Raw genomic sequence first — 57,336 nt, 5'->3', positions numbered from 1 at the left:
CGGTTGCGCAGGCGTTGCAGAATTGTTTCCCGGGCGCTCATTGGCCACGCTCCTTCATCCGCTGGTGCAGGGTTTTGGCGGCCAGTTTTGGCGCCGTGCGGTAATTGGTCCAGGCTCCGGCGCTGGCAGGCTGCAACGCCCGCAGTTTGCTGGCGACACCGGTGCCAAACCGGTAAACGCCCGGGCTGGCGTGCATCCAGGCCCAGCCTTTCCAGATCATCGCTTCCATGGCGCTGCGTTTAGCACCATGGCCGCGCACCTTAGCCGGGTGCAGCCTGTCGCCATCCACAGATTCCTGGCGCAGACGCACCAGCAGATCCGGAATGGGGATTTTTACCGGGCAGACTTCGCCACAGGCACCGCACAGGCTGGAGGCGCTGGGCAGGTGACGGCCCTCATCCAGGCCAATCAGGTGCGGCATCAGAATCTTGCCGATAGGGCCCGGGTAGGTGGTGCCATAAGCATGGCCGCCAACGCGGGTATACACGGGGCAGTGGTTCATGCAGGCACCGCAGCGGATGCAGCGCAGGGTGTCCAGCAGTTCGTCGTCCTGGTAGATGGACGACCGGCCGTTATCCACCAGCACCAGGTGAACTTCCTCGGGGCCGTCCAGTTCCTCTGCCTTGCGCGGTCCGGAAATCATGTTGAAATAAGTGGTGATGTGCTGGCCCGTGGCAGAGCGTGTCAGCAGGGCGAGCAGGGCGGATACGTCCTCCATGCCCGGCACTACTTTCTCGATGCCGGTCACGGCAATGTGGCACGGCGGCACGGTGGTGGTCATTCGGCCATTGCCTTCGTTCTCCACCAGGCACAGGGTGCCGGTTTCCGCCACCGCAAAGTTGACGCCCGAAACTCCCACATCCGCGTTCATGAACTTTTCCCGCAACTGCTGGCGGGCGCTGGCGGTGAGGTATTCCACATCGTTGGAGAGATCGGTACCGGTTTTCTCGTGCAGCAGCTTGGAGATCTCGCCGGTGTTCTTGTGAATGGCCGGCATGATGATGTGCGAGGGCGTCTCCCCGGCCAGTTGCACAATGTATTCGCCCAGATCCGATTCCAGGGCTTCGATACCCTGTTCCTCCAGGTAATGGTTCAGTTCCATTTCCTCGGAAACCATGGACTTGCCCTTGATAACAGTTTTGGCGTCGCGGGCCTTGCAGATATCCCGCACGATCCGGCAGGCCTCGTCGCCGTCCACCGCCCAATGAACCTTGATGCCATTCTCTGTCAGCTTGTTCTCCAACTGCTCCAGCAGGTCCGGCAGGTTGGCCAGGGCCCGTAGGCGAACATTGGCGCCCAGATCCCGGAGGGTTTCCAGGTCCCAGCCCTCGAACGCCGCTTTGCGTTTGGCCATCAGTCCGTCCATGGCGCTGCGGAAGTTCTTGCGGATCTTGGGGTTATGAATGGCCGCCTGGGCGCGCGGGTGGAACTGTTTTACATCGATGTGATGGTCTGCATGCTCGGCTGTCTCGCTCATGATTGCTGCCCCCCTTTGCCCCGGGTTCGCGCCCAGAGGAAACTGAGAATGTGCTGGCCCTCGAGGGGTTTCTGATTCTTTTCGGCGTAGCCGGCGATGTTCATCAGGCAGCCGCAGTCGGTGGTGACGAACTGTTTGGCGCCAGCTTCCACCAGGGTATCCACTTTTTCGCTCACCATGGCACCGGAGATCTCCGGGTGGCGAATCGCAAAGGTGCCGCCGAACCCGCAACACTCCTCCGGTCGGATCTGTTCCACCAGATTCACGTTCTTTAGCTGTCCCAGCAGTTTGGGGCCGACTTCCGCCACGCCCATTTCACGGCGGGCCGAGCAGGACGTGTGCATGGCAACGGTGGTGGGCTCGCCCAGATCTTCCAGCTTGATATGGCAAACGTTGAGCAGGAAATCCGTCAGCTCCCAGACCCGGCCAGCCACCTCGGCGGCCTTCACTTCGTCTGTGGTGTCTTTGAACAGGGCCGGGTAATGCTTGCGCATCATCCCGCCACAGGAGCCGGAAGGCACCACAATGGGCCAGTCGCCCGGGAACAGATCCAGTTGAGCCCTGGCAACGGAACGGGCCTGGTCGTGATAGCCCGAGGTGTAGGCGGGCTGGCCGCAACAGGTCTGGTTCTGGGGAAATAGCACTTCAATGCCTTCCCGCTCCAGAAGCTCCACCCCGGCAATGCCCGCGTCCGGGTATATCAGGTCCACCAGGCAGGTGCCGTAGAAATAGACCTTCGCGGGTTTTGACGGATAAACCTTGATGGGATCAACCATGTGCCGACGCTCGTCTGTTTTGACTTTTTATTCAGCAATAATAGGGTGGCGAAGGCTGTGTTGCCAGGCGACTTTATGGGCAGTGACAAAGAGAAGGGCGGGGGAGGCAAAGAGGGCAGTGGCCGTGCGCCACTGCCCGGGGTATTACTTGACGGTCAGACGCTCTGCGTTCTTCTCGACAGTGCGCTCGCCAATGCCTTTGACCTTGGCAAGGTCTGCGGTCACCGCGAAGGGGCCATTGGCTTCCCGGTAGGCAACGATGGCTTCGGCTTTGCTTTGGCCAACACCGTTCAGGCTGGCCAGGGTGGCTACATCGGCGGTGTTGATGTTGATGGCGGCTTCTTCGGCGTAAGCAAAGCCGGTTACCAGGCTGAACAGCAGAATGAGGGTGGCGAAAAGCGGTGTGCGTTTCATGGGTGTAAGCTCCTGAGGCTAATTTGCGTTATTGGTGTTGTGCCAGGGCGCAAAGCAGCAGAAGCGAAATGTAAGAAGGTATGCAGAAATGTCTGGTAGGCAGAAAAGTGCACGGACGGGACCACGCTCCATGTGATCCCCGATTCCGTGGCTGACCCCTGCCTGCTCCTTCAGGCGTGCGCATCTTCCTGAACGCGTCTTCCTTGTGGTCATCCCTGCATGCCCTGATCCCGCGGGCAACCCCTTATCCGTGGAGTTGTCATCCCTGAGCCAACATTCCTTGCCGACTTCTCCTCCCTGACACCGCCTATTCTATCGGGGATGGAATTTGCACCTATCGGAGAATCGCCCCGAAGATTGTGCGATATGTCTTACAGTTTTGTAAGCATTCCGGCGAATGAACTTGGGGTCAGATGAAATTTTCATCTGACCCCGTTTTCATCTGACCCCGTTTTCAATGTGCCGGTGCGCCGCGGCCGCCTCCTGGATTCGCTCCATGGTGATCTCCCGAACGGCCCTCTGGCTGGCGCGGATATGGTGGGTCAAACGATCCGCCGCCTCGCCGGCGATGCCGTTTCTAAGCGCTTCCAGAATCTCGGCGTGCTCCACATAGGTGGCATCTACCCGATCATCCCGGGTGAAATCCAGCCGCCGGATAATCCGCAGCCGGTCGGTGATCTCCCGGTGAATCCGCGTCATCTCCCGGTTGCCAGCGGCGGCCACCAGGTCACAGTGAAAACTCTCATCCAGCGCCCGAACCGTGCTGCCCACTGCCCGTTCCGATGGGTGATCGGGGTTCCAGATGGCGGTCAGCATGCGGATTGCGGAGGGTTCCTCATCCAGCCCGCAAATCTTGTGCATGGCCGCACGTTCCAGGGTAATCCGCAGGTCATACAGTTCTTCCACCTGCCGGAAATCAAATGGCTTTACCTGCCAGCCACTGCGGAACAACACCTCCACGTAGCCCTCCCGCTGTAATCGGTACAGCGCCTCCCGAACCGGCGTTCGGCTGGCATGCAGGCGCCCCCCCACATCGCCCTCGCTGAACTTGTCACCGGGGATCAGGCGGAACTCAAAGATGTCGTCCTTCAGGGCTTCGTAAACCCTGTCTGCCATGGACTCTTTTCTTTTGGTGTTTGTTGCCATTTTCTTTTCGTTCGCCCCTTCTTTTGGTTCCGGGTTGCCTCTTGGGGGGAGTTTGGCCTCTGGGCGCGGCTATCGGGGAAGCTTTGCAAAAGACGCCGTAAACCCATCGGCGCCACTCCAGAGCTGGCAGCCAAAAAAGGCAAAACTCCCAAGCCTAAATCTTGATACTTAATAAAGGCTCCCCGGGAGTCACGGCCTTGCCAGGCTCCACATGCATGGCACTGATCTCCCCGGCCTGGGTCGCGTTGATCTCGAATTCCATTTTCATAGCCTCCACGATCACCAGCGGATCACCTTCGGCGACGGTATCGCCAGGCTTCACCAGGCACTTCCAGATGTTACCAGCAATCTCCGCACTCACCAGCTCCCCGAATTTCGCCAGGTCGGAGGCATCCGCTTTCGGCGGGGCCTTGGCCAGTTTATCCAGTTCTTCGGCTTCGCTGTCTTTCCACAGGGCCACCTCTTTAGCATAGGCCACCTGCTGCAATTCGCGGAATTCGGCGATGGCGTCGGCGTTGGCGTCCAGGAAGGCCTGATGGGATTTCAGGTCGAAGGTTTCTTCCTCGATTTTCACGGTCAGCTGGCCGGCGCGGAACTGGTCGCGCTTTTCGTCCAGTTCGGCTTCGGTTACCGGGTAGTAGCACACCTGGTCGAAGAAGCGTAGCAGCCAGGGGGCGCCTTCTGCGAACTGTGGGTTCTTCAGGTACTTATTCCAGATCGGCAGGGTGCGACCGACAAGCTGGTAGCCGCCGGGGGAGTCCATGCCGTAGATGCACATGTACACGCCGCCGATGCCTACGGTGCCTTCCGCCGTGTAGGTCCGGGCCGGGTTGTACTTTGAGGTGAGCATCCGGTGCCTTGGGTCCAGTGGCACGGCACAGGGCGCGCCCAGGTAAACGTCGCCAAGACCGAGCACCAGATAGCGGGCCGAGAACAGGATGTCGCGGACGGCCTCGCGGCTGGGCAGGCCGTTGATGCGTTGCATGAAGTCGACGTTGTTGGGCAGCCAGGGTGCGGTATCGCGCACGGACTGGCGGTACTTGTCCACCGCTTCGAGGGTGGCGCTGTCTTCGAAGGCCATGGGCAGGTGGATAACCCGGCTGCGGACTTTCAGTTCGTCCGTGGGTGGCAGGGTGGCTTCCAGGTCCAGCAGGTACTCCATCAGCGCCGCCTGCGGCAGGATGCGGGCATCGTATCGCAACTGCAGCGAGCGCACGCCGGGGGAGAGTTCCAGCAGGCCGTTGGGCTGCAGGTCGGCGATGGCTTCCATCAGGGCGTGGATGCGCAGGCGGAACCCCAGGTCCATCACGTTGGCGCCGTATTCCAGCAGGATGTACTGGTCGCCGGCCTGGCGATAGGTGACCTCCGGTCGACCGTCGGTTTCTTCCAGATGGGCTAGGATTGTCGCCGAGAGACCGTTCTCCGGGGCCAGGTCCGGTTTCACCAGATCCACCATCGGCGGCGCCATCAGGCTCTTGACGGCCAGTTCCTGGCGCTCGGAGAGTTCCACGGCGGTGTCGTTATCGATGGCCACGAACCGGATGGTATCGCCGGGTTTTACCTGGCCGACTTTCCATAATTCGGCCTTGGCGATGGTCGCCGGGCACACAAAACCGCCCAGGCTGGGGCCGTCCCTGGTGAGAATCACGGGCATGTCGCCGGTGAAGTTGATGGAGCCGATGGCGTATTCGCAGTCGTGGATGTTGGAGGGGTGCAGACCCGCTTCGCCACCGTCGGCGCGGGTGAACTCGGGCTTGGGTCCGTTCAGGCGGATGCCCAGGCGGTTGGAGTTGTAGTGAACTTCCCAGTCCTGCTCGAAGAACTTCTCGATGGATTGTTCGGTGAAGAAATCCGGCGCGCCGTGGGGGCCATAGAGCACACCGATTTCCCAGTGGTCTGGATAGTGGGGAATCAGGTCCGGGTCCGCCGGGGCGGGGTCGTGTGTCGGTGCCGTGGTGGTGCAGGCCGGCAGGCTGATCTGGCTGATGCCGAGCATGTCGCCAGGGCGCAAGGGCCGGCCGCCGTGGCCGCCGAACTGGCCGAGGGCGAAGGTGGAGCGGCTGCCGAGATACACCGGCACATCAAAGCCACCGCGCACGGCGAGGTAGGTGCGACAGCCCTTGATGGCCTTGCCCACCGTCAGAACCTGGCCGGCTTTCACCGTGATGGGTTTCCAGAATTCCACAGGTTTGTTGTCCAGGGTGGCCTCGGTGAGCGCACCGGTCAGGGCGACAACGGAATCTTTGTGGAACTTCAGGCTGGGGCCGATCAGTGTGGCTTCCAGGCCGGCGGCTTCGCTGTGGTTGCCGACGATGCGGTTGGCAATCCGGAAGGCGTAGTCATCCATGGGGCCGCTGGGCGGCACGCCGATGTTCCAGTAGCCCACGCGACCCGGGTAGTCCTGCACCGTGGTGTAGGTGCCGGGTTTGACCACCTCCGCCACGGCGGGTTTGAACTCGAAGCGCTCCAGTGCGCAGGTGGAGACAATGCCATCGGCAAAGCTCTGCTGGGCGACCACCTGGCGCAGGTAATCCAGATTGGTGGCAATGCCCATCAGCCGGGTTTCCGCCAGGGCGGCTTTCAGTTGGGCCAGGGCCTCGCGCCGGTCTTTGCCGTGCACAATCAGCTTGGCAATCATCGGGTCGTAGTGGGCGGACACCTCGCTGCCGTTTTCCACCCAGGTATCCACCCGCACATTGTCTTCCGGCCAGTGCACGTCGGTCAGTTCACCGGGCGAGGGCTGGAAATCCTTGAGCGGATCTTCGGCGTAGATGCGCACTTCCATGGACGCGCCGTTAAGTTCCGGCTCGAAACCGGCCAGGTCCGGGCTTTCTCCGGCGGCGATCTTCAGCATCCATTCGATCAGGTCCAGGCTGGTGACAGACTCGGTCACCGGGTGCTCCACCTGTAAGCGGGTATTCACTTCCAGGAAGTAGAACTCGTCCCGGTCGGCGTCGTAGATGTATTCCACAGTGCCGGCGGAGCGGTAATTTACCGATTGGCCGAGGGAGACGGCGGCATCCAGCATCTTCTGGCGGGTGGCCGCCGGCAGGTTCGGGGCCGGGGTTTCCTCCACCACTTTCTGGTTCCGGCGCTGCAGGGAGCAATCCCGTTCGCCAAGGGCAACTACATTGCCTTGGCCGTCGCCGAATATCTGCACTTCCACATGGCGGGCCCGGGCGATGAAACGCTCCAGGAACACGCCGCTGTCATTAAAGAAGCTCTGGCCCTGCCGGCGCACGGTTTCAAAGGCGTCCCGCAGTTCGCTTTCGCTGTTGCAGCGGGTCAGCCCGATGCCGCCGCCGCCGGCGGTGCTTTTCAGCATCACCGGGTAGCCCAGTCGGTTGGCGGTTTGCAGGGCTTCGTCCAGGCTTTCCAGCAGGCCGCTGCCCGGGGCCAGGGGCACACCGGCGGCTTCCGCCAGTTCCCGGGCCCGGTGCTTCAGGCCGAACTCGCGCATCTGGTGGGGTGTGGGGCCGATGAAGGCAATACCGTCGGCCTCGCAGGCCTCGGCGAAGTCGGCGTTCTCGGAGAGAAAGCCATACCCCGGAATGATCGCCTCGGCGCCGGTGTGCTTGGCGGCCGACAGAATCTGGGCCTTGTCGAGGTAGGTTTCGCTGGCGCCGTTACCGGTGAGGGCCACGGATTCATCGGCCAGGGTTACATGCAGGCTATGGCGATCCTGGTGGGAGTAGACGGCAACACTGCCAACGCCCATGGCCTTGAGGGTGCGAATGGTGCGAACCGCGATTTCGCCCCGGTTGGCGATCAGTACTTTAGAGAACATGGTCTGGAATCTCCTGTGAACCCGGGGTCAGAAGAACGCTTTCTTCTGACCCCTTTTTTGAATTTTGAAGTTGGGGTCAGATGAAAATTTCATCTGACCCCGTTTTCAGCAGTCACAAATGCTCGCCAGCCGCCGAATTCGGTGACATCCCGGGCGCCGTCGAAGCCGTAGCCTTCGCAGATAAAACCGTTCACCCAGCGGCCATCGGCCAGTTCCACATTGCCGATGCCCAGGGGCGCTGGAATCAGATCCACAAAGGAGCCGAAGGCTGAGGCGGGCATCTCCCAGACTTCCACGATGATCTGTTCACCCTTCTTGTTCTCTCCCTGGCCCGCAGCAACCCGTTTCAGGCCGGGTTTTGGCGGGGTGGTGTTGGGCAGGGCGTAGAGCCGGTAATGGGCGGAGGTGGTGGTTTGCTCCAGCAGCACCGCGAAGCGTTCGGTGAGCTGAGTGTTCAGGGGCATGCCGCTGAGGTGAGCGCCGACCACCGCCACCTGCACGGTTGGTGTTGAAATGGCAGCGTCCGGGGTTTCTTCCGGGCGGACTTTATCGGTGGCGCCCAGGGGTGTCGGGTGAGCGTTGAGCCACTGGCAGGCCAGGTTCTGCAGTTCGGTGTCCTTCCAGGCGCCGCTGATCAGCGTCACGCCGAAGGGCAGGCCGTCGTCCCGGAAGCCGGCGGGAATCGCCAGTGCGCTCATGTCCGCCAGGTTTACAAAATTGGTGTAGGTGCCCAGTTGGCTGTTGAGGGTCACCGGGTCGGCGTTGACCGCTTGGATGGTGGGCGCGGTAGGCGCAGTGGGCACCAGCAAGGCGTCCACATCGGCCAGCAGTACATCGATCTGGCGTTGCAGCTCTTCCTTGCGGTACTGGGCCTTGAAGGTATCGGTGGCGCTGAACTTGCCGGCGTTGCTGATAATGCCTTTGACCACCGGGTTCATATCATCGGCGTGGCTGGCCATGAACGCTTCCACAGCGGCGTGGCGCTCGGCCACCCAGGGGCCCTCGTAGAGCAGCGCCGCCAGTTCCAGCATGGGGCTGAAATCCATGGGAACCAGCTCAACATTCAGCCCGCGCCACAGGCTGATGGTGGTGTTCCAGGCCGCTTCCGACTGCGGGTCACCGAACCACTGGGGATGTTCCGGAATGGCCAGCCGTCTGATCGGGCCGGGCCGACGAAGGGCGGGGCCGTCCAGGGGCAGGGCGTAAGGTGCCTTGCGGGAAAACGCATCACCGGCGTCGAACCCGGTCATCACATCGGATACCAGGCCAGCGTCGTTGACGGTAAGCGCAAAGATGGACACGCAATCCAGGGAGCGGCAGGCCGGCACCACGCCGCGAATACTGAACCGGCCCCTGGTCGGCTTCAGACCCACCAGGTTGTTGAGCCCTGCCGGCACCCTGCCGGAGCCGGCAGTGTCGGTGCCCAGGGAAAATGGCACCAAGCCTCTGGCAACAACCGAGGCTGAGCCGGAGCTGGAGCCGCCGCTGACCACTTCCGGCTTGAAGCTGTTGGGCACCGCGCCATAGGGCGAGCGGGTACCCACCAGGCCGGTGGCAAACTGGTCCAGGTTGGTTTTGCCGATCACCACCGCGCCGGCGGCCTTCAGACGGGCAATGGTGGTGGCGTCTTCTTTCGGGGTGTAGGCGAAAGTCGGGCAGGCAGCGGTGGTTTCAAAGCCTCGGGCATCTATGTTGTCTTTTGCCGCGAACGGAATGCCATAGAGCGGCAGTGCGGCCTTGTCGCCGCCGGCGGCTTCCAGGGTCTGTTCCAGCTCTGCCAGGGCTTCGGCCAGGCCATTGCCATCCAGCAGGGAAATCCAGGCTAGGTCTGTGATATCCAGCCCCGCCAGTAACTCACCCAGTAATGACTCAGGCGAAGCGCCTTCTCTATAGGTGTTCTGCCAGTCCTTGATGGTCCATCCGAGTGTTGAAGGCATTGGTCGTCCTCATGTGCGTTATCAACTTGTATACATGTGGGATGGCAATGCCTGTGCCATTTGCGGAAATTTCTTAATAATTCTGTAAAAACAGCGAGTTATTAATTCTTGGCGCAGAAGTGCTCCGGCGAAGCCCGCCCAAGGCCGGTGCGGGCGCACCAAAACTGAACAGTAAAACAGAAGGTTGGAGGGGCGTTGATGGCTCCCTGTCAGTACCTGCTTGACTTGTATACTAGATAACTGTTTGTTTTAGATGGATATACATGGAATGTGGAACAGCAGATGCAGTGGCTCCTGTGAGTTTCAAGACGAACTGCACCCTCCAACTCAAGACCCAACTATGAAAAGGACGCGCAACATGAGCCTCAAAAAACACATGAAACTGGGCCTCTCTGCACTCGCACTTTCCATCTCCTTCAACTCCATGGCCGCGGAAGACCCCATCAAGGTGGGCATCCTGCACAGCCTTTCCGGCACTATGGCCATCAGTGAAACTGTCCTGAAAGACACCGTAGAAATGCTGATCGCGCAACAGAACGCCAAGGGCGGTGTGCTGGGTCGTCAGATGGAGGCGGTTGTTGTGGACCCGGCCTCCAACTGGCCGCTGTTCGCTGAAAAAGCCCGCGAGCTTCTGGCCCAGGAAAAAGTTGACGTTATCTTCGGTAACTGGACCTCAGTGTCCCGTAAATCCGTACTGCCGGTGGTGGAAGAGCTGAACGGCCTTCTGTTCTACCCGGTGCAGTACGAGGGTGAGGAATCTTCCGAGAACGTCTTCTACACCGGCGCTGCGCCCAACCAGCAGGCCATCCCTGCGGTGAACTACCTGATGAACGAAATCGGCGTGGAGCGCTGGGTACTGGCGGGCACCGACTACGTATACCCGCGCACCACCAACAAGATCCTTGAGACCTACCTGGTGGACATGGGTGTGGCCAAAGAAGACATCATGATCAACTACACGCCTTTCGGTCACTCCGACTGGCAGAACATTGTCTCTGATATCAAGCGCTTCGGTTCCGCCGGCAAGAAGACCGCCGTGGTTTCCACCATCAACGGCGACGCCAACGTGCCCTTCTATCGTGAGCTGGGCAACCAGGGCATCTCCGCCTCCGACATCCCGGTTGTCGCCTTCTCCGTGGGTGAGCAGGAACTCTCCGGTATCGATACCGCGCCGCTGGTTGGCCATCTGGCGGCCTGGAACTATTTCATGAGCGTGGACAGCGACGCCAACTACGACTTCATTGACCAGTGGATCAAGCACACCGGTAACGAGGAAGCGGTTACTAACGACCCGATGGAAGCTCACTACATCGGCTTCAACATGTACGTGGAAGCCGTCAAGAAAGCCGGTACCACTGACGTGGACGCGGTGAAAGACGCCATCGTCGGTGTCACTGTGCCCAACCTCACCGGTGGCTATGCCGCCATGATGCCCAACCACCACATCACCAAACCGGTTCTGATCGGTGAAATCCAGGACAATGGCCAGTTCTCCGTGGTCTGGGAGACCCCGTCTACCGTGGCCGGCGATGCCTGGTCTGACTATCTGCCGGGTTCACGGGACATGATCGCCGACTGGCGCAAGCCCATGTTCTGCGGAACCTTCAACACCGCAACCGGCACCTGTGGCGCGTCCGCGGGCGAGATGGCCGCTGAAGCCGAGTAAGGCAGGGATCGCATAGCGCTATGGAATAGCACCATGGACAACCGGGGGAGGCTGAGTTGCCCCCGGTTGTTGCCCCGCACCACGCTTTCAACAGACAGGACACACCCATGAGCATCTGCCGATCGCTCACATTACTGTTTATCGCCCTGGTTGCCGTTATCACCCCGCTATCGCTGCCCGCAGTGGCGCAGGAAAACGACCGTGGCAAGGCTTTGCTGACCAACCTTGCAGAAGCGCCGGCCAGCAAAGTGGAGGAGGCGGTGAACGCCATCGTCAGCAGCGGTGATGAAAGAGCCAGGGGCTGGCTCGAAGCCTACGGAAACAACCGTCTGAGCCGGGTAAAAGACACCGGGCAGGTGGTGCTGGTATTGAACAACCGGGGCCGGGACTGGGAAATCGCCGATCCGCTGACCGGAGAGAACCTGGGTGAAATGTCCCGCCGTGAGCTGGACAGAGTCGCCATCAACAACCGCATACGGGGCCAGCTTGAGGGCATACTGGCCATGCTGGACCTGAATGCCGCAGACCCCGATGTGCGTGAAGCCTCCGCACAGGACATGATGGGCAAAGTGGACGCCTCACTGGTCGAGCCGCTGGAAGCCCGACTGGCGCTGGAAGAAGACGCCGGCGTACGCAACCGCATTGAAGAAGCCGTGGCCATTTACCGGGTAGGCGAAGGCCGTGTGGAGGCTGTGGACGTGCTGGCCGGCAGCCTGCACCCCCGCGCCCGCGCCGCCCTCAACGAAGCGGCCCGAAGCGATAACCAGGCACTGGCGGCAAGCGCCACCGAAGCCCTGGAAAGCATCGAACAGAAACTCAAACTGAACCGTGCCGCCGAGACCCTGTATTTCGGGCTCTCACTGGGTTCAGTTCTGGTTCTCGCCGCCATCGGCCTGGCCATCACCTTTGGTGTGATGGGCGTGATCAACATGGCCCACGGCGAACTGATCATGCTGGGTGCTTACACCACCTGGGGCATGCAGCAACTCCTACCCGGCCAGCCCGGCCTGGCCCTGATTCTCTCGATTCCCGCCGGCTTCCTGGTGGCTGCTACCGCAGGCATTATCATTGAGCGCAGCGTTATCCAATACCTCAAAGGCCGCCCGCTGGAAACTCTGCTGGCCACCTTCGGCATCAGCCTGATCCTGCAACAGCTGGTGCGCACGGTGATCTCTCCCCAGAACCGCACCGTGGTGACCCCTGACTGGATGAGCGGCTCCCTGGTGATCAACGACGCTCTCTCGCTGACTCTCAACCGCCTGTACGTTCTGGCGTTCGCGCTGATTGTTTTCGCTGCGCTGATGCTGATCATGCGCAAGACCCGCCTGGGCCTGGAAGTGCGCGCCGTTACCCAGAACCGTGCCATGGCACGCTCCATGGGCATCCGCGCCACAAGGGTGGACATCATGACCTTTGCCCTGGGCTCCGGCGTTGCCGGCCTGGCCGGGGTAGCGCTGTCCCAGCTCACCAACGTGGGCCCCAACCTGGGCCAGAACTACATCATCGACTCGTTCATGGTGGTGGTGTTCGGTGGCGTAGGGAATCTCTGGGGCACCCTCATTGCCGGGCTTTCCCTGGGCACCATCAACCAGCTGCTCGAACCCTGGGCCGGTGCCGTACTCGCCAAGATCATTGTGCTGGTGTTCATCATCCTGTTTATCCAGAAACGGCCGAAGGGGCTCTTCCCCCAGAAAGGCCGGGCTGCGGAGGGTTAAGGTGTCCCGTCTAGCCAATTCTTTAATCCACTGCGAGGCGCAAGCGCCTCGCCCTTCGGGAGCCCCTGAACGCCTTGATAGCCGCGTTACAGCGACTCGATTTGGAACCACCAAACCTTCGCCACTGCGCCTTGCTCTCAAGACGCTCAGAGGCTCAGTGAATCAAATAATTAGCCAGAAGGGACACCAGTTATGTGGCTAACAAGACCCCTGCGTGAGCGGTCCACGCAAGTGTTCCTGGGTGTATTGTTCGCGGCCCTGGTGGTGGTGACCTTCCTACACCTGTTTATTCCCCAGGACAGCGCCCTGCATGTCAGCGCCTTTACTGTCACTTTGCTGGGCAAATACCTGTGTTACGCCCTGCTGGCGGTGGCGGTGGACCTGGTGTGGGGTTACCTCGGTATCCTCAGCCTGGGCCACGGCGCCTTCTTTGCTCTCGGCGGCTACGCCATGGGTATGTACCTGATGCGCCAGATTGGTGATCGCGGTGTGTATGGCGATCCCATCCTGCCGGACTTCATGGTGTTCCTGAACTGGCAGGAGCTGCCCTGGTTCTGGCACGGCTTCGACATGGCCTGGTTTGCCTTCCTCATGGTGCTGCTGGCCCCGGGCCTGCTGGCCCTGGTGTTCGGCTTTCTGGCCTTCCGCTCGCGGGTAACCGGGGTGTACCTCTCCATCATCACCCAGGCGCTCACCTTTGCCCTGATGCTGGCCTTCTTCCGCAACGAGATGGGCTTCGGCGGCAACAACGGCCTGACCGACTTCAAGGACATCCTTGGCTTCAACCTGCGCACGGACGCCACCCGCCTCGGGCTGTTCATCGCCACCGGTATCGCCCTGGCCATTGGCTACGTGATCTGCCGGGGCATTGTGACCAGCAAACTGGGCCGGGTGAGCGTGGCCTGCCGGGACGCCGAGGCCCGTACCCGCTTCCTGGGTTACCGGGTGGAACGGGTTCAGCTGTTCGTGTTCGTGGTGTCCGCCATGCTGGCGGGCGTGGCCGGAGCGCTGTACGTGCCTCAAGTGGGCATCATCAACCCCAGCGAATTCTCGCCGCTGTTCTCCATCGAGATCGTGGTATGGGTGGCCCTGGGTGGTCGCGCAACTCTCTACGGCGCGGTGATCGGCGCCATCCTGGTGAACTACGCCAAAACCGTGTTCACCGGCATCATGCCGGACGCCTGGCTGTTCGCCCTCGGCGGCCTGTTTGTGCTGGTCACCGTGTTCCTGCCCAAGGGCATTGCCGGGCTGCTGCAGAAACGCCGCAAAGCCAAAATCGATGACGACACAGCCACTGGGCAGGAGGCCGCCGCATGAGCATTTTTCAGGAACTGGCCAATCGCGACCAGGTATTCGAATTCCTCGCGCCGGTGCAGTCCCCGGTGGACGTGCGCCACGGCCCCATCCTGTACCTGGAAGGCGTGAACGTGAGCTTTGACGGCTTCAAGGCCATCAACAACCTCAACCTCACCATCGACGACGGTGAACTGCGCTGCATTATCGGCCCCAACGGCGCCGGCAAAACCACCATGATGGACATCATCACCGGTAAAACCCGGCCAGACACCGGCTCGGTGTGGTTCGGCAGCCGCCACAACCTGCTCACCATGAACGAGCCGGACATCGCCTCTCTGGGCATCGGCCGCAAGTTCCAGAAACCCACGGTGTTCGAAGCCCTCACAGTGTTCGAGAACCTGGAGCTGGCCATGGCGGCGGACAAGCGGGTATTGCCCACGCTCACCGCCGTGATGAAACCACAATTCCGGGACCGCATCGACGAAGTGCTGGAAATGATCGGCCTGAAAGACCTGCGGGACCGCCTCGCCGGTATCCTCTCCCATGGCCAGAAGCAGTGGCTGGAAATCGGTATGCTGCTGATGCAGAAGCCGCGCCTGCTGCTGGTGGACGAACCGGTCGCCGGCATGACCGAACAGGAAATGGAGCGCACCGCCGAACTGCTCACCAGCCTGGCCGGCAAACAGTCCGTTGTGGTGGTGGAGCACGACATGGGTTTCGTGCGCTCCATTGCCCGCAAGGTGACCGTGCTGCACCAGGGCAGCGTGCTGGCCGAAGGCTCCATGGACCAGGTCTCCAACGACCCGGAAGTGATCAAGGTGTATCTCGGGGAGGAGGCGTAATGCTGAAGATCCGGAAGCTCAACCAGTTTTACGGCGAAAGCCACACCCTCTGGGATCTGGACATGGACGTACCCCAGAGTCAATGCACCTGCGTAATGGGCCGCAACGGCGTGGGCAAAACCACCCTGATGAAATGCATCATGGGCGAGGAAGCCACCAAAAGCGGCAGTATTGAATTCGCCGGGGATGTGGAGCTCACCAAAAAGAAAGTGGAAGATCGATCACGCCTCGGCATCGGCTACGTGCCCCAGGGACGGCAGATTTTCCCCCTGCTGACCGTGGAAGAAAACCTGCGCACCGGCCTGGCCGTACGCAAGGACGGCAGCAAGAAAATCCCCGAACGTGTCTATGAGCTGTTCCCGGTGCTGAAGGAAATGCGGCACCGCAGGGGCGGCGACCTGTCTGGCGGTCAGCAGCAGCAACTCGCGATTGGGCGGGCGCTGGTGATTGAACCGAGGCTGCTGATTCTGGACGAACCGGGGGAGGGGATTCAGCCGAATATTGTGGCGCAGATTGGGGAGGTTATTCGCAGGCTGATCGAGGAGGATGGGCTGACCGTTCTGCTCGTTGAGCAGAAGTTGCCGTTTGCGCGGAAGTATGCGGATCGGTTTGCGATTCTTGATCGGGGGCGGCGAGTTGCTGGGGGTCAGATTGCTGGGCTGTCTGACCAGTTGATTAGAGCACATTTAACTGTTTGATTGTAAACGCCGCTAAATCGACCCTCTTGCCTGTCGGTGATTACGCCCCATATAACCCTCTCCCGGGTGCACCCTGGCACTGGTGAGGGTAGACTGACGGTTTTGAATGCCGGTCCGGTTTTCCGGGCCGGACTTTTTTCAAGGTCTGCAGGGTTCATCATGGATGACCATTCCACAAATAACGACTCGGCGGGCGAAAGCGTGCGCCCGCTGATTTCATCGGATCTTGCCACGCCAATCTACGGGCTGTTCGGCCTGGGTATTCTGTATACCCTGTATCTGGCCCATGAGATTGTCATGCCTATCATTCTCGCGTTAATGACGAGCCTGTTGCTGTCGCCACTGGTGAAGAAGGCCTACGTCACATGGCGGATTCCGCGGGTGGTCAGCTCGCTGGTTTTAGTCATGCTGGTACTGGCCGGGATTGTTGGTATCACCCTTGCGGTCGCGACCCCGGCGCTGAAGTGGGTGGAGGAGGTGCCGCAGGGGATCTCCAGGCTGTTGGTAGGCGAGAGCGAGATCCGTCGCCAGATTGCCAGGGTGACGGAATCAGCGAAGCAGGTCGAGAAATCCGTGGAGGAGCTTTCCGAGACAGAGCAACAACAGCCAACGGCGGTTGTTCTGCAAACGGACTCCTGGCGCAGCCAGTTGATGGCCAAAGCCCGGAACGGCATCGCGGGCCTCGCGCTGGCACTGGCATTGACCTATTTCCTTCTGGTCAGCGGTGACCGTCTGACCAGGAACTTTGTTCGTCAGCTCCCCATTGATCAGCGCAAAACGGTGTTACGGATCACTCATGATTCGCAGCATCAGATTGCCCGCTACCTGGGCGTTCTGGGATTGAGCAATCTGGCCGTCGGCACTATCACCGGCCTTATATCCTGGGGCGCCGGCTTGCCGGATCCGGCGGTCTGGGGGCTGGTGGCAGGGCTGGCCCGGTTTATTCCCTATCTGGGCAATATTCTCTCGATTTCGATGCTGACAATCGTATCAGCCGTCAGCCTGGATGAACTCTGGATGATGGTGATCGCGCCCCTGGGTTTCCTGGGGCTGACGACCCTTGTAGGTCTGTTTATCGAGCCCTGGATCCATGGCTTTCGCATGGCGATCAATCCGGTGGTTATCTTTGTCTCGATCTTCTTCTGGGGCTGGCTGTGGGGGCCAGTGGGCGTGCTTCTGGCTGTGCCATTGATGACGGTTATCCAGGTGGTCCTCAAGCAGATTCCCAAGCTGCGCCCGGTCTACAAGGTTATTGCGCGATAGCGGGAATAATGGATACCCGCAACACGCACTGACACACCCCGGAAACTCACCTATCCTCTCTGGACACCCAAAATTCAGCAGACAGGGAGGATCGCCCGCCCATGATCCCGACTACCATGAAGGCCATGGTTCTTACCGGTCACGGTGATATCGAAAAACTCGGGTACTGGTAACCGGTGCCAGCGGCGGCAACATCAGCGAAATCCTTTGGACCCGTATCTACCTCTATTCAGGTGCACATTTTCAGTGTCTCCCATGGCACCCGGGAAGAAGCGGAGCAACTGATGGCCTGGATTCGGGGAGGGCAACTGAAACCGGTTCTGCACGGTGCCTTCAGGCTCTCTGATCTGCATCGGGCAGAAAAGTATTTTGTGAACCGGGGTAGCAATTATCTCGGCAAGATCGTGATCGTTCCCGACTCACAATGGGAAGAACACGGCCAACCCTGGTCACTGGAGAGTGCCTGATGAAACCCGAGATTACCATTCAGTTGATGGATACCCATGCCGGCGGTGATGTCAGCCGCATCGTAACCGGTGGCATTGATCAATTGCCCGGCGATACGGTCCGTGCTCAGATGGAATACCTGCGGGATGACGCCGATGGCCTGCGCCGGCTTTTGTTGGAAGAGCCATATGGCGTGCCCGAAATGTCCGTGGATTTGCTGGTGCCGCCAACGGATCCCCGGGCCGCGGCCGGTTACATCATCATGGAAGTCATGGGTTACCCGATTTACTCCGGCTCTAACACCATCTGCACGGCCACCGCAGTGCTGGAATCAGGTATCCTGCCGAAGCAGGAAGGCAAACAGAACTTTCTCCTGGAATCCCCTGCTGGCCTGGTTCAGATCGAGGCGACCGTGCAGGACGGCGTGGTGGAAGCCATTACCTGTGAAGGCCTGCCCAGTTATATCCACACCTACAAGGCCAGCATCGACGTGCCCTCGTTGGGTGAGATTACCTACAGCGTGGCATACAGCGGTGGCTTTTATGCGCTGGTGGATGCGTCCAGTCTGGGCTTTGATCTGACCCTGGACGAAGAGCGCAAGCTGTCGGAAACCGCCCATGCCATTGTTGAGGCCATCCAGGCCGAACGGGGCTTTTCCCATTACACCCTTGGCGATGTGGGGCCACTGCCGTTCCTTCACTTCATGGGTCCCGTAGGGCATGTGGCCGAAGGCTATTACCGCTCCCGGTCTGCAACCTATGTGCATCCCGGTGTGATTTGCCGGAGCACCACCGGCACTGGCACTTCCGCCCGCCTGGCGTTGATGAACTACGAAGGCAGTATTAAGCCGGGTGACAAGCTCGAAACCGTTTCCCTGAGAGAGACCGGCTTTATCGGTGAATTTACCGCCGTTGAAGAGGAGGGTGAATACCAGGTAATCAAGAACAGCATCACCGGCAAGGGCTATGTCATTGCCCGCTCAGACATCGTTGTGAACTGCGATGACCCCATGGTGGAGTGTGGGTCCCTGCGCCATATTCTTTCCGGCCGCCACTCCTGGAATATCACCCCGAAATCCTGACCTCCTCACCCGGCGCGGCCTGCCGGGCTGCGCCGGTTTGTCTCCTCACGAAGCGCTCCGGATTTCTTCCTGTTTGGTCTAAAGTTTACCTTTACGTAAGGTGAAGCCTGTGCTAAACCTTGATTCCTACTTTCGATGATAAAAACACCAGGAGTTGAGAATGAGCCTTCCGCAATACACCGACGTTTACAACAACTTCGATCCTGCTGCCCTGGAAGCGGACATCCTGGATGGACGTCTGGATAGCGGGCTCAACGTATGCCACGAAATCTGCGACAAGTGGGCGGACGATCCCCGGCGCGTCGCCCTTTACTACGAAAAAGAGGGTGGCGGTGACGGTGTTCTGACCTTTGCCGAGCTGAAAGAGCAGTCGGCCCGATTTGCCAACTACCTGACGTCCCAAGGCATTGGAAAGGGTGACCGGGTGGCTGCGCTCCTGCCGCGTACACCGGAACTGTTGATTGTCATCGCGGGAGCCTTACGTGCCGGTGCCGTGTATCAACCCCTGTTTACTGCCTTTGGGTCCGGGGCTATTGAATACCGTTTTGAGCGGGCCGGCACCAGGCTGGTGGTGACCAATCCGGAAAACTTCCCCAAGCTGAATGATGTGAAGGTGTGCCCGCCGGTACTCGCTGTAAACGCCGATGAGATTGACGCTGAAGTCCCCGGTTTCGAGGAAACCCTGGCGGCGCAGTCGAGTGAGTTTGAGCCGGTCATGGTTAGAGGTGACGAGCCGTTCCTGCAGATGTTTACGTCCGGTACGGTGGGCAAGTCCAAGGGCGTTGCCGTTCCGGCCAAAGCGCTGCTGGCATTCTATGTCTACATGAAGTACGCCATCGATCTGCGGGACGACGACAGGTTCTGGAATGTGGCCGATCCCGGCTGGGCCTACGGTCTTTATTACGCGGTGGTAGGTCCTCTGTTGATGGGACATGCGACCCATTTCAACCCCGGGGGCTTCACGCCGGAATCCACCTACGACATGATCCGCAAGTACAGGATCACCAACCTGGCCGCAGCGCCTACGGCCTATCGTCTGCTCAAGGCCAACGATCATGTGCTGCCAGACGGTGAGAACCTGGGTCTGCGAATCGCGAGCAGTGCCGGCGAGCCCCTCAATCCGGAAGTGGTGAACTGGATCCGCAATCGTCACTTCTGCCCGGTCAAGGATCACTACGGCCAGACCGAAACCGGTATGACCTGCTGTAACTTCCATGGCCTTGAGCACCCCATTCGCGAGGGCTCCATGGGCTATGCCTCCCCGGGCCATAAAGTCGTTGCCCTGAACGAGAAGAACGAGGAAGTGGGCGCGGGCGAGGTTGGTCAACTGGCCGTGGATGTGAAAGCCTCGCCTCTGTTCCACTTTGACGGTTACACCTGGGGTGAAAAAGACCCGTTCGTGAAAGGCTACTATCTCACCGGAGACATGGTGGTCTGCCATGGCGATGGCTGCTTCTCCTTCAGTGGCCGGGACGACGACATTATTACCACCGCCGGCTACCGTGTCGGCCCCGCAGACGTGGAGAGCACACTGCTGGAACATGCCGCCGTGGCGGAGTCCGGCGTAGTCGGGAAACCGGATGAAAAGCGTGGCTCCATCATCAAGGCCTATGTCGTGATCAAGAGCGATCAGGCGCCAGCGGATGAGCAGGCCCTGAAAGACGAACTTCAGGAGTTGGTGCGCCGCCGGTTGTCCACCCACGCCTTCCCCCGGGAAATCGAGTTCGTTGATGAACTGCCGAAGACGCCAAGCGGGAAGATTCAGCGGTTCGTCCTTCGTAATAAAGCCCAGGAAGAAACCGGCGCATGATCATCACGTTTGAAGAGTTGCAGGCCTTCCTTGACGAGCAGTTTCCGCAGGGGGCCGCCTTCGGCACCCTGCAGAAGCTCGGGGATGGCTGGGCGGAAATGAGGCTGGAAGTGGATGAGGAGCATCTCAGGCCCGGGGGTACCGTCTCCGGGCCGGCCATGATGGGGCTGGCGGACGTCACCCTGTACGCCGCGCTGCTCAGCAGGATTGGCCTGGTGCCTTTGGCGGTAACCACCAACCTGAATATCAATTTCCTGCGCAAACCTGTGGCACACCAGCCGATCTGGGCCAGGGCGACGATGCTGAAGGTCGGCCGTACCATGGGGGTGGGCGAAGTGTTCGTATACTCCGAAGGCGCAGAGGAGCCGGTGGCCCACTCCACCATGACCTATTCGATCCCTCCGAACCGGTAGCGCCATGCAGATAAGAGACATGATGGTGCCGGTGGGTGAGGGCCTTGAGCTGGAAGTCAGGCGGATGCAGCACGCGGAACGACAAGGGCCGGTTCTGGTGTTTCTGCATGAATCCCTTGGCAGTATTGCCCTGTGGCGAAAGTTTCCGGAGAAGCTTGCGAGGGCGACAGGGTGGGATGCGCTGATCTATAACCGGCAGGGTTACGGGCGGTCAAGCCCCGAAGTGCTGCCGCGCCCCTACGACTACCTTGAAGTCGCTGGCCATCGCTGGCTGCCCCGGTTGCTGGACAGGCTTGAAATTCCGGAAGCCGTGCTGGTGGGGCATAGTGATGGTGGCTCGATTTCTCTGGTGGCCGCCGGCGCCATGGGCAGCCGCGTAAAGGCGCTTGTCACCATGGCGGCGCACATCTACGCCGACCATCTGACGCTCGCGGGTTTAGAGGAAATGGCCATCCGTTACCGGGAAACCGATATTCGCGAGCGATTGGAGCGGTACCATGGCCGCCGGACCGATGATCTGTTCAGTGCCTGGCAGACGGTATGGCGAGATGAGGGGTTTCATGCGGCGATGGATTTCAGTCGCTGGCTGGCGGCCATCGAATGCCCGGCTATGATTATTCAGGGGGAAAACGACGAATACGGCGTTCCGGAGCAGGTGACTGACATCGTAGCCGGCATTGGCGCCAACGCCCGAGCGGTCTTTTTGGAGGACACTGGCCACTCGCCTCATCTGGAAAAAACAGACCAGGTAGCGGCTTTGATCTGCGACTTTTTGCTTAGCGAGATTGGGCAGAAAAATCAGAATTAAGTGTTGACGTTTACGTATACGTCAATCTAATCTGTGTTATAGATGACATGCACAACAATAACAAAGGTAAATTGGCTCATGAGTGAACAGTACGTTCTGGAGACCCGTAACCTTGTCAAGGAATTCAAGGGCTTTGTTGCGGTCGACGACGTGAATCTGAAGATTCAGAAAGGCCATATTCACGCCCTGATTGGCCCCAACGGCGCCGGCAAGACCACGGTCTTCAATCTGCTCACCAAGTTCCTGATTCCGACCCGGGGCCAGATCCTGTTCAAGGGTCAGGACATCACGCCTCTGAAATCGGCTGCCATTGCCCGCAGGGGCATTGTCCGCTCATTCCAGATTTCCGCGGTGTTTCCTCACATGACGGCGCTGGAGAATATCCGGGTTGCCCTGCAAACCGCGGAAAACAACTCCTACAGCTTCTGGAAGTCCGGCGCTTCGCTGAACAAACTGAACCAGCGCTGCATGGAATTGCTCGATTCCGTCGGGCTGGTGGAGTTTGCCAACACCACAACTGTGGAACTGGCCTATGGCCGCAAGCGGGCGCTGGAGCTGGCCACCACCCTGGCCATGGAACCCGAATTGCTGCTTCTCGACGAGCCTACCCAGGGCATGGGCGGCGAAGACGTAGACAGCGTGGTTGAACTTGTTCGCAAGGCAGCCAGGGGCCGCACGGTCCTGATGGTGGAACACAACCTCGGGGTGGTCAGCAAACTGTGCGACCGCATCACGGTGCTGGCCCAGGGTGCCGTTCTCACTGAGGGAGAGTACAGCGAAGTGTCTGCCGATCCCCGAGTGCGCGAAGTCTACATGGGCACCGCCAACGATAAAGCCTCGGCGGAGCGGGAGGCAGCAGAATGAGCAACCGTCCCGACAAAGAATACGAACAGTTGCGAGTTTCCGGGCTGCACGCTTTTTATGGTGAGTCTCATATCCTGCACGGCATCGATCTGGTGGTTAACCGCGGCGAGCTTGTCACCCTGCTCGGGCGCAACGGCGCCGGCCGCAGCACAACGCTCAAGGCCATCATGAACATGGTTGGCCGCCGCACCGGCTCCATCATGATCAACGGTGAAGAGACCATGTCTTGTGCGCCGCACCATATTGCCAGGTTGGGTGTCGGGTATTGCCCCGAACACCGGGGCATTTTTTCCGCACTCAACGTCCAGGAGAACCTGACCCTGCCGCCGGTGGTGCGCAGCGGCGGCATGAGCCTGGAAGAAATTTACAGCATGTTTCCCAACCTTTATGAGCGTCGCTTCAGTCAGGGCACGAAACTGTCTGGCGGTGAGCAGCAAATGCTGGCCATGGCCCGCATCCTGCGGACCGGCGCCAATATGCTGCTGCTCGACGAAATCACCGAGGGGCTGGCGCCGGTCATTGTTGAAAAGCTTGGCGAAGTGCTGATCAAGCTCAAGAACAAAGGCCTGACCATTGTGCTGGTGGAGCAGAATTTCCATTTCGCCGCGCCGCTGGCTGATCGCCACTACGTTGTGGAGCACGGCCAGATCGTGGAAGAGATAAGCGCCGGCGAGCTTGAAGCCAAGCAGTCGCTGCTGAACGACTATTTGGGTGTGTAACACCGGATAGAAGAGAGCAACAACCAAAAAAAAGCAACAACAACCCGAACAACCAACGCACGACAGTCGCGGAGATACAACAATGACAATGATGAAAAAGCTTCTGACATCAGCCGTTGCAACCGCCATGATGGTGGGTGGCGCCCAGGCGGCCATTTCTGACAACGTCGTTAAAATCGGCTACCTGGCGGACATGTCCGGTACCTACCGGGATCTCGCTGGTCCCAACGGCATGAAGGCCCTGGAAATGGCCATCGCCGATTTTGGCGGAAAAGTGAACGGCGCCACTATCGAAGTTGTGAGCGCGGATGACCGCAACAGCGCGGATGTGGCCTCCAGCACCGTCCGCCGTTGGGTCGAAAATGACAAAGTCGATCTGGTTGCCGGTCTTGTGGCTTCTTCTGTTTCCATCGCGGTAAGTGACATTCTTGAAGAGAATGACAAGCTGGGTATCATTTCCGGCTCTGCGGCCTCCAGCATCACCAACGAGCATTGCACGCCAAACCATATCCACTATGTGTACGACACTTATCCGCTGGCGAACGGCACTGCCAGTGCGGTGGTAAAAGAAGGCGGTAAAACCTGGTACATCCTGACCGCGGATTACGCGTTTGGTCATGCCCTTGAAGCTGACGTAACCCGTGTTGTCAAGGCCAACGGTGGCGAAGTCATCGGTACCCTGCGGCACCCGTTCCCTACGCCTGATTTCTCCTCTTTCATCCTTCAGGCCCAGGCTTCAGGTGCTGATGTCGTGGCGCTGGCGAATGCGGGTGCGGATACCACCAATGCCATCAACACCGCCAGTGAGTTTGGTGTAACCCAGTCAGGACAGACCCTTGCAGCTCTGCTGCTGTTCCTGACGGATGTGCACGCACTGGGCGTGGATGCGGCCCAGGGCATTCAGCTGACCACGGGCTGGTACTGGGATATGAACGATGAGACCCGCGCCTGGTCTGATCGTTTCGAGAAAGAAACCGGGGTGCGTCCGACCATGGTTCACGCTGGTATCTACTCCAGCACCATGCAGTACCTGAAAGCCGTTGAAGCCACCGGCTCCGATGATGCCCAGACTGTACGCCAGAAAATGATGGATACACCGATCAACGACATGTTTGCCAAGAACGGCAGGATTCGTGTCGATGGCCGTATGGTGCACGATATGTATCTGGCGGAAGTCAAGACACCGGCTGAGTCCAAAGGAGAGTGGGATCTGTACAAGATTCTCCGCACTATCCCGGCTGACGAAGCCTATCGCCCGCTCTCTGAGAGCAAGTGCCCGCTGGTAACCGGCAAATAACAAATAAAGAGAAGAGCGTCATCTTCGGGGCTCCCTTCCCTTCGGTGGGGCAGCCCCGGGAACTCGCAACGATGATTCCCGGTATCGCGTTTGCGCTGCTTTTGGAGTGAGCAACATGTCCATGATTTTCGGTGTCCCCCTTGCCGTGCTGGCTGGTCAGCTTCTGATCGGGGTCATTAATGGCGCGTTTTATGCGCTCTTGAGCCTCGGGTTGGCAGTTATCTTTGGCCTGCTCAAGATAATTAACTTTGCCCATGGTGCCATGTACATGCTGGGCGCCATGTCCACCGTCATCCTCTTTGACGCTCTCGGCGTCAATTACTGGGTCGCGCTTTTTGTCGCGCCACTTTTGGTCGGAGCGGTCGGCGTACTGATCGAATATTTTCTGCTCCGGAGGATCGCCGGCCAGGACCATATCTACAGCCTTTTGCTCACCTTTGGCGTGGCTTTGCTGTTGCAGGGTGTGCTTACGAACATCTATGGGGTGTCCGGTCTCCGGTATTCCATGCCTGAGATATTCCAGGGAGGAATGAAGCTCGGATTCATGTTCCTTCCCTATTACCGGCTCTGGGTTATCCTGATCGCGTTGCTGGTCTGCTTTGGCACCTGGTTTATGATCGAAAAAACCAAGCTTGGCGCCTATCTGCGTGCCGGAACGGAAGACTCACAGCTGATGCAGGGGTTCGGCATCAACGTTCCGTTACTGATCAGTCTTACCTACGGGTTTGGCGTTATGCTTGCGGCATTTGCGGGTGTCCTGGCGGCGCCAATCTATTCCGTTACGCCGGTGATGGGGTCTCACATCCTGATAACCGTCTTTGCCGTGGTGGTTATCGGCGGCATGGGTTCCATCGGTGGCGCGATTATCACCGGCATTCTCATGGGGGTGATTGAAGGCCTTACCAAAACCTTTTATCCGCCAGCTTCCTCCGCGGTGATCTTTCTGGTCATGGTGGTCGTTCTGATGTTCCGCCCCAGTGGCTTGTTTGGTAAGGAGGCGTAACCATGACTCAGCCTGTCAGTCAGACCGAGATCCAAAAAGCCATTCTGGAACAGCAAAGCGCGGACAACCGGAAAAAAATGATACTGAACGGTGTCCTGCTGCTGCTTCTGCTCGCAGCACCGTTTGCCATGTATCCGGTGTTCCTGATGAAGATCCTGTGTTTTTCCCTGTTTGCGGTGGCGTTTAACCTGCTGTTCGGTTTTACCGGCCTGCTGTCCTTTGGCCACGCGGCTTTCCTTGCGACAGGCGGTTACACAACCGGTTATCTGTTGAGCAACGTTTCCGGCCTGACCACTGAAATGGGCATTATTGCAGGCACCGCTGCTGCCACATCGCTGGGGTTGGCGTTCGCACTGCTGTCAATCCGACGGCAGGGCATCTACTTTGCGATGGTTACCCTGGCGCTGTCGCAGTTGGTGTTCTTTTTCCTCGTCCAGTCGGAATTCACCGGCGGTGAAGACGGGATGCATGGCATTCCCAGGGGCAATCTGTTTGGTCTCGTTGACCTCTCGGACAACTACAACATGTATTATTTCGTGTTGGCGGTTTTCCTCGGTTGTTATCTCCTGGTCCAGCGGATTGTAAGCAGCCCTTACGGCCAGGTGTTAAAGGCGATCAAGCAGAATGAACCCCGGGCCATATCACTGGGCTACAACGTTAACCGCTACAAGGTGCTTGCCTTTGTCATCTCGGCGGCCCTGGCAGGACTTGCCGGTTCCCTGAAGTCGGTGGTTTTCCAGCTGGCTTCCCTGAACGACGCGCACTGGCATATGTCCGGCGAAGTCATCCTGATGACCCTTGTGGGGGGCATGGGCACCCTGCTTGGGCCTGTTGTGGGCGCAACCTTTGTGGTTAATATCGAGTACCAGCTCTCCCAGGGCCCGCTTCGGGACTGGGTAGATCCGATTCTGGGTGGTATCTTTGTGCTCACGGTTCTGGCATTCCGCAGCGGTATCGTTGGTGAGGTCCAGAAGTTCGTGAAGAAGAATCTGGGGTAAGCGAACCCCAGTTCGGGAACCCGGGGAGGCCACCGATCCAGGTGGCCTCCCTGATAAAAACGAAGGCATCCATGGCCAGAACGCCATGTTCGATGCCGCCATCAATCAGGGTGCCAGGGCTTCCGGTGCCTGCTGCACCGGCCGCCATCAGCAGAGGCAGGAAATGCTCTTCTGTGGGATGGGCACGCCGGGCGTGGGGAGCCAGTTCCAAGGCTCCAATCAGCTGTTCGTGATTGCCCTCCCGGATATTTGCCCGCACCCAGCCCGTAAATTCCCGGGCGTAGTCTGATGCCTTCCGATCCCCCCAGCGAACTTCGTACAGGTTATGGGTCAGGCTGCCGGATATTGTTGAGGAGGGCTTTGATCTGGCCAGTCACAGGATCATTGGCTACAGCAACTTCACCACCGGCAACGACTGGCCTTTCGAAGGACTGCAAGGCCCAGCAGGCGTGCGTGTGCGGCCCTGGATGTATGCCAACAATGGCGAAACCTGCTGCGCAGCGGCAGTGGCCGGTCAGGGCGTGGCGCTGCAGCCCGGCTTTCTTGTACGCAAAGACCTTGAAGCCGGACGACTGGTGGAGCTGATGTCGGGATATCGCTCCGCCAGGCTCGGAGTGTACGCCGTTTATCCCACCCGAAAGTTCGTGACGCCCAAAGTCCGTGCGCTGGTTGATTACCTGGCATCGGCCTTTCCGGAGGCTCTGTGAGGCCTAAGGCCTATGTTTCCAATAAGGGCCGGAAGATCTCTGTTTAAAATTGTAAGCAGCCACCAGCGCAGCGGCCGGCAACGTTCCTGGCTGCCATCATTTTGTTCCCGTAAAAAATGATATAAAACAAAATGATAAAGCGAGACGTGCCGTCTCTGAAGGTGTAACGTTCGATCACAGCGTGTATCCCTCCGTAAACGCCAATTTTCTGACGAATTTCGCCGGATAAACCGGAACCAGGCCTCATCCAGTCGAAAAGTGTCGCTGTATGATTCCCTGGAATCGTCAATAAATTGGTGAAAAAGATGTCATATCGCGGCAAAAAAATTTCGAAGCACGGACTGCTGATCTTACCTGCGGTGGCTTTGCTTTCGGGCTGCGGTCTGGGCGCTTCTACCGACGACAGCAGCTCAGCGACACAAACCCCGAACGCAAGTGAGCCGGGCGTCCAGATCGCCGGCGCGGCCATGAAGGGGGTTATCCAGCAAGGCCTTGTGGTTGCAAATCGTTTGGTGGCGGATAAAGAGGGCAATTATGCTCCGCAACGTCAGGCGGCCACGCCCGTGCGGACGGCTGAGGACGGCAGTTACAAGTGGCAGCTTGGTGGCGACGCGGAAGGCTGGGCCCTGGTAGAGCTCCAGGCCGATGGCAGTACCCGAATGATCTGCGACGTTGTTCCCCAATGTGATCAGGCCGGTTCGGCGCCCATTGCTTTTGGCCAGCCAATGGCACTGGATAGCAGCTTCAGCCTGCACGGCGCCGGTGACCTGAGGATGGAAACCGTCAACCTGACTCCATTAACGCACCTGGCCGTAACCCTGGCGGAACGCAGTGCCAACGGACTTTCGCCGAATGCGCTTTCAAGTGCCTACACAACGGTGGAAAACTGGTTTGGTCTCCCGGCCGGCGCCCTCCGTCTCACCCCACCGGATGTGACCCAGCTCGACGAAATGACCAGTGTTACCGCTGATGCGCTTCAGGTAGCTATCGCTAACGCCGCCTTCCTGGCTTTGGTAGGCGACAATACCCGGTGGAACTCGATTTCTGATGTGCTGAGCAATCTCACCTCTCAGATCAGTGCCACCGGCCAGATCAGTGTGATGGGGGATGGTACCAATGTCGCGCTCGTTGACCTTGTTTCTGCCGCGGCATTACAGGCCTCCGGGCTTCAGGCAACCGTGGATTCAGGCGTCATCAGCCAGAAACTGGTGGTGGTTGAGTATCGCAATCTCCAGCGTTTCAAAACCATTGCCGAAGTGTATGACGGCAGCGATACCAGTGTTGCCGACAGTGGTGATACGATCACCGACACAACAAACGACAGTTCTGCAAGCACGGACCAGGCGCTTGAAGACAGCGGGGATACGACCGCTGATACCAGTACGGATAACACCACGGACAACACCACGGACAATACTGGGGTGCAGGTCGCCGGCACAACCGAACCGGATGCAACTGTAGACGACAGCACCGGTGATACGGTTGTCGATACCGGAACCACCACCGGAGCCAGCGAGCCGCCGGCCACGGAAACGACGCCGGAAGAAACCATTCCAGCTAACGCAGCCCTGCTGAGCTGGACTGCGCCGCTGACCCGCGAAAACGGTGACAGCCTGGCCATGGGTGAAATTGCCGGCTTTGAAGTCGTCTATGGCACCAGCGCCGAAAGCCTGGACCAGAGCCTTGCGATTGGTGATGCTTCCACTGATGAGCTGCTGGTGGACGAACTCACTGAAGGCACCTGGTACTTCGCCATCCGTACCCTGGACACAGATGGCAACCGCAGCCGGCTGTCCGAGGTTGTTTACAAACAGATCTGATCCGGCATGAAATGCTGTGGTGGCCCGCTGGGGTCGCCACAGCCAGACTGCTACTATTGACCAGTCCATATCCATGCCGAGCACGCAATGAATGGTTCAGACCCTCTCCAAACCCTCCTGGACGTCATCCCGGAGCGACTGTGTATTTGAGCAAAAGGCAGACTCCTGGCCGCGGTTTTCACGGCGGCTACCTGGAACGACAGTGAATATCACCGCCTGATACGGTATATGCCTATCTTGCAAAGCGCTCCGGAAAACCGGATAAAGGAGCGTAAATCTCCCTGTGCCGGCCCCTCGCCACAGGCCTGTTAGAGTTTGTGGAAGGTTTTCCTATGGGTTCTGGTTTTGCGAGCGCTGAGGCGTTCCTTCAGGCGCACCCCGAACTGCAGTTTGTTGACCTGCTGATTCCGGACATGAATGGCATTGTTCGTGGCAAGCGGGTGGATCCGTCTGCGCTGGCGAAGGTGTTTGAGCGGGGCGTTGCCATGCCAGCCTCCATCTTTGCACTGAACATCCAGGGCACCACCGTGGAAGAAACCGGCCTGGGCCTGGATATCGGCGAAGCGGGCCGCGTGTGCCTGCCCATTGGGGGCACTCTCACCATGGAGCCCTGGCAGAAACGGCCCACAGCCCAGCTTTTGCTGACCATGTTCGAGCTGGATCGGGAAACGCCGTTTTTTGCGGACCCGCGGGTAGTGCTGAAGAATATCGCCGAACGCTTCGAGGAACTGGGGCTGACACCGGTTGCCGCCTTTGAGCTGGAGTTCTACCTGATTGATCAGGAGAACCTGGCGGGCCGTCCCCAGCCGCCGAAATCGCCCATCTCCGGCAAACGCCCGGCGGGTACCCAGGCCTATTCCATTGATGATCTCGATGAATACGCAGAATTCCTGGCAGATGTGCTGGATGCGGCCCATGAGCAGGAATTGCCTGCCGATGCCCTGGTGGCGGAATCCGCCCCCGGCCAGTTTGAGGTAAACCTGCATTACGTGGACGACGCCGTGCGTGCCTGCGACCACGCCACTCTGCTCAAGCGTCTGATCAAGAACATGGCGTACGACCATGAGATGGACACCACCTTCATGGCCAAGCCTTATCACAATCAGGCGGGCAGCGGCATGCACCTGCATGTAAGCCTGGTAGACGCAGAAGGGCGGAACGTGTTCGCAGGTGACGCCGAGCAACCCAACGACCTGCTTCGCTGGGCGGTCGGCGGTCTGGTGGCCACCATGAACGATGCCATGGCGCTGTTCTGCCCCAACATCAATTCCTACCGCCGGTTCAGTCCGGAGTATTACGTGCCCAGTGCGGCTACCTGGGGTGTGGACAACCGCACCGCGTCACTGAGACTGCCGGGCGGTGATCCCGGAGCCCTGCGTATTGAACACCGCGTCGCCGGTGCCGATGCCAATCCCTACCTGTTGATGGCAGCCGTGTTGGCAGGAATCCACTATGGTATCTCTAACCAGATCGAGCCGCCGCCGGTCACGGTGGGTAACGCCCACGGGCAGCACGAAGCGACGCTGGTGAACAACCTGCGGGATGCCTTGCGGGAGCTGGGACAGTCGGCGGTGATGGCCGACTATCTCGGCAGCCGGTTCCTGGATGTCTTCGTGGCCTGCAAAGAGCATGAACTGAACGAATTCGAGATGACCATCTCGGATCTCGAGTACCTGTGGTATTTGCACACCGTGTAAGTTCCGGCTACTCAATCACCAGCCAGGTGGCCTTGATTTCAGTGTATTTGTCGAAGGCGTGCAGGGACTTGTCGCGGCCGTTGCCGGATTGTCTGAAGCCGCCAAAGGGCGCGGTCATGTCGCCGCCGTCGTAATGGTTGATCCAGACACTGCCGGCCCGAAGCGCCTTGGCGACCCTGTACGCGGTGTTGATGTTGGACGTCCACACCGCAGCCGCCAGGCCGTAGATGGAGTCGTTGGCGATGTTGATGGCTTCTTCGGTGGTCCTGAACCCGATCACCGACAGCACCGGCCCGAAGATTTCCTCCGAGGCGATGCGCATGCCGTTTTTCACCCCATCAAATACCGTAGGCTGAACGAACAGGCCGCCGGTATCCTCCATCACCCGTTTACCACCTTCCACCAGGGTTGCCCCTTCGGACTGGCCGATACCGATGTATTCAATGATGCGATCCAACTGGGCCTGGTCAACGATAGCACCGCAGGTTGTCTCCGGATCCAGGGGATGCCCGGGGCGCCAGGTTTTCAGGGCCTCCCGGATCAGGCCGATGAACTCGGCACGGATGCTTTCTTCAACCAGCAGCCTGCTGCCGGCGGTGCACACTTCGCCCTGGTTGAAGGCGATGGCGCTGGCGGCTTCGGCGGCGGCTTTCTTCAGGTCCGGCGCGTCTGCAAAGACGATGTTCGGGCTTTTGCCGCCGGCCTCCAGCCACACCCGTTTCATGTTGGACTGGCCGGCGTAGATCATCAGCTGCTTGGCCACGTTGGTGGAGCCAGTGAACACCAGGCAATCTACGTCCATATGCAGGGCCAGGGCCTGGCCCACGGTGTGGCCATAGCCGGGCAGCACGTTGAACACGCCGGCGGGAATACCCGCCTGCTCTGCCAGGGCCGCCAGACGAATAGCAGTGAGCGGGGATTTCTCGGAGGGCTTGAGGATAACCGAGTTACCGGTGGCCAGGGCCGGGGCAATCTTCCAGGAGGCCATGATCATCGGAAAGTTCCAGGGCACGATGGCGGCCACCACCCCCATGGGCTCCCGGGAAATCATGCCGATCTGGTTGTGGGGCGTGGCGGCCAGTTCGCCGTAGACCTTGTCGATGGCCTCGGCGGTCCAGCGGATCGCGCGTACGGTAGCCGGCACGTCCACTGTGCGGGCGTGGCCAATGGGTTTGCCCATGTCCAGGGTTTCCAGCAGGGCCAGTTCATCCGCGTGGGCGGCGATCAGATCGGCGAAACGCAGCAGAAAGTCCTTGCGTTTGGCGGGTGCCAGTTGACTCCAGATGCCGCTTTCAAACGCCTTTCTGGCAGCAGCAACGGCAAGCTCGGCATCGGCCTGGTCGCAACTGGCGATTTGAGCCAGCTCCCGGCCGTTCACCGGGCTGATGCAGGCAAAGGTCTCGTTGCTGCTGGCCCACTGATAGGCGCCATCTACGTAGCCCCGGCCCTCCAGAGTGAGCTGGGCTGCCAGGGCCTGCCATCCGGCCTGGTCGGTGGGTGTGGTGGAACGTTCGGGAGGATTCATGGCCGTCTCGCAGGCAGGGGGATTGGCCAATCATAACAGCACTTCCCCCGGTGATCGCGGCTTCAGATATAGGTAGAAGAACCTGTCTTCCCGAACGTCGGGTCCTGGCATAGACTTGCGTCTGCGGCGGCCGTATTTGGCCGCCGCCATACAGCTCTTTCCGGTTAACCCCTGATCAACCCCTGATCAGCCCGTCACCCTGTTTGGCGCCAACTTATGACCCAGTATCCTCCGGTTCCTTCCTATTATGCCGCCTCTGCCAATCCCGCGCCCATGCGCCCCGCGCTGCGAGGGCAGTGTGAAGCGGATGTGTGCGTGGTGGGTGCCGGTTATACCGGTTTGTCCACCGCGCTTTTCCTGGCGGAGGCGGGTTTCCGTGTGGTGGTGCTGGAAGCGGCGAGCGTGGGCTGGGGTGCCTCCGGCCGTAACGGCGGCCAGATCGTTAACAGCTTCAGCCGGGATCTGGACAGCATTGAGCGCCAGACCACACCGGACCGCCTGCGCCTGTTGGCGGCCATGGCGTTTGAAGGCAGCCAGATTATCCGGCAGCGGGTGCGGGATTACCGCATACAGTGCGATCTGAAAGAGGGTGGCATTTTCGCCGCCCTGAACACGCGGCAATTCCGGCATCTGGAAGCACAACAGGCCCTGTGGCACCGATTTGGCTACGATAAGCTGGAGCTGCTGGACGAGGAAACCATCCGTGCCCGCGTTGGCACAGATCGCTATGTGGGTGGGGCTATCGACCATACCGGCGGGCATATCCATCCCCTGAACCTGGCCCTGGGCGAAGCGGCCGCGCTGGAATCCCGGGGCGGCGTGATTCACGAGCATTCGGAAGTCACCCGGATTCTTCCTGGCCTGCCGGCAACGGTGAAAACCAGGGAAGGAGAGGTGAGGGCAGAGTTCGTGGTTCTCGCCGGCAATGCCTACCTGGGCGGGCTGGTGCCGGAGCTGGGCGCCAAATCCATGCCCTGCGGTTCGCAGATCACCGCCACCGAGCCGCTTGACGACGCCACTGCAAATCAACTGTTGCCAGAAGATAACTGCGTGGAAGACTGCAACTACCTGCTGGACTACTTCCGACTCACAGGCGACAAGCGCCTGATCTATGGCGGCGGTGTGACTTATGGGGCCCGCGACCCGGCCAACATCGAACGGCTGATTCGCCCCCGCATGCTGAAGACGTTTCCGGAACTGGCAGGAGTCAACATCGACTACGCCTGGACCGGCAACTTTCTGCTTACCCTGTCACGCCTCCCGCAATTGGGTCGCCTGCAGGACAACGTATTCTATTCCCAGGGCTGCTCCGGCCACGGCGTTACCTTCACCCATGTGGCAGGCAAGGCCCTCGCGCTGGCGATTCAGGGCCAGGCGGAGCGTTTTGACGCCTTTGCCAGCCTGCCGCATTATCCCTTCCCGGGCGGGCGCCTGTTTCGGGTGCCGTTTACCGCACTCGGAGCCTGGTACTACCTGTTGCGGGATAAAATGGGCGTCTGAGCTTTTTCACATAGAGCCGTTTCATTGAGCTTGAAGTCGTCGCGTTCTGTCTGGATTTCAGACACCTGTTTATCTGTTCAGGGGCGTGGTGCAGCCAGGGACCCGGCTTCCGGGAGCCGCGGTGTGTTGCGCCACGCCTCTTTGCTTGCGCCAGCGTACCGGCGGCGAACCCGTCCAGCGCCGGAAGGCGCGGTAAAAAGTGCTTACCTCGGCAAAGCCCAGTGCCTCGGCAATTTCGGGCAGGGAGGCACTCGGGTCTGCCACCGCCTGCAGCGCCTTTTCCCGACGTATGTCATCCAACAGACCATCGAATGTTTGCCCCTGCCCCCGAAGCCGCCGCGCCAGGGTCCGCTCGCTGATACCCAGCGCCTCCGCCGCCTCGGCACGGCGGGGCAGAACCGGGCCCAGCCGCGCCGTCAGCCACCGCCGTACTTCCGGAATCGAAGCACTGTTCATGGAGAGGGCCGCCAGTCGGGCGGTGGAGTAGCGCTCGTGCACCCGCGCAAGCTGAGGATCCGCCTGGGGCAGGGGTTGGTCCAGAACGGCATTGCCTACCAGTACACCATTGAACGCTTGTTCGAACTCCACCGGGCAATTGAAGACTGCCTGGTATCCAGGCATCGGCCCGAGCCGGGGCTGGCTGAACTGCACTCGTGCAGGTTGCATCCGGGTTCCCGTCACCCAACTGGCAAAACCGACCACGGCCGCCAGAACCGCTTCGATCTGGTGGGAGCTGAAGGCCAGTTTTCCTTGCCGGGGATGGTAGACCAGCCAGGTGGCGGTATGGCCTGTGAGGACCTGGAATCGCCCGCCATCGGAGATCAGGCGCTGGAACCGCTGCACCATCACAATGGCCTCACGCAGGGTGGCCGCGGACTGAAGAGCAAACCCCACACCGCTGATGCTCATCGGGGTGAACCTGGCGCCCACCTTCAGCCCGAAACCAGGGTCGCCGGTGCAACGCTCCGCCGCATGCCACAGCCGCGTGATGTCATCAATGGGCCAGCGTTCGTGGGAGTCGGCAGCCTCCGGAATGCCGGCCGCCGCCAGCAGTGTGCTCTCGTCCACGGAGAGCCTTCGCGCCGCCGCAATCACGGTATTCACCCAGCCAATGGAAACCGTGGCCTCTAATGTCAATTTAACTGGCCTCTGAGGTCAATTTTAAAGCCATGGTACCGGTATATCTTTAAAGCTGACAACTCATTGCTACCGAGTCGGATGCATACTATGGCCAAGGTAATTTCTTCAGACATTCTGGTGGTCGGCGGAGGCCTGGCCGGACTTGTCACGACCCTCGAAGCTCTGCGAGCAGGGAAAACAGTCACGCTGGCGGATCGGGATACGGCCGAACGAATGGGAGGCCTGGCGCTGTGGGCCTTTGGCGGTATGATGCTGGTGGGCACGCCCCTGCAGAAACGCATGAGGATTGCCGACACGCCGGAGATTGCCCTGGCTGACTGGCACCGCTTTGGTGATCTGGCCGCCTGGGATGAGTTGCCCCAGAAGTGGGCGCGTTACTATGTGGAGCATTCCCGATCTGAGGTGTACGACTTTCTCAGCAACGAGGGCATCAAATTCCTGCCGGCTGTGAACTGGGCGGAGCGTGGTCGCTTCGGTGATGGCAACCGTCTACCCCGCTACCATGTGGTTTGGGGCACCGCCCGGGAGCTGGTGCGTTGCCTGATGGCGGCGCTGTACCGGGAAAACATCGCCGGCAAGCTCACCCTGCTGCACCAGCACCGAGTCACTGCGCTCGACCACGAAGCCGGCAAAGTGAGCGGCGCCCTGGCCATCAATGAAGCGACCGGTGAAGACGTCCGCCTGGCGGCGCCTGCCGTCGTTCTGGCCACCGGTGGTATTAATGGCAGCCATACCGAATGCCGCGCCAACTGGCCCAGTGACCGGCCACAACCGGCCCAGATGCTGAACGGTGCCCATCCCTATGCGGATGGCCGCATGCACCATTGGGTGGCCGACACCCTCGGTGGCCAGATCACCCACGCCGGGGAAATGTGGAATTACGCCGCTGGCTTTGCGCACCCTTACCCCCATTTCCCCGGCCACGGCCTTTCCACTATTCCCTGCAAATCTGCCCTGTGGCTTAACCACCGGGGTGAACGGATTGGCCCGGAACCCCTGGTGACCGGGTTTGATACCCACTGGCTATGCCAGCGCGTGGCGGAACAGGAAAAGCCCTGGACCTGGCACCTGCTCAACTGGCGCATTGCTGCCAAGGAGTTCGCCATTTCCGGCGCCGAGCACAATGCCCGAATCCGGGACAAACAATTCCCGCAATTTGTCAAAGAGTTGCTGCTTGGCAACCATTCGCTTGTACGACAAATGCAGCATGAAAGCCGGGACTTCCTGGTGGCGGATAGCCTCGCCGATCTGGCCGGCAAGATGAACGCGCTGACCTGCTCCCACGACATCAATCCCGCTACACTTCAGGCCACCGCAGATGCCTTTGATGCCAACTTCGCCAGCGGCACCAGTCTCCATAACGACCCCCAGATCCGGATGATCCAGCACGCCCGTGAATGGAAGCCGGACCGGTTGCGCACCTGCAAACCTGCACCGCTGCAAAAGCCCGGTGCCGGGCCCTACATTGCCATCCGGATGCAACTGATCACCCGCAAGAGCCTGGGCGGCCTGCAAACCGATCTGCAAAGCCGCATCCTTAACGGTCAGGGAAAACCAATTGAGGGCCTTTACTGTGTGGGAGAAGCTGCAGGTTTTGGTGGCGGTGGTGCAAACGGCAAACGTTCCCTCGAAGGCACCTTCCTGCCCGGGTGCATCATGACCGCCCGGGCAGCGGTGCGTTCCATTGCAGCCGGAGGCTGATCGCATGACTTTGAGGCTGACTTACCCGGCCACCGCTGAAGACTACCGTGAAAGGGCCCGCGCCCGATTGCCCCGGTTCCTGTTCGATTATCTGGACGGGGGAGCAACCGACGAACAGACCCTCCGCGCCAACGAAACCGAATGGGGCAGCATAAAATTGCGCCAGCGGGTACTGATTGACGTCGACCAGGTGGATACCTCAACCACCCTGGCCGGTGAGTCCTGTGCCATGCCTGCGGTACTGGCACCACTGGGCCTTGCTGGCATGATGGCGCGGCGAGGGGAGGTTCAGGCGGCGCGAAGCGCAGAATCCGCCGGTATACCCTTCACACTCTCCACCGTTGGTATCTGCCCGGTGGAAGAAGTACAGGCCGCAGTGACCAGAGCCGCATGGTTCCAGCTCTACATGATACGAGACCGGGCCCGCATCAAAGCGCTGCTCACCAAAGCCTGGGAAGCGGGCTGTCAGACTCTCGTGTTTACCGTCGACTTACCGCAGCCGGGGATGCGCCATCGCGACTTCCGTAATGGTTTATCCGTCACTGGCCCCCGCGCCAAAGCTCTGAAGGTCGTGCAACTGCTGTCCCGCCCAGGCTGGTTGTGGGATGTGGCCTTGCGTGGAGGCCCGCTGAACTTCGGCAACCTCAGCGACGTTGTGCCGGATGCAGGGGATCTGGACGCCTTCAAGGCCTGGATTGATGCCCAGTTTGATCCTACCGTGACCTGGGCTGACATTGAATGGTTGCGCCGCCACTGGAAAGGCACCCTGTTGCTGAAAGGCATTCTGGATGGAGACGATGCCCGCCAGGCCGTGAATGTGGGAGCCGATGGCATCGTGGTGTCCAACCACGGGGGCCGACAACTGGACGGCGTCGCGTCGGGGGCCGGCAAGCTGCCCGACATTGTGGCGGCTGTCGGCTCAGAGACCGAAATCCTGGTGGATGGCGGCGTTCGCAGCGGCGTGGATATATTTCGTGCTTTGGCACTGGGTGCCCGAGGCGTCATGATCGGCCGTCCCTGGGCCTGGGCGCTGGCTGGCGCCGGAGAGGCCGGTCTGAATAACTTTCTGGCAAGTCTTCAGCAGGAACTTCGGCTGGCCATGACCCTGACCGGTGTTACCCGAATTGTGGACATCGGCAAAGACCAATTGGATAGATACCCTGAACCCGGAAAGCGTGGAGAAAAATAATGACAAACGGCGCACAAGCCCTGATGAAAACCCTGGTGGATGCCGGTGTTGAGGTCTGCTTCAGCAACCCAGGCACCAGCGAAATGCATTTTGTGGCCGCGCTCGATGATGAGCCCAGAATGCGGGCCGTCCTTGCCCTGTTTGAAGGTGTCGCCACCGGTGCGGCCGACGGCTATGCCCGCATGGCTGATAAGCCCGCCGCCACTCTATTGCACCTGGGTTGCGGGTTGGGCAACGGGCTGGCCAACCTGCACAACGCCCGCAAGGGCAAGGTTCCGGTGGTGAACATAGTTGGCGACCACGCCACCTACCACGTGAAATACGATGCCCAGCTGCAATCCGATATCGAAACCGTCGCCCGTAATGTTTCCCCCGGTTTCGTCCGCACTGCCAAGAGTACAGAAACGCTCTGCCAGGATGCCGCCGAAGCCATTGCCGCCGCCCGGACTGCGCCGGGGCAGGTGGCCACACTGATCCTGCCGGCCGATGTTTCCTGGGGGGAGGGCGGTGTGCCAAGTGCCCCCCTGGCGCAGCCCACACCGGAGCCGGCTGACGATGCCACGGTAGAGGCCATTGCCGCTGCCATCCGATCCAGCAAGAAGACGGCCCTGTTGCTGGGCGGCCACGCCTTGCGGGAACCAGGCATGCTGGCAGCAGCAAAGCTGGCCGCACATAGTGGTGTTACCTTGCTGGCAGAGACGTTTCCGACCCGGATGGAACGGGGGGGCGGCCTGCCCTACATTGAGCGCCTTGCCTACCTGGCTGAGCTGGCGACGGTGCAGCTGACCGATGTGGAGCAACTGATTCTGGTGGATGCCAAAGCACCGGTCTCTTTCTTCGCCTATCCCGGCAAGAAGAGCTACCTGGTTCCGGATACCTGCCAGGTACATACCCTGGTGGCCCCCGACCAGGACATCCTGGCCAGCCTGAACAAACTCAACGATGCCGTCGGCGCCAGCCAGTCCGAACCGAAGCTGCAGCCCACGAAACGCCCAGGCCGGCCACGGGGTAAACTGACGGCAGAGAAAGTCTGCAAGGCCGTCGGCCACCTGATGCCCGAGAACGCCATCATCGTGGATGAAGGCATCACCTCCAGCCTGATGCTCTCGGTAATGACCGCCGGCGCGCCCCGCCATGATTTGATCACCCTCACTGGCGGCGCCATTGGTCAGGGCCTGCCCAACGCCGTAGGCGCCGCTGTGGCCTGCCCCGACAGGCCGGTACTGGCCCTGATCGGTGACGGTACCGCCATGTACACCCTCCAGGCCCTGTGGACCATGGCCCGTGAACAACTGAATGTTACCTCCATCATCTTCAACAACGCGTCCTACTCTGTGCTCAACATTGAACTGGAACGGGTTGGTGCGGAAGAAGCCGGTGAAAAAGCCAAATCCCAACTGGACCTGCGCGGCCCGGTGATCAACTTTGCGGAAATGGCCAACGGCATGGGGGTTCATGGCGTGCGGGTGCATACGGCCGAGGAGATGGCAAAGGCCCTTGAGTACGCCCAGAGAATGCCGGGGCCACACCTGATTGAAGCCGTGATACCGGAATCCCTGAGTGGCGTGAAGCGCCGGATACTGCCGTGGATGCTGCGCTCGTTGCCGAGCCTTCCGCTGTCGGTTTCCAAAGCGTTGAAGCGCAAGCTGGCGCCGTGAGGCAGGTTCAGGAAAGCCGGAGAGTCCTGGGACTCTCCGGGGCTATTGCAGGATAGGAAATTAAAGCCAGGTCAGGCCAACGCTGATGATGATGCCGGTAATGATGAGCAGCATCAGGCAATAGCCCATAATGTCCTTGGCTTTCAGCCCGGCAATCGCCAGCACCGGCAGGGCCCAGAAGGGTTGTAACAGGTTGGTCCAGGCATCGCCCCAGGCAACGGCCATGGCCACCCTGGGTATGTCCGCTCCTAGTTCCTGCGCGGCGGGCAACATGACCGGCGCCTGAACCGCCCACTGGCCACCGCCTGACGGCACGAAGATATTCACCAGCCCAGCGCTTAGAAAACTCCAGAACGGCAGGCTTTCTGCGGTCGCAATGGAGACGAAACCTGCCGAAATGCTGGCTGCCAGTCCGGATGCCGTCATGACACTCATGATACCCGCGTAAAATGGGAACTGGATGACAATGCCGGCGCCGCCCTTAACGGCCTCGTTCAGACTGGCAAGAAGGCGTTTGGGGGTCTGGTGCAGAATGATCGCAATGAACAGGAACATAAAGTTCACGATGTTCAGGTTCAGCCCGCCGCCAGCAATAAAGTACTGGAAGACGAATGCAATACCACTGAAACCGATCAGCCAGGCGAGAATCCTGCTGTTTTCCAGGTAATCCGCCGGGCGGCTGATAACCACGGATGTGTCGGGTTCGTCGTCCAGGATTTTGGGGTCTGCGTACACGCTGTCCCTTTCTTCGGGCAGCATGAGGCGGTTAACCAATGGCACGATAATGAACAGTGCCACCACGATGGCCAGGTTGAAGAAAGCGAAGATCGTTTCACTGGTGCCGATAATGCCGATCACGTCTGCCGTGAAGTGGCCCTCGGTAGCGATGGTCAGTGGAATGGACCCGGCAAGCCCACCGTGCCAAACAATGAACCCTGAGTAGGCGCTGGCGATCAGCAACGGATAGTGAACGCGAATCTGGCGTGCCAGGGCTTTGGCGAACAGTGCGCCGACAACCAGGCCGAAGCCCCAGTTGAGGTCGGATAAGCCAAATAACGGAAGTCGTGCGAAGTATCACTGGCGAGATGAGCATAGATGTTGTCCAGTTGTCTCGCCCGCCAGCCCATGACCTGTCGGAGCGGTGAAGGCAACGCTGTGAGCAGGTGCATTGGCGGAACGCTGAGTAGAACAGGGGCCCCGGGTAGCGAGGTGCGAGTAATTGGCGCAACTTAATCAATTGCTGTCGAAAACGATAGCGGGTTGTGAATCCTGTGGCGTCGTTCACACCCATGCTCAGCAGAACCACACCTGCCTCCGGCAACCTGGGCGTTTTTTGCCGGGCCTGCTTACCCTGGCAGAGCAGTACCGGAAAGAGCAGGGCAGTAGTCAGCCAGAAAGGGAGGTGCATCGGGAAGGGCTCCGGTTAATTGGATAGCTTGGCTCGTTTCTCTGGAGACATTCCCCGTTCCCACTCAGCTTCATCTCCCGGTGCTGGCAGAAACCGGCCAAACTCGATCATCTGCGAGGCCGGAATGTCCTGCAGGTAAATCCAGACCTCCTCGGAAGTTATGCCGGCAATCCTGGCTATCGCCTCCAGCACATGAGTCATCAGCGCCTGCTTGATTTCTGCACTGCGGCCTTCCCGGACAAGACCTGACACATAAACGTGGGGCGCGTTGTTCACGCCGCCACCAACAAAGTGCTCACCCTCATCAAGCGAAGTGAACAAAACCTGGGAAAAAAAACGGGGTGCGCCGGTTTGGCTGTTATGGGCCGTTGTTATGGCATCCGCGATCTGGGATTTCTGCTGTCGCGAGAGAGAAAGATTCGCGGTCGTGACAGTATAAGTTGGCATGGGAAAACCCTCCTGACATACAGGCAAGCCGGGATCGATGGGCTACTAAACTTATCTTCTCCTATGGGGGATGATAAGTCCTATAAGATTAGTACAAACCTGGCAACCTTCATTCTTTTTCCGTTGCTGCTCGGGGCATGGCTCTAGATAATGGTCTTGCCGATTTGGAATTAAGAACGAATAGTGGAGGAAACCGGGATGAAAGCGATCAGGCTGCTCAGTACTACTGCGATTTTTCTCGGCGCCCTTTTTGTTGTAGGGCCTGCCCTGGCCGAAGATTCGGAAAATAGAAAGGAGCTTAAGCGGATTGACCTTTCTGGTTCGCCCGAGATGGAGGTGATATCGTCAATCAGTGAATACAAACCCGGCGAGGTTGTTGGGCGCCATTTCCATCACGGAGTCGAATCAGGTTATTTCGTTCAGGGTGGAATGATCCAGCCTCCCGGTAAAGATCCAATTAAGATTCCTACCGGCGCACCCATCATGAACGAGCGTGGCGTACCCCATGCTGGGTTTAAAGTGGTTGGCGACATGCCGTTAAAAATTTTCACAGTACATATAGTCGACAAAGGAAAGCCGCTGTACGAATGGGTTGATAAATAGCTGCGTTACTTTTGTGATCTATAACTCAATGCTGACAGACCCGCCAAGAAAACCGGACGACCCATTGCCGGGGCAGCTTGTTTGGGAGGTTGAAGCCCTGAGCAGCGTCGGGGTTGTCAGCGTCCTTTAGCCTGCGCGCCCGAATACCCGCTCAAAGAATCCGGCCTCACGAACGTCTGGTATCGGCAGGTTGTCCACTTCTTCCAGGGCCCGGCGCCAAAACCTCTCGGGGTCATCCAGTTGCGCTACGTTCGCCCGTTCATCGGGGCTGTAGTGGTTGTGTTCACCGGCTATACCCTTGGCCATGAGCTCCTGGGTCCAGAGGTAGATCGCTCCCCGGATAGTCCTCAGCAGGCGGCAGTAGACGTTCCGGCTGAGATTGATGGCCAGCTCGGCAGTAAGATTGATCTGTTTCTGCAGGAGGGCCATGTCTTCTTTGGCCAGCAGTACCCGATTGCCACTGCCTTTCTTGCAATTAACACAGACTTTCTCAAGGGCTTTCACGCCCTCAAGCAAGTCCATGTAGCCGAATTCTTCTTTCTGCTGATCCTCCATTGGGGCGGGAATCCAGCCATACTGGGGAGACTTGGCAACGATATGTCCATGCAATCGCCGCCGATAGGGTGGGGCGGCCTCCGGGTCCTGATAGCCATCAAATTCGGTACGCAGCCACGCCGCCATTTTCCGGTGTCGAAGCATCATGGCCAGGGTAATGGCGGAGGGCATGATTTCTTCAAGCAGTTCGGCGGAATCCCGCGTCCGCTCGTCGAGGTGGTTAACCGATGTTGACATTGTTCCTCCTCAACAACGGGACCCCCTGGTTTTCAGGTTCTCAGCCCGTTGTTCGTTTTATTGTTTTGGCGTTCAGCGGCATTTTCTGTTACTACCGGTGAGTAAAAAGTAGTCAGATACCGTGGTGGCCGCCGTTGTAAAAAAGTTACTGCTTTGTAACCGCCGGTAAGTGGTTGCCGAAGCTTACGTGATTCAGTGGGCGTCGGCGGTCGCAGGCCTTGGCCAGAGAGGTGAGCGGAATGAAAAAGGGCAGTGAATTCGAGTCCCGGAGAGCATCGATGGTAGCGTGTCAGCTCGTCGCCCGGGGAATCCAGTCGCCACTGGTTCTTGAGGCCATGGGACGGGTGGCACGGGAGAAATTCGTGCCCAAGGGTATGCAGGACCGTGCCTACGATGACGGGCCGCTGCCTATTGGCGCTGGGCAAACGATTTCGCAGCCGTACATCGTGGCCTTGATGGCAGACGCTCTGGATCTTCGGGGTGGCGAAAAAGTGCTGGATATCGGAACCGGGTCGGGTTACGCCGCTGCCGTTATTGCCTGTATCGCCAGCAAGGTTTTCAGCATGGAAAGAGTGCCGGAGTTGGCGGAACGGGCAGCCAGAACCCTGGTATCGGAAGGGTTTGATAGCGTGGTGGTCCGCTGCGGTGATGGCACCCTGGGCTGGCCAGAACACCAGCCCTTCGATGGCATCGTCGTGGCCGCCGGTGCGCCTGCGGTGCCTGAGGCGTTAAAACATCAGCTGGCTGTTGGCGGCTGCCTGGTGATTCCGGTTGGCTCCAGGCATTCCGTGCAGTCGTTACTGCGGATTACCCGGGTTTCGGGGAGCGAATTCAGAACCGAGAACTTCGGAGCTGTTCGTTTTGTACCCCTGCTCGGTGAGCAGGGGTGGTCCTGACGAGATGGTTCTGAACACAGTGAGCGGGCGCGAAGTTCCTCAGCCTTAACGGCATCCGGTTGTACCTGGGCCACCAGGTTTTTCACCACTGCCTGTAAGGCCGGTGAGCACTGATCAACAAGCAGCTCCGATATGAACACCTTGGGGAGTTCCCCGGAGGGGTGTTCATAGTGTCGGGCGTACAGTTTCTTGGCCTCAAAACGGTATTCGCCGTCTTGCTCATAACCAAGGCTCAGAAAGTGTTCAGCCAGGGCTCCGAGCCGCACCGGATCGAGGTTGAAGGTGCGCAGTGCAATGTGGTCATTGACGATGGCCTGTCCTTCTTCGGCGCCCGGGCATTAAATGCTGTTGAGCGCGGGTGAAATGGCGTTAGTATGAACAGCGAGTCAGTATCTGAAACAGACAGTACAATAACAACAAAGGAGCCGTTTATGGCGGTAGATCCCCGGAAGCAGACCTCACTCCATTGCCTGTATTACTGGGCAGAGGAGACCCCCGATCATGTCTACCTGACCCAGCCATTCCCGGATGGCCGTGTCGAGGATATCACCTGGAAGCAGGCCGCAGACCAGGTGTCCCGGATGGCCGCTTACCTGAACAGACTGGATCTTCCGGAGCCGAGCAATATCGGTATCCTGGGCAGGAACAGCGCGCACTGGATCCTGGCCGATCTGGCAATCTGGGCCGCCGGCCACGTGTCGGTGCCATTGTACCCTACCCTCAATGGTGATACCGCGGCCTATGTGCTTGAGCACTGCGAGGCAAAACTGTTGTTCCTCGGTAAACTCGATGGTACCGCAGACGGCTGGAACGACATCAAAAACCACATTCCGGACGATTTGCCGCTTATTTCCCTGCCCATGTCACCAAGGGACGACACGCCAAAGTGGCTGGAGATTATCGCCAGTCAGGGGCCTGCGGACCCGAGGCTGCCAGACCCGGATAACCTGGCGACCATTGTTTACACGTCCGGCAGTACCGGCCGTCCCAAAGGGGTGATGCACAGTTTCCGGACCATGATTTCAGTGGCAGACGGGTTGCAGCAACTGTTCCCGGTCTCTTCCGGTGAACGGATGCTTTCCTACTTGCCGCTGGCCCATGTGGCAGAGCGGGCGGCGGTGGAAACCCAGTCTCTGTATTACGGCTTTCGTCTTTACTTCGCCAATTCCCTGGATACCTTCCAGGAAGATCTTCAGCGGGCGCGGCCGACGCTGTTTTTCTCCGTTCCCCGCCTGTGGATGAAGTTCTACCTGGGTGTAAACGCGAAATTGCCGCCCAAAAAACAGAAGCTGCTGTTCAACCTTCCCATCGTCAGTGGCCTGGTCAAGAAGAAAGTACTCCGGCAGTTGGGGCTGGACCATTGCCGGGCGGCGCTCACCGGCGCCGCGCCGCTGTCCGCTGACATCGTCAACTGGTACCGGAATCTCGGGCTGGAGTTGCTGGAGGTCTATGGCATGTCAGAAAACTTCGGCTACTCCCACGCCAACCGGCCGGGTCAGGCGAGGGCTGGCTCTGTCGGTATGGCCAATCCGGGTGTGGAACATCGCATTGGCGAGGGGGGTGAGGTCCAGGTAAAGAGTCCCGGGCAGATGCTGGGTTATTACAAGAATGATGAAAAAACCAAGGAGGACCTCACCGAGGACGGCTTCCTGAAAACCGGAGACATGGGGGAAATCGACCGGGACGGCAGCCTCCGGATAACCGGCCGGGTGAAAGATTTATTCAAGACCTCGAAGGGCAAGTATGTTGTTCCGGTTCCCATTGAAAACCGTTTTAACCATCCCAAAGCTGAAGTGGTCTGTGTTGCCGGTGCCAACCAGCCGCAGCCGTGCCTGATGATCCTGCTTTCCGAGGAAGCGCGGGGTGAACTGGAAACCGGTGCTGATCGCAGCGAACTTGAGCAGGAGCTGGCCGCTGAACTGGAAGCCGTGAACGCTGAATGTGAATCTCACGAGAAAGTGGCATTCGTGGTGGTGGTCAGGGAACCCTGGACCATGGAGAACGGCATGTTGACGCCGACCATGAAGATCAAGCGGAATGTGATCGAAGACTTCTATAACCAAAAAATGGACGACTGGTTCAGCCAGAAGAAAAAGGTAGTCTGGGAGTTCTGACTCCCGAACGCAAAACGCCGGTGGCTCCCTCGGGCGCCGCCGGCGTTTTCAAATCCCTGTGTTTCGTTTCCAGTCTGCGCGCGGTCTCGCATTTATGCCAGATTTCAGTGTTGGCTCAGTGGCCGCCCTGCATCCGGGTCATGTCCGGAGCAACGTTTGCGGCTTTCCGATTGAAGCTCCGCATCTTGCGACTGAAAAACTGGCCCGCCTGCTTTGCCGCAGCACGGGTATACTGGCGCCTGACCTCAGCACAATTGTGGAGGATACTGGACGGCAGCGGGTGAACGGTTGCGATATGGTTCTGAGTCATAGCGCCTTCCTCCTTTAATCTGATCGGGTTAGTTAGTTATCTACCTTTAATTTACACGGTATTCTAAGGGTTCTTATTTGCAGCTTAAATAAGTTAAAATCCGTACTCACGTTGCAAATATGCAGTAACTATGGACTGGGATTATCTTCGATATATCAGGGCCCTGGCAACAGGTGGAACACTCGCCAAGGCCGGTGAATTACTGGGCGTGCACCAAACCACTGTTTTACGGCGACTTGACCAGATGGAGGAGTCGCTGGGTGTGCAGTTTTTTGAACGAAGCAGAGACGGACTGCAGCTTACACCAGTGGGTGAAACGGCTTTTCGGGAAGCCGAGCGGCTGGCAGTGGAGATGGAAAATCTCGAACGCACATTGGTGGGGCAGGACTCCGCGCCGGTTGGCAAGGTGCGCCTGGCCGCCGAAGACGCCATGATGAATGAGTTGCTCAGCCCGATACTGGCGGAGCTGGTGCGGGAGTTCCCGGATATTGAGCTGGAAATTCTGACGGACAACGATGTGGCCAATCTCAGCCATCGGGAAGCGGACCTGACGCTCCGGCCGGAAAACAAGCCGCAGGCAACCCTCGAGGGAGAGCGGATTGCCGCCATCGAATCGGCGGTTTACGGCTCCGCGCGGTATTGCCGGCGAAACCGCAACATGGACATTGAGAATCATCCGGAGGCCTGCCTGTGGGTTATTCCCGATGAAACCTTCAGCCATCTGGCCACGGGTCGTTGGTACCGCAAGCATCTGAAGAACGTGGCATCTGTCATTCGCTGCAACAGCCTGCAGTCCATGCATGCCCTTGCCAGGGCCGGCGCCGGTCTGGCGGTATTGCCGTGCTATCTCGGTGAAGGTACCCGTGAGCTTCGTCGCCTGTCAGACCCGCTGGAAGGCGAGAGTGTCGATCTGTGGCTGCACGTGAACCAGGATACCCAGCAGATGGCTCGTGTCCGGATTGTCATGGAGTATCTGGTGGAGCGACTGCAGGCGCTTGAACCCCAACTGGCGATCAGAACGGCGCTGTAACCGGATTCAGCCGCAGAACGGCCAGAACTGGTACCAGCGCCAGCACTGGAGCTCCTGTTCACAGGTGTTGAGCTGATGATCATATCGAAAGGCCCGGGCCTGCACCCGGGAGGCGAGGGTCGTCACGGCCGGTTTCTGCACGAAAGTCTTACGGGCATAACCGCCCCGGCCTTCGTGGTAAGCGAGATACAGTTGCCGCGGGGCTGAAAACGGAATATCCAGCTGCCGGTGGGTCAGGTGATTGTACCAGCCGACAAAGTCCAGGGCGTACTCCATATCGGTGCGAACGGTAAACCAGCCCTCACCGTTGGCCTGCAGGTATTCCTGCCACGCCGGGTCCAGGGCCTGGGCATAGCCGTAGGCGGTTGTCGGCCTGGTCCAGGGAATAAAGCCCCAGAGCACGGAGCGCGGTGGGCGGGCATGGCTGCGGAAGGACGATTCGTAGTAGACAAAGGCCATTTGCGTCGCGATTGGTGTGCCCCACCGTTGCTCGGATTCGCGGGCGTAGTCATACCAGGCCGGATGTTCCCGGAAGATTTCGCACAGGTCTTCCGGGTTCGCCGGAGGGGCCGGTGCCAGCAGGCTGAACCGCAAAGTGGCCCAGGTGGCCATCAGCAAACCCAGCGCCGGCAACCCGTACCACCGGGCCCGGCTTCTCCAGATCTCGATGGCCGTTCGGCGACGTCTGCTGTTCTGGCGAGGCTTCTTCCGCATTCCTACCAAACTGTCATCTCCGGGACCGCGGGATTGCTTGCTGCATGCATCACACCCATGGCATAAGGGAATCAACAATACGTTCGGGATGATAGGTAAATGAAGCGATTTGCCCTAATTAAACCTCTTTTAGTCACAGCCCTGCTCTTTACCGGAGCGGTCCAGGCGGCAACGGATGCCCGCCAGGTCCTGGCGGCGTCGCCTGTTGACGATATTGTCGCCAGATATCCTGCCATGATGAGCCAGGGCATTCGGGACGGTCTGAAGCGAAGCGGCCAGTTGCCGCCCATGGTGGCGGATACCATCGGTAATCTGGTGAGTAAGAGTTTCAGTGCCGCCGACATTGAGCAGCAGATTATTACCGATTTGCAAAACCAGCTGACGGACGCACAGCTTGACGCGGTGCAGGACTGGTATGAAACACCGGTTGCAAAGAAGATTTCCGCTGCCGAGATTGCCGCTTCCGAGCCGTCTGCCTGGCAACAGATCCAGGCCCGTGCTCCAGAACTGAACGCCAAATACAAGGGCACCCGCAAAGCGCAAATGTTCGACCGCTTTGACCGCGCCTCCCGCGCTACTGAAAGCGCGGTGGATACAAGCATCGCGGTGCAGCTCGGGCTGGCAACGGCCATGGCGGCGTTCAGCAGTGATTCGGTCAATTACGATCAGCTCCGGCAGCGCATTGAAAGCCAGCGCAGTATGCTGACCGGTGTTGTCGGCCAGCAGGTGTACGACAGCTATCTCTATACCTACGAGACTATCGGTGCCCAGGAAATGAACCTGTATCTGGGGTTTCTGGAAAGCCCCGCCGGTGCGGCGTTCTCGAGGGTTGTTACCAATAGCATCCAGCAGGCGATCACCGACCCGATCGAATCCGTTGGCAGGCAATTGGCGCAATTTCTCTCGCCGGCGTCCGCAAACAGCCAGTAAATGCTGCTGAAAGCGCTCTGAAATTTGTGAAAAGGCAAATTCGGGTCCACTCTCCTTGGTAAGAGTGACCGAGGAGGTGCGACCATGGATTTTAATGCCTATCAGAAAGCGCTTCCGGCAGAATTAAGGGGCTCTGAGTGCCCCTTCGGGGCGGAAGAATTTGATCATCGGCTTGCCCGGGTGCGGGATAGGATGGCCGCTGACGATGTGGACGCGTTGCTGCTAACAGACCCTTCCGATATTTTCTATCTGACCGGTTACAGTACCTTTGAGGTGTCCGTTCACGTCGCCCTGCTGGTCACAAGCTCATCCCTGCTTCTGCAGGTGCCGTCCATCGAAATGGGGCCAGCCATGGTGACAACCCGGGTTACCAAGGTTACCGGTTACCGCTGGGAAGGCATTGGCGAAGTACTGTCGCCTTTGATTGATGCCCTGAACGGTTCTGCGGATATTGTCGGCATTGATGCCTGGCACGGCTCGCTCCGGCAGGGGGTGCTTGAAGGCCTGAAAGCAAGGCTTTCCAGCGTTCGGTTTATTGATAGTGGCGGCCTCGTAAAGAAGATTCGCATTGTCAAATCCTCAGGTGAAATCGAGTACTTGCGAGAGAGTGCGCGTATCACCGGAGAAGGGCTGAAAGCGGCAGCGGCGGAAGTTCGGCCAGGGGTAACGGATAACGACATTGCTGCTGTTGGTGCCCGGGCCCTCCTGGAAGCAGGCAGTGAATTCATGAGCATGCAACCGATCATAACCACAGGTCGGCGCAGCAGCGTGATTCACACCAACCACAAACGCTTCAGGATAGAGCAGGACGAGCCGGTATTTCTGGAGTTCGGTTCCGCCTGGCAGCGCTATACTGCACCCATGATGCAAACGGTGGTGGCCGGAACGCCATCGCGGGAAATGCGACAGGTGTTCGACGGTTGTCGGCGCATTGTGGATGTCCTTCTGGCGGCAGTGAAACCGGGAGTGACCTTTGATTCCGCCGCCCAGGCAGCGGAAAAAGTCCTGGCCCCCCTTGCCGGCACCGTGTTTTTCTCCGGCGTATTCGGCTATACCGTTGGTGCCCAGTTTCCGCCCTCCTGGGTGGAGGGTTCGGGCTTTATCGCACGCGGTGGTAACACGGAATTCAGTCCCGGAATGGTGTTCCATCTCCCGATTTGCCTGCGTGTGCCCGGGAAATGGGGGATCGGGTGCAGTGAGACGATTCTGGTGACGGATGCCGGCGCGGAGCCGATTACGTCCAACCCCTGGACGCTCGGCTCCTGAGAATCAGATCAGTTGCGGCTGGTCACTTCCAGCAGGTGGTAGCCGAACTGGGTCTTGACCGGACCGATCACGGTGTTCAGCTCGCTGTTGAACACGGCCTTGTCGAACTCGGGAACCATCTGGCCCGGGCCGAAAGAGCCCAGGTCACCGCCGTTTCGGCCGGAGGGGCATGAAGAGTGCTGCTTTGCCACTTCGGCGAAATCCTGGCCGCCTTCGATGGCTTTTTTCAGTTCTTCACATTTTGCTTCGCTGTCTACCAGAATGTGGCGTGCGGTTGCTTGTGCCATGTTCAATATCCTGTTGTCGGATGAATGGGTTCGTCAGAACGGGAATGCTGCCCGGACCGCACGCCAGAGGCAAGTGCTTTTTATCCGTGTTTCTGCGGCCTCACAGTCCTGCCTGCAAACCTGTACAATGCCGGCTTTCTTACAGTCGGCGCCTGCCGGCCCCACATCGACAGGTTTGCTTCTTGATTTCCACCGCCAATATCACCATGCAATTCGGGGCCAGGCCCCTGTTTGAGAATGTTTCTGCGAAATTCGGCAACGGCAACCGCTATGGTTTGATCGGGGCTAACGGCTGCGGCAAATCCACGCTGATGAAGATACTCGGTGGTGACCTCGAGCCCTCCGCGGGCCAGGTCATGCTGGAGCCCAGTGTCCGGCTCGGTAAACTGCGCCAGGACCAGTTCGCCTATGAAGACTGCTCGGTGCTGGACACCGTCATCATGGGCCATGAGGAACTGTGGAGCGTTAAAAAAGAGCGGGACCGCATCTACTCCCTGCCGGAAATGAGCGAGCAAGACGGCATGGCCGTGGCGGATCTGGAAGTGCTGTTCGCGGAAATGGATGGCTACACCGCCGACGCCCGCGCTGGCGAGCTGCTGCTTGGCCTCGACATCCCGCTGGAGCGGCACAATGGCCCCATGAGCGCCCTGGCGCCGGGCTGGAAACTGCGTGTTCTGTTGGCTCAAGCGCTGTTCTCCGATCCGGACGTACTGCTGCTGGACGAGCCCACCAACCACCTGGACATCAACACCATCCGCTGGCTGGAAAACGTCCTGGTGGCCCGCAACAGCACCATGATCATCATTTCCCACGACCGCCACTTCCTGAACAGCGTGTGCACGCACATGGCGGATCTGGATTATGGCGAACTGCGTCTGTTCCCGGGTAACTACGACGAATACATGACCGCCGCTACCCAGGCTCGCGAGCGCATGTTGTCCGACAACGCCAGGAAAAAGGCCCAGATTGCCGAGCTGCAGCAGTTCGTCAGCCGCTTCTCTGCCAATGCCTCGAAAGCCAGGCAGGCCACCTCCCGCGCCCGCCAGATTGACAAGATCCAGCTGGAAGAGGTGAAACCCTCAAGCCGGGTGAGCCCGTTTATCCGTTTCGAGCAGGGCAGGAAACTGCATCGCCAGGCCGTGACCCTCAGGAACATAACCAAGGGCTTCGATGAAAAGCCCTTGTTCAAGAACCTGAACCTACAGGTTGAGGCTGGCGAGCGGGTAGCGATCATCGGCCCCAACGGCATCGGCAAAACCACCCTGCTGCAGTGCCTGTCCGGCGCTTACACGCCCGACAGCGGCGAGGTAAAGTGGACCGACAGCGCTGAAGTTGGCTACTTCGCCCAGGACCATACCGCAGATTTTGCCGATGATGACAGCCTGACGGACTGGATGGCCCAGTGGACCACCGGGGGTGAACAACTGGTTCGGGGTACCCTGGGGCGCATGCTGTTTTCCGGCGACGACATCGCCAAATCTGTCCGTGTGATCTCGGGCGGCGAGCAGGGGCGGATGCTGTTCGGCAAGCTGATCCTGCAAAAGCCCAATGTGATGCTGATGGATGAGCCTACCAATCACCTGGATATGGAGTCCATTGAGGCGCTGAACCTGGCGCTGGAGAACTATCCGGGTACACTGATTTTCGTCAGCCATGATCGGGAGTTTGTTTCTTCGCTGGCTACGCGCATCATTGAGCTTAAGGCCGACGGTGTTACTGACTTTAGTGGGTCTTATGACGACTATCTTCGTAGCCAGGGGTACCTCTAAGACTTAGGCTCTGGGTGCGGGCGGACATGTGGGCCTGGCTTTCCAAAACACGCTCCTTGCGGCACGTCCATGTGACGCTTGGGCTCCGCCATCCATGGCTCCGCACAGTTTTGGAAAGCCAGGCCCACACGCCCGCTTCAATCTTGTGAGTAGCCTTCGGTCATTTTAAGGAAAAGAACATGGGCGAGATTGAAATAGTTAACACAACCCGCAAATGGGTCGAAGATGTCGTCGTCGGCTACAATCTGTGCCCGTTCGCCAAACGGGAACTGGTCCGGAACCGGGTTCGGTTTGTGGTGTCGGATGCAGGGACCGAAGATGAGCTTCTTCACGCTCTTCACTCGGAGCTTCAGCGTCTGGAGGACGAACCGGAGATAGAAACCACCCTGTTGATTCACCCGGGTGTATTGCAGGACTTTGCTTCCTACAATGAATTTCTGGATGCTGCGGATGGTTTGTTGGCGTATCTGGATATGGAAGGTGTTTACCAGATCGCCAGTTTCCACCCGGATTACCAGTTTGAGGGCACCGAGTCGGGTGCTGCGGAGAATTACACCAACCGTTCACCGTTCCCGATGCTGCACCTGTTGCGCGAAGCCAGCCTGGAAGCGGCGATTGACAGTTATCCGGATGTGGATGGGATTCCGCAGAGAAACATTGAGTTGATGGAACAACTGGGCGCAGAGAAGATGCGAAAGACTCTTGCAGCATGTTTCGGTGAGTCCGCCCCTGGGCGGAATGGGGAGTAACCGTTCCTTGCACAGATTTTCAGGCTGGGGACGGCAAACTCAGATTTATCGTTTCCACCGGATACCATAAGAGCCAGAACACATGGGACTGCTTTTCGAGCAAATTGACAGCCAACCCTCGGTGATCGGTGAGATCACCCTGCGCCGGCGTCGGATTCCGGCGATTGGCGACCGGGATATCTACGAGGTGAAGCTGGGCGAGGAATTCCTCATGTCCAGCATGTTCGTGGACGCCGAAGTTGCCCTCTCCGACATCGGACTGGGCGAAACCGAAGGTGAAAACCTCCGTGTGGTTGTCGGCGGACTCGGCCTCGGTTACACCGCCGTGGCGGCTCTCAAACACCAGCGGGTCGACGAACTGCTCGTGGTCGAATACCTCGCGCCTGTGATTGGCTGGCATCAGAAAGAGCTCGTGCCCCTGGGCAAAGACCTTAATGCCGACCCACGGAATCGCTACGTTCATGCCAGCTTTTTTGACCTGGCTATCGCCGACCCCGAAACCGGCGGCTTTGATCCCGATAACCCCGGCAAGCCATTCGATGCCATCCTCCTCGATATCGACCACTCGCCCCGGGCCTTGCTGCATGACTCCAGTGCCAGCTTCTACACCGCCAACAACCTTCGCCTGATGGCCCGGCAACTCCGGCCCCGGGGCGTGTTCGCCATGTGGTCGAACGAGGGCGAGGATGAAAAATTCATGGCCGTGTTGAATGAAGTATTCACCGATGTCGCCTGCCACGTCGTATCCTTCTTTAATCCGTTCCAGAACAGGGAATCGTTCAACACCGTGTATGTGGCCCGAAAGCCGGGCTGAGAAACCGGAGTGCGTATGCCTGTAACGACCCATCGAAGCCGTCCCTTCAGTTCCAGCCAGCGCCTGCCCGAAACGGATCAGCCGCCGGTGTTACATGAGCCGGTAGAGGCGGGGGCGTTGCTGGCGGAGTTTATCCATCGCCACCCAAGGCTGCTGATTCTCACCGGGGCCGGGGTCAGTACCGATTCCGGCATTCCGGATTATCGCGATGGCGACGGCGCCTGGAAGCGCAGGCAGCCGGTTCAGCACAAGGCCTTCATGGAGGATTTTCATACCCGCCAGCGATACTGGGGCCGTAGCCTGATTGGCTGGCCAGTGATGCGCAACGCTGCGCCTAACCCTTCACACCAGTACATCTCCGACCTCGAGCTGCTGAATCACAGCAGCCTGGTGGTGACTCAGAATGTCGACCGGCTGCATCAGAAAGCCGGTACCCGGGCGGTAACCGATCTTCACGGCCGGGCGGATGAGGTGGTGTGCATGAGCTGCGGCTATCGCTGCCCGCGGGACCAGGTGCACGACCGTTGTACGGATCTTAATCCCGGATTCCGCAAGTATACCGCGGAGCGCGCGCCCGATGGCGACGCCGATCTGGAGGTGGATTTCTCGGATTTCCAGCTGGCGGACTGCCCGAGGTGCGAGGGTATTCTGAAGCCGGATGTGGTGTTTTTCGGGGATTTTGTACCCAAAGACCGCGTTTTTTCGGCACTGGATGTGCTCAGGGCCAGCGATGGTCTGCTGGTGATTGGTTCGTCGCTGATGGTCTATTCCGGGTTTCGTTTCTGCCGCTATGCGAGAGAATGGGGCAAGCCCATGGCAACGCTTAACCTCGGCCGTACCCGGGCGGAGGAACTGGTGGACCTCAAGCTCAATGCCCGCATCGGCGAAACGCTTGAAGCCGCACTGAAGCAACTGTGACGGGAAGCTGGCGTTAAGTCGGGGTCAGATGAAAGCGTTCATCTGACCCCGGATTTTGATCCGGGATCAACTGAAGTGAAGGCGGGGTCAGATGAACGCTTTCATCTGACCCCTTTTTCACAGCTCTGCAGGGGCGGCTTCAGGCCAGGTTATAGAGAAACACCGCTGCAACGGCGACCGGCGTGATGAAGCGTATCGTCACGTACCACAAACGGAACATTGGCGCGGACAGCGACAATTCATTCTCCAGTGCCTGGCGGGACATCACCCAGCCGGCGAAGACTGCCACCAGAAAACCACCCAGTGGCAGCAGGATGTTGGCGGTGAAGAAGTCCAGCAGGTCGAAGATGGTCTTGTCCTCCAGCATTGGCACAAAGCCCAGGGGCGCAAAGTCAGCCCACAGGTTCAGGGACAGGATGGAGACAATGCCCAGCGCCCAGCAAACAACGCCCGCGCCCAGTGTGCTGACTGTGCGGTTCATGCCTTTCTGCTCCTCAAGCCATTCCACAATCGGCTCCAGCAGCGAAATCCCCGATGTCCAGGCGGCAAAGATCAGCAGCACAAAGAACAGGGTGCCAAACAGCGAGCCCATGGGCATCTGACCGAAGGCCAGTGGCAGGGTCTGGAAGATCAGCCCGGGGCCGGCGCCGGGTTCCAGGCCATTGGCGAATACGATCAGGAAAATCGCCAGGCCCGCGAGCAGCGCTACACCCGTGTCGATGACGGAGACGGTAATGGACGTCTTGGCGATGGAGATGTTCTTGGGCAGGTAGGAACCGTAAGCCATCATCACCGCCATACCCAGGCTCAGGGTGAAGAATGCATGTCCCAGTGCCACCAGTATCCCTGAGGTAGTGAGCTTGGAGAAGTCGGGCTGGAACAGGAAGGCCGCAGCACGACCAAAGCTGCCGCTGGTCATGGCGTAGCCGACTACGATCAGCAGCAGCACAAACAGCGCCGGCATCAGAATGCTGACAGCTCGCTCAAGCCCGGAACGGACACCACGGGCGACCACCACCATCACCAGCGCCAGGAACACGCTGTGCCACAGGAGCAGGGCTGCCGGATCGCTGAGCAGCCCGGAGAATATCGCGCCAATGGCCTCTGCGGACTGGCCCGCAAACTGGCCACTGGCGGCCGTTCCAACGTAGGACACGGCCCAGCCGCCAATCACCGAATAGAACGACAGAATCAGGAAACCGGCCAGCACGCCGACAGCACCGATCATCCGCCAGACCGGTTTCAGGCCCTCGCGTGCTGCAATCAGGCGCAGGCTGTTCACGGGGCTGTGGCCACCCCGGCGGCCAATCATGACTTCAGCCATCATGATGGGAATACCGACCACGGCAATGCAGACCAGGTATATCAGGACAAAGGCGCCACCGCCGTTCTCACCGGTAACGTAGGGGAATTTCCAGATATTGCCGAGGCCGACGGCGGAACCGGTGGCGGCGAGGATAAAGGCGAGGCGCGATGACCAGAGGCCCCGTTTCGCATTGGAACCGTCAAGTGTCCCCGAATAGGTGGCGGAACCTGATGAATTGGCAGACATATCTTTCTCCTGGAGTACTTGTTTTTGTCAGGGATTGGAAGGCTGGAAGCTGCGGTGGTCTGCAGCTTCCAGGGGATGCACAGGCGTCAGGTTACCCGGTGCAGGCCAACCGCTCAGGCGCCGGCCCGGCGCAGGCGGTGTGCTTTTTGAACCGTTCTTCCGCCAGTTCGTTGGCGATCTCACCGGTCGGGCGGCCCGAGCGGTCAGAACGGTTAAAGATTTCGGTCAGGGTGTCGCCGATGGTGTCCACATGAGCGCGAACCTTTTCCGGCGTGGCACCGGTGCGCTCGTAGAACACATCAATGATGCCACCGGCGTTGATGGCGAAGTCGGGCGCATAGAGGATGCCCCGGTCCCGCAGCATGGCGTCGTGCTCCGGGTGCTCCAGCAGGTTGTTGGCGGCGCCGGCCACAATGGTGGCTTGCAATTGCAGAATGCTGTCATCGTTCAGCACCGCGCCCATGGCGCAGGGGGCGACCACGTCCACCGGCAGGAACAGGATGTCCTCGGCGGTGGCCGGTTTGGCGCCCAGTTGATCCACGGCCCGCTGCATATTATCGTCGTGGATGTCATACACCCACAGCTCGGCGCCGGCGTCCTTCAGGTGTTTCGCCAGCCGGAAACCGACATTGCCAATGCCCTGGATAGCCACTTTCAGCCCGTTCAGGTTATCCCGTCCCAGCTTGTGTTTCACTGCCGCTTTCAGGCCAATAAAGGTGCCGTAGGCTGTCGCGGGTGACGGGTCGCCGTTGCTGGGGTTGCCGTCGAAACCGGTACGCGAGGCAATTCCGGCAACGTGGCGCGTGTGCCGGCCCATCACCTTGAGGTCGGGCACGCTGGTGCCTGAGTCTTCCGCCGCGATGTATTGGCCTCCAAGACTCTCAAGATGGCGCCCCATGGCTTCCATCAGGGCCTCGGTTTTCTGTTTGCGAGGGTCGCCGATAATCACGGACTTGCCGCCACCCAGATCCAGATTGGCCAGGGCGGATTTATAGGTCATAACGCGCGACAGGCGCAGCACGTCGCGCAGGGCTTGCTCGTCCGTCATATAGGGGAACATCCGGCATCCGCCCATGGCGGGTCCGCGGGAGGTATTGTGGATGGCAACAATGGCTTTCAGTCCGGTTTCAGAATCGCAGAAAAAGGACAGGTGTTCGTGGTTGTCGAATTCAGGATGGCTGAATACGTTCATGGAGGGGGTGCTATCGAGCATTTTGAAATCCTCTCCCACCTGGCCGGATCTCGGCATGAGCGGGTATCTTGTTTTTGTCGTCCGGCTTGTGGCCGGCGGTTTGATTTCATCGGTCCCGGATTTCCATTGGGAAATGCCCTTTTGGGGCTGG

At 59.3% G+C, this 57,336-nt stretch carries 51 protein-coding genes and 2 pseudogenes (1 of these 53 running past the window's edge); 33 read left to right on the top strand and 20 right to left on the bottom strand.

Annotated elements, in window-relative coordinates; translation table 11 throughout:
* The 7 genes from QPL96_RS02005 to atzF form a co-directional block, all read right to left on the bottom strand.
* Positions 1–41, bottom strand: partial view of a lactate utilization protein gene (locus QPL96_RS02005; RefSeq protein WP_303285217.1) — the 5' portion only. Its footprint begins 613 nt before the window's first position; only the first 41 of its 654 coding nucleotides appear in the window; it begins with the start codon at positions 39–41; its stop codon lies off the left edge, out of view.
* The gene (locus tag QPL96_RS02000; RefSeq protein ID WP_303285215.1) at positions 38–1,477 is read right to left on the bottom strand and encodes a LutB/LldF family L-lactate oxidation iron-sulfur protein; all 1,440 of its coding nucleotides are present in this window, start codon (positions 1,475–1,477) and stop codon (positions 38–40) included. The genes QPL96_RS02005 and QPL96_RS02000 overlap by 4 nt, the downstream gene beginning before the upstream one ends.
* Positions 1,474–2,253, bottom strand: coding sequence for a (Fe-S)-binding protein (locus tag QPL96_RS01995; protein ID WP_303285213.1), 780 nt, complete (start codon positions 2,251–2,253; stop codon positions 1,474–1,476). Before QPL96_RS01995 ends, QPL96_RS02000 begins: the two co-directional genes overlap by 4 nt.
* Positions 2,254–2,397: 144 nt before the next feature.
* Positions 2,398–2,667, bottom strand: a complete 270-nt coding sequence (locus QPL96_RS01990; RefSeq protein WP_303285212.1) for a ComEA family DNA-binding protein — start codon at positions 2,665–2,667, stop codon at positions 2,398–2,400.
* Between the two features lie 438 nt (positions 2,668–3,105).
* Entirely contained in the window at positions 3,106–3,783 is a 678-nt protein-coding gene (locus tag QPL96_RS01985; RefSeq protein WP_303285211.1) for a GntR family transcriptional regulator, read from the bottom strand.
* Between the two features lie 184 nt (positions 3,784–3,967).
* On the bottom strand, positions 3,968–7,600 hold the full coding sequence (gene uca, locus QPL96_RS01980) for an urea carboxylase (RefSeq protein ID WP_303285210.1): 3,633 nt from the start codon (positions 7,598–7,600) through the stop codon (positions 3,968–3,970).
* Between the two features lie 89 nt (positions 7,601–7,689).
* The gene (gene atzF / locus QPL96_RS01975) at positions 7,690–9,537 is read right to left on the bottom strand and encodes an allophanate hydrolase (protein WP_303285208.1); all 1,848 of its coding nucleotides are present in this window, start codon (positions 9,535–9,537) and stop codon (positions 7,690–7,692) included.
* Positions 9,538–9,895: 358 nt separating this feature from the next.
* Here atzF and urtA point away from each other — a divergent pair, with 358 nt between their 5' ends.
* From urtA to QPL96_RS01895, 16 genes and pseudogenes are all read left to right on the top strand, one after another.
* Positions 9,896–11,203: an urea ABC transporter substrate-binding protein gene (urtA, locus tag QPL96_RS01970; RefSeq protein ID WP_303285207.1), complete on the top strand. Its 1,308-nt coding sequence runs from the start codon at positions 9,896–9,898 to the stop codon at positions 11,201–11,203.
* A 107-nt stretch (positions 11,204–11,310) separates the two neighbouring features.
* Positions 11,311–12,918 (top strand): urea ABC transporter permease subunit UrtB, encoded by a 1,608-nt coding sequence (urtB, locus tag QPL96_RS01965; protein WP_303285206.1) that lies wholly within the window; start codon positions 11,311–11,313, stop codon positions 12,916–12,918.
* Positions 12,919–13,110: 192 nt separating this feature from the next.
* A complete protein-coding gene (gene urtC, locus QPL96_RS01960; protein WP_303285204.1) occupies positions 13,111–14,235 on the top strand; it encodes an urea ABC transporter permease subunit UrtC in 1,125 nt (374 codons plus the stop codon).
* Entirely contained in the window at positions 14,232–15,056 is an 825-nt protein-coding gene (gene urtD, locus QPL96_RS01955) for an urea ABC transporter ATP-binding protein UrtD (RefSeq protein WP_303285202.1), read from the top strand. The genes urtC and urtD overlap by 4 nt, the downstream gene beginning before the upstream one ends.
* Positions 15,056–15,754, top strand: coding sequence for an urea ABC transporter ATP-binding subunit UrtE (urtE, locus tag QPL96_RS01950; RefSeq protein ID WP_303285200.1), 699 nt, complete (start codon positions 15,056–15,058; stop codon positions 15,752–15,754). Before urtD ends, urtE begins: the two co-directional genes overlap by 1 nt.
* Before the next feature lie 159 nt (positions 15,755–15,913).
* Complete coding sequence (locus QPL96_RS01945; RefSeq protein WP_303285199.1) at positions 15,914–17,017, top strand: AI-2E family transporter; 1,104 nt, start codon at positions 15,914–15,916, stop codon at positions 17,015–17,017.
* 160 nt (positions 17,018–17,177) lie between these two features.
* Positions 17,178–17,484, top strand: a pseudogene (locus tag QPL96_RS01940) (alcohol dehydrogenase); the annotation flags it as partial.
* On the top strand, positions 17,484–18,545 hold the full coding sequence (locus QPL96_RS01935; RefSeq protein ID WP_303285198.1) for a proline racemase family protein: 1,062 nt from the start codon (positions 17,484–17,486) through the stop codon (positions 18,543–18,545). The pseudogene QPL96_RS01940 and the gene QPL96_RS01935, both read left to right, overlap by 1 nt.
* 160 nt (positions 18,546–18,705) lie before the next feature.
* Positions 18,706–20,355, top strand: a complete 1,650-nt coding sequence (locus tag QPL96_RS01930; protein WP_303285197.1) for an AMP-binding protein — start codon at positions 18,706–18,708, stop codon at positions 20,353–20,355.
* Positions 20,352–20,768, top strand: a complete 417-nt coding sequence (locus QPL96_RS01925; RefSeq protein ID WP_303285196.1) for a PaaI family thioesterase — start codon at positions 20,352–20,354, stop codon at positions 20,766–20,768. The genes QPL96_RS01930 and QPL96_RS01925 overlap by 4 nt, the downstream gene beginning before the upstream one ends.
* A 4-nt stretch (positions 20,769–20,772) precedes the next feature.
* On the top strand, positions 20,773–21,576 hold the full coding sequence (locus tag QPL96_RS01920) for an alpha/beta fold hydrolase (RefSeq protein ID WP_303285195.1): 804 nt from the start codon (positions 20,773–20,775) through the stop codon (positions 21,574–21,576).
* A 78-nt stretch (positions 21,577–21,654) separates the two neighbouring features.
* The gene (locus QPL96_RS01915) at positions 21,655–22,440 is read left to right on the top strand and encodes an ABC transporter ATP-binding protein (protein WP_303285194.1); all 786 of its coding nucleotides are present in this window, start codon (positions 21,655–21,657) and stop codon (positions 22,438–22,440) included.
* Positions 22,437–23,159, top strand: coding sequence for an ABC transporter ATP-binding protein (locus QPL96_RS01910; protein ID WP_303285192.1), 723 nt, complete (start codon positions 22,437–22,439; stop codon positions 23,157–23,159). The genes QPL96_RS01915 and QPL96_RS01910 overlap by 4 nt, the downstream gene beginning before the upstream one ends.
* An 82-nt stretch (positions 23,160–23,241) precedes the next feature.
* Positions 23,242–24,456, top strand: a complete 1,215-nt coding sequence (locus tag QPL96_RS01905; RefSeq protein ID WP_303285190.1) for an ABC transporter substrate-binding protein — start codon at positions 23,242–23,244, stop codon at positions 24,454–24,456.
* Positions 24,457–24,571: 115 nt separating this feature from the next.
* Entirely contained in the window at positions 24,572–25,459 is an 888-nt protein-coding gene (locus QPL96_RS01900) for a branched-chain amino acid ABC transporter permease (RefSeq protein ID WP_303285189.1), read from the top strand.
* Between the two features lie 2 nt (positions 25,460–25,461).
* Positions 25,462–26,457: a branched-chain amino acid ABC transporter permease gene (locus QPL96_RS01895; RefSeq protein WP_303285188.1), complete on the top strand. Its 996-nt coding sequence runs from the start codon at positions 25,462–25,464 to the stop codon at positions 26,455–26,457.
* Here the strand turns inward: QPL96_RS01895 and QPL96_RS01890 are convergent.
* Positions 26,387–26,779: a hypothetical protein gene (locus QPL96_RS01890; protein WP_303285241.1), complete on the bottom strand. Its 393-nt coding sequence runs from the start codon at positions 26,777–26,779 to the stop codon at positions 26,387–26,389. The two genes, QPL96_RS01895 and QPL96_RS01890, sit on opposite strands and share 71 nt — an antisense overlap.
* 13 nt (positions 26,780–26,792) lie before the next feature.
* Here QPL96_RS01890 and QPL96_RS01885 point away from each other — a divergent pair, with 13 nt between their 5' ends.
* Complete coding sequence (locus tag QPL96_RS01885; RefSeq protein WP_368388890.1) at positions 26,793–27,164, top strand: LysR substrate-binding domain-containing protein; 372 nt, start codon at positions 26,793–26,795, stop codon at positions 27,162–27,164.
* Between the two features lie 43 nt (positions 27,165–27,207).
* On the opposite strand, the gene QPL96_RS01880 is transcribed toward QPL96_RS01885, so the two are convergent.
* Entirely contained in the window at positions 27,208–27,633 is a 426-nt protein-coding gene (locus QPL96_RS01880) for a hypothetical protein (RefSeq protein WP_303285186.1), read from the bottom strand.
* On the opposite strand from QPL96_RS01880, the gene QPL96_RS01875 reads away from it, so the two are divergent.
* Together QPL96_RS01875 and QPL96_RS01870 are read left to right on the top strand one after the other, a co-directional pair.
* Positions 27,632–28,984 (top strand): hypothetical protein, encoded by a 1,353-nt coding sequence (locus tag QPL96_RS01875; RefSeq protein ID WP_303285185.1) that lies wholly within the window; start codon positions 27,632–27,634, stop codon positions 28,982–28,984. The two genes, QPL96_RS01880 and QPL96_RS01875, sit on opposite strands and share 2 nt — an antisense overlap.
* 332 nt (positions 28,985–29,316) lie before the next feature.
* Positions 29,317–30,681, top strand: a complete 1,365-nt coding sequence (locus tag QPL96_RS01870; protein ID WP_303285184.1) for a glutamine synthetase family protein — start codon at positions 29,317–29,319, stop codon at positions 30,679–30,681.
* Between the two features lie 7 nt (positions 30,682–30,688).
* Here QPL96_RS01870 and QPL96_RS01865 read toward each other — a convergent pair whose 3' ends face one another.
* Positions 30,689–32,206, bottom strand: a complete 1,518-nt coding sequence (locus QPL96_RS01865) for an aldehyde dehydrogenase (protein WP_303285182.1) — start codon at positions 32,204–32,206, stop codon at positions 30,689–30,691.
* Positions 32,207–32,422: 216 nt separating this feature from the next.
* On the opposite strand from QPL96_RS01865, the gene QPL96_RS01860 reads away from it, so the two are divergent.
* On the top strand, positions 32,423–33,706 hold the full coding sequence (locus tag QPL96_RS01860) for an FAD-binding oxidoreductase (protein WP_303285180.1): 1,284 nt from the start codon (positions 32,423–32,425) through the stop codon (positions 33,704–33,706).
* A 69-nt stretch (positions 33,707–33,775) separates the two neighbouring features.
* On the opposite strand, the gene QPL96_RS01855 is transcribed toward QPL96_RS01860, so the two are convergent.
* Positions 33,776–34,843 carry an AraC family transcriptional regulator gene (locus QPL96_RS01855; RefSeq protein ID WP_303285179.1) on the bottom strand — a complete coding sequence of 356 codons (1,068 nt, stop codon included), beginning with the start codon at positions 34,841–34,843 and terminating at the stop codon, positions 33,776–33,778.
* A gap of 90 nt (positions 34,844–34,933) precedes the next feature.
* Between QPL96_RS01855 and QPL96_RS01850 the strand changes: the two genes are divergently transcribed.
* Genes QPL96_RS01850 through QPL96_RS01840 form a run of 3 tightly spaced genes read left to right on the top strand, consistent with a single transcriptional unit; the run spans position 34,934 to position 39,394 of the window.
* Positions 34,934–36,547, top strand: coding sequence for an FAD-dependent oxidoreductase (locus QPL96_RS01850; RefSeq protein ID WP_303285177.1), 1,614 nt, complete (start codon positions 34,934–34,936; stop codon positions 36,545–36,547).
* A gap of 4 nt (positions 36,548–36,551) precedes the next feature.
* Positions 36,552–37,736, top strand: a complete 1,185-nt coding sequence (locus tag QPL96_RS01845) for an L-lactate dehydrogenase (RefSeq protein ID WP_303285175.1) — start codon at positions 36,552–36,554, stop codon at positions 37,734–37,736.
* Entirely contained in the window at positions 37,736–39,394 is a 1,659-nt protein-coding gene (locus QPL96_RS01840; RefSeq protein WP_303285174.1) for an acetolactate synthase large subunit, read from the top strand. Before QPL96_RS01845 ends, QPL96_RS01840 begins: the two co-directional genes overlap by 1 nt.
* Before the next feature lie 60 nt (positions 39,395–39,454).
* Here the strand turns inward: QPL96_RS01840 and QPL96_RS01835 are convergent, their stop codons facing one another.
* Together QPL96_RS01835 and QPL96_RS01830 are read right to left on the bottom strand one after the other, a co-directional pair.
* Positions 39,455–40,372, bottom strand: coding sequence for a short-chain fatty acid transporter (locus QPL96_RS01835; RefSeq protein ID WP_303285238.1), 918 nt, complete (start codon positions 40,370–40,372; stop codon positions 39,455–39,457).
* Between the two features lie 445 nt (positions 40,373–40,817).
* Positions 40,818–41,249, bottom strand: a complete 432-nt coding sequence (locus tag QPL96_RS01830) for a tautomerase family protein (protein WP_303285173.1) — start codon at positions 41,247–41,249, stop codon at positions 40,818–40,820.
* Between the two features lie 198 nt (positions 41,250–41,447).
* On the opposite strand from QPL96_RS01830, the gene QPL96_RS01825 reads away from it, so the two are divergent.
* On the top strand, positions 41,448–41,852 hold the full coding sequence (locus QPL96_RS01825) for a hypothetical protein (protein ID WP_303285171.1): 405 nt from the start codon (positions 41,448–41,450) through the stop codon (positions 41,850–41,852).
* Positions 41,853–41,978: 126 nt separating this feature from the next.
* On the opposite strand, the gene QPL96_RS01820 is transcribed toward QPL96_RS01825, so the two are convergent.
* A complete protein-coding gene (locus tag QPL96_RS01820; RefSeq protein ID WP_303285170.1) occupies positions 41,979–42,644 on the bottom strand; it encodes a hypothetical protein in 666 nt (221 codons plus the stop codon).
* Positions 42,645–42,883: 239 nt separating this feature from the next.
* On the opposite strand from QPL96_RS01820, the gene QPL96_RS01815 reads away from it, so the two are divergent.
* Positions 42,884–43,540: a protein-L-isoaspartate(D-aspartate) O-methyltransferase gene (locus tag QPL96_RS01815; RefSeq protein WP_303285168.1), complete on the top strand. Its 657-nt coding sequence runs from the start codon at positions 42,884–42,886 to the stop codon at positions 43,538–43,540.
* A gap of 128 nt (positions 43,541–43,668) precedes the next feature.
* Here the strand turns inward: QPL96_RS01815 and QPL96_RS01810 are convergent.
* Positions 43,669–43,806: pseudogene (locus QPL96_RS01810) on the bottom strand (DUF1338 domain-containing protein); the annotation flags it as partial.
* Between the two features lie 165 nt (positions 43,807–43,971).
* Here QPL96_RS01810 and QPL96_RS01805 point away from each other — a divergent pair.
* Positions 43,972–45,654 carry an AMP-binding protein gene (locus tag QPL96_RS01805; protein ID WP_303285167.1) on the top strand — a complete coding sequence of 561 codons (1,683 nt, stop codon included), beginning with the start codon at positions 43,972–43,974 and terminating at the stop codon, positions 45,652–45,654.
* Positions 45,655–45,769: 115 nt separating this feature from the next.
* Here QPL96_RS01805 and QPL96_RS01800 read toward each other — a convergent pair whose 3' ends face one another.
* A complete protein-coding gene (locus tag QPL96_RS01800; protein WP_303285166.1) occupies positions 45,770–45,964 on the bottom strand; it encodes a hypothetical protein in 195 nt (64 codons plus the stop codon).
* A gap of 130 nt (positions 45,965–46,094) precedes the next feature.
* Between QPL96_RS01800 and QPL96_RS01795 the strand changes: the two genes are divergently transcribed.
* A complete protein-coding gene (locus tag QPL96_RS01795) occupies positions 46,095–46,994 on the top strand; it encodes a LysR family transcriptional regulator (RefSeq protein ID WP_303285165.1) in 900 nt (299 codons plus the stop codon).
* A gap of 6 nt (positions 46,995–47,000) precedes the next feature.
* On the opposite strand, the gene QPL96_RS01790 is transcribed toward QPL96_RS01795, so the two are convergent.
* Positions 47,001–47,708 carry a lysozyme-like domain containing protein gene (locus tag QPL96_RS01790; RefSeq protein ID WP_303285164.1) on the bottom strand — a complete coding sequence of 236 codons (708 nt, stop codon included), beginning with the start codon at positions 47,706–47,708 and terminating at the stop codon, positions 47,001–47,003.
* Positions 47,709–47,807: 99 nt separating this feature from the next.
* On the opposite strand from QPL96_RS01790, the gene QPL96_RS01785 reads away from it, so the two are divergent.
* Both QPL96_RS01785 and QPL96_RS01780 read left to right on the top strand, forming a co-directional pair.
* A complete protein-coding gene (locus QPL96_RS01785) occupies positions 47,808–48,638 on the top strand; it encodes a DUF2059 domain-containing protein (protein WP_303285162.1) in 831 nt (276 codons plus the stop codon).
* 84 nt (positions 48,639–48,722) lie between these two features.
* Positions 48,723–49,904: a Xaa-Pro peptidase family protein gene (locus QPL96_RS01780; RefSeq protein WP_303285160.1), complete on the top strand. Its 1,182-nt coding sequence runs from the start codon at positions 48,723–48,725 to the stop codon at positions 49,902–49,904.
* An 8-nt stretch (positions 49,905–49,912) separates the two neighbouring features.
* On the opposite strand, the gene QPL96_RS01775 is transcribed toward QPL96_RS01780, so the two are convergent.
* Entirely contained in the window at positions 49,913–50,191 is a 279-nt protein-coding gene (locus QPL96_RS01775) for a peptidylprolyl isomerase (protein WP_303285159.1), read from the bottom strand.
* Between the two features lie 182 nt (positions 50,192–50,373).
* On the opposite strand from QPL96_RS01775, the gene QPL96_RS01770 reads away from it, so the two are divergent.
* The 4 genes from QPL96_RS01770 to QPL96_RS01755 all read left to right on the top strand — a co-directional run bounded on the left by QPL96_RS01770 (position 50,374) and on the right by QPL96_RS01755 (position 54,441).
* Entirely contained in the window at positions 50,374–51,960 is a 1,587-nt protein-coding gene (locus tag QPL96_RS01770) for an ABC-F family ATPase (RefSeq protein ID WP_303285158.1), read from the top strand.
* Between the two features lie 179 nt (positions 51,961–52,139).
* Positions 52,140–52,709 carry a DUF1415 domain-containing protein gene (locus QPL96_RS01765; protein ID WP_117617909.1) on the top strand — a complete coding sequence of 190 codons (570 nt, stop codon included), beginning with the start codon at positions 52,140–52,142 and terminating at the stop codon, positions 52,707–52,709.
* 82 nt (positions 52,710–52,791) lie between these two features.
* Positions 52,792–53,523 carry a spermidine synthase gene (locus QPL96_RS01760; RefSeq protein WP_303285156.1) on the top strand — a complete coding sequence of 244 codons (732 nt, stop codon included), beginning with the start codon at positions 52,792–52,794 and terminating at the stop codon, positions 53,521–53,523.
* A 15-nt stretch (positions 53,524–53,538) separates the two neighbouring features.
* Complete coding sequence (locus QPL96_RS01755; protein WP_303285155.1) at positions 53,539–54,441, top strand: NAD-dependent protein deacetylase; 903 nt, start codon at positions 53,539–53,541, stop codon at positions 54,439–54,441.
* Between the two features lie 139 nt (positions 54,442–54,580).
* Here the strand turns inward: QPL96_RS01755 and QPL96_RS01750 are convergent, their stop codons facing one another.
* Together QPL96_RS01750 and QPL96_RS01745 are read right to left on the bottom strand one after the other, a co-directional pair.
* On the bottom strand, positions 54,581–55,993 hold the full coding sequence (locus QPL96_RS01750) for a sodium-dependent transporter (protein ID WP_303285154.1): 1,413 nt from the start codon (positions 55,991–55,993) through the stop codon (positions 54,581–54,583).
* Between the two features lie 91 nt (positions 55,994–56,084).
* Entirely contained in the window at positions 56,085–57,185 is a 1,101-nt protein-coding gene (locus tag QPL96_RS01745; protein ID WP_303285236.1) for a Glu/Leu/Phe/Val dehydrogenase, read from the bottom strand.
* Positions 57,186–57,336 lie beyond the last annotated feature (151 nt).

Source organism: Marinobacter sp. SS8-8 (assembly GCF_030540945.1).
Taxonomy (GTDB): domain Bacteria; phylum Pseudomonadota; class Gammaproteobacteria; order Pseudomonadales; family Oleiphilaceae; genus Marinobacter.
This window is presented reverse-complemented; position numbering and strand designations above follow the sequence as displayed.

Coding starts and splice junctions, on each gene's coding strand:
- QPL96_RS01925 (WP_303285196.1), top strand. CDS start 20,352: ATGATCATCACGTTTGAAGAGTTGCAGGCCTTCCTTGACGAGCAGTTT.
- QPL96_RS01805 (WP_303285167.1), top strand. CDS start 43,972: ATGGCGGTAGATCCCCGGAAGCAGACCTCACTCCATTGCCTGTATTAC.
- urtC (WP_303285204.1), top strand. CDS start 13,111: ATGTGGCTAACAAGACCCCTGCGTGAGCGGTCCACGCAAGTGTTCCTG.
- QPL96_RS01785 (WP_303285162.1), top strand. CDS start 47,808: ATGAAGCGATTTGCCCTAATTAAACCTCTTTTAGTCACAGCCCTGCTC.
- QPL96_RS01930 (WP_303285197.1), top strand. CDS start 18,706: ATGAGCCTTCCGCAATACACCGACGTTTACAACAACTTCGATCCTGCT.
- QPL96_RS01865 (WP_303285182.1), bottom strand. CDS start 32,206: ATGAATCCTCCCGAACGTTCCACCACACCCACCGACCAGGCCGGATGG.
- urtD (WP_303285202.1), top strand. CDS start 14,232: ATGAGCATTTTTCAGGAACTGGCCAATCGCGACCAGGTATTCGAATTC.
- QPL96_RS01870 (WP_303285184.1), top strand. CDS start 29,317: ATGGGTTCTGGTTTTGCGAGCGCTGAGGCGTTCCTTCAGGCGCACCCC.
- QPL96_RS01790 (WP_303285164.1), bottom strand. CDS start 47,708: ATGCGGAAGAAGCCTCGCCAGAACAGCAGACGTCGCCGAACGGCCATC.
- QPL96_RS01830 (WP_303285173.1), bottom strand. CDS start 41,249: ATGCCAACTTATACTGTCACGACCGCGAATCTTTCTCTCTCGCGACAG.
- QPL96_RS01815 (WP_303285168.1), top strand. CDS start 42,884: ATGAAAAAGGGCAGTGAATTCGAGTCCCGGAGAGCATCGATGGTAGCG.
- urtA (WP_303285207.1), top strand. CDS start 9,896: ATGAGCCTCAAAAAACACATGAAACTGGGCCTCTCTGCACTCGCACTT.
- QPL96_RS01800 (WP_303285166.1), bottom strand. CDS start 45,964: ATGACTCAGAACCATATCGCAACCGTTCACCCGCTGCCGTCCAGTATC.
- QPL96_RS01860 (WP_303285180.1), top strand. CDS start 32,423: ATGACCCAGTATCCTCCGGTTCCTTCCTATTATGCCGCCTCTGCCAAT.
- QPL96_RS01915 (WP_303285194.1), top strand. CDS start 21,655: ATGAGTGAACAGTACGTTCTGGAGACCCGTAACCTTGTCAAGGAATTC.
- QPL96_RS01845 (WP_303285175.1), top strand. CDS start 36,552: ATGACTTTGAGGCTGACTTACCCGGCCACCGCTGAAGACTACCGTGAA.
- QPL96_RS01935 (WP_303285198.1), top strand. CDS start 17,484: ATGAAACCCGAGATTACCATTCAGTTGATGGATACCCATGCCGGCGGT.
- QPL96_RS01775 (WP_303285159.1), bottom strand. CDS start 50,191: ATGGCACAAGCAACCGCACGCCACATTCTGGTAGACAGCGAAGCAAAA.
- QPL96_RS01920 (WP_303285195.1), top strand. CDS start 20,773: ATGCAGATAAGAGACATGATGGTGCCGGTGGGTGAGGGCCTTGAGCTG.
- QPL96_RS01910 (WP_303285192.1), top strand. CDS start 22,437: ATGAGCAACCGTCCCGACAAAGAATACGAACAGTTGCGAGTTTCCGGG.
- QPL96_RS01820 (WP_303285170.1), bottom strand. CDS start 42,644: ATGTCAACATCGGTTAACCACCTCGACGAGCGGACGCGGGATTCCGCC.
- QPL96_RS01995 (WP_303285213.1), bottom strand. CDS start 2,253: ATGGTTGATCCCATCAAGGTTTATCCGTCAAAACCCGCGAAGGTCTAT.
- QPL96_RS01780 (WP_303285160.1), top strand. CDS start 48,723: ATGGATTTTAATGCCTATCAGAAAGCGCTTCCGGCAGAATTAAGGGGC.
- QPL96_RS01880 (WP_303285186.1), bottom strand. CDS start 27,633: ATGGCCGCGCCGGCGATCTGGACGCCCGGCTCACTTGCGTTCGGGGTT.
- QPL96_RS01900 (WP_303285189.1), top strand. CDS start 24,572: ATGTCCATGATTTTCGGTGTCCCCCTTGCCGTGCTGGCTGGTCAGCTT.
- QPL96_RS01850 (WP_303285177.1), top strand. CDS start 34,934: ATGGCCAAGGTAATTTCTTCAGACATTCTGGTGGTCGGCGGAGGCCTG.
- QPL96_RS01840 (WP_303285174.1), top strand. CDS start 37,736: ATGACAAACGGCGCACAAGCCCTGATGAAAACCCTGGTGGATGCCGGT.
- QPL96_RS01985 (WP_303285211.1), bottom strand. CDS start 3,783: ATGGCAGACAGGGTTTACGAAGCCCTGAAGGACGACATCTTTGAGTTC.
- QPL96_RS01875 (WP_303285185.1), top strand. CDS start 27,632: ATGAAGGGGGTTATCCAGCAAGGCCTTGTGGTTGCAAATCGTTTGGTG.
- QPL96_RS01825 (WP_303285171.1), top strand. CDS start 41,448: ATGAAAGCGATCAGGCTGCTCAGTACTACTGCGATTTTTCTCGGCGCC.
- urtE (WP_303285200.1), top strand. CDS start 15,056: ATGCTGAAGATCCGGAAGCTCAACCAGTTTTACGGCGAAAGCCACACC.
- QPL96_RS01760 (WP_303285156.1), top strand. CDS start 52,792: ATGGGACTGCTTTTCGAGCAAATTGACAGCCAACCCTCGGTGATCGGT.
- QPL96_RS01795 (WP_303285165.1), top strand. CDS start 46,095: ATGGACTGGGATTATCTTCGATATATCAGGGCCCTGGCAACAGGTGGA.
- urtB (WP_303285206.1), top strand. CDS start 11,311: ATGAGCATCTGCCGATCGCTCACATTACTGTTTATCGCCCTGGTTGCC.
- QPL96_RS01755 (WP_303285155.1), top strand. CDS start 53,539: ATGCCTGTAACGACCCATCGAAGCCGTCCCTTCAGTTCCAGCCAGCGC.
- uca (WP_303285210.1), bottom strand. CDS start 7,600: ATGTTCTCTAAAGTACTGATCGCCAACCGGGGCGAAATCGCGGTTCGC.
- QPL96_RS01765 (WP_117617909.1), top strand. CDS start 52,140: ATGGGCGAGATTGAAATAGTTAACACAACCCGCAAATGGGTCGAAGAT.
- QPL96_RS01945 (WP_303285199.1), top strand. CDS start 15,914: ATGGATGACCATTCCACAAATAACGACTCGGCGGGCGAAAGCGTGCGC.
- QPL96_RS01750 (WP_303285154.1), bottom strand. CDS start 55,993: ATGTCTGCCAATTCATCAGGTTCCGCCACCTATTCGGGGACACTTGAC.
- QPL96_RS02000 (WP_303285215.1), bottom strand. CDS start 1,477: ATGAGCGAGACAGCCGAGCATGCAGACCATCACATCGATGTAAAACAG.
- QPL96_RS01905 (WP_303285190.1), top strand. CDS start 23,242: ATGACAATGATGAAAAAGCTTCTGACATCAGCCGTTGCAACCGCCATG.
- QPL96_RS01745 (WP_303285236.1), bottom strand. CDS start 57,185: ATGAACGTATTCAGCCATCCTGAATTCGACAACCACGAACACCTGTCC.
- QPL96_RS01895 (WP_303285188.1), top strand. CDS start 25,462: ATGACTCAGCCTGTCAGTCAGACCGAGATCCAAAAAGCCATTCTGGAA.
- QPL96_RS01990 (WP_303285212.1), bottom strand. CDS start 2,667: ATGAAACGCACACCGCTTTTCGCCACCCTCATTCTGCTGTTCAGCCTG.
- atzF (WP_303285208.1), bottom strand. CDS start 9,537: ATGCCTTCAACACTCGGATGGACCATCAAGGACTGGCAGAACACCTAT.